This window comes from Frankia sp. ACN1ag, from assembly GCF_001414035.1.
Classification (GTDB): Bacteria; Actinomycetota; Actinomycetes; order Frankiales; family Frankiaceae; genus Frankia; species Frankia torreyi.
On the sequence record NZ_LJPA01000006.1, the window covers coordinates 115,344 to 173,014 of the forward strand.

General features: G+C 73.4%; 43 protein-coding genes and 10 pseudogenes (2 of these 53 cut by a window edge). 36 read left to right on the forward strand and 17 right to left on the reverse strand.

Features of this window, described 5'->3' with window-relative positions; all coding sequences use genetic code 11:
* The 3 genes from UK82_RS07025 to UK82_RS33530 form a co-directional block, all read left to right on the forward strand.
* Window positions 1-96, forward strand: partial view of a Trm112 family protein gene (locus tag UK82_RS07025; RefSeq protein ID WP_044884625.1) — the 3' portion only. 108 nt of this gene lie to the left of the window's left edge; the window shows 96 of its 204 coding nt (coding positions 109-204); the start codon falls outside the window, past its left edge; it ends in the stop codon at window positions 94-96.
* 17 nt (window positions 97-113) lie between these two features.
* Entirely contained in the window at window positions 114-1,265 is a 1,152-nt protein-coding gene (locus UK82_RS07030) for an SIS domain-containing protein (RefSeq protein ID WP_044884624.1), read from the forward strand.
* A gap of 99 nt (window positions 1,266-1,364) precedes the next feature.
* Window positions 1,365-1,505, forward strand: a complete 141-nt coding sequence (locus tag UK82_RS33530) for a hypothetical protein (RefSeq protein WP_157866942.1) — start codon at window positions 1,365-1,367, stop codon at window positions 1,503-1,505.
* An 86-nt stretch (window positions 1,506-1,591) separates the two neighbouring features.
* Here the strand turns inward: UK82_RS33530 and UK82_RS07035 are convergent, their stop codons facing one another.
* Together UK82_RS07035 and UK82_RS07040 are read right to left on the reverse strand one after the other, a co-directional pair.
* Entirely contained in the window at window positions 1,592-4,642 is a 3,051-nt protein-coding gene (locus tag UK82_RS07035; RefSeq protein ID WP_055406663.1) for a transglycosylase domain-containing protein, read from the reverse strand.
* Window positions 4,643-4,845: 203 nt separating this feature from the next.
* Window positions 4,846-5,346, reverse strand: coding sequence for a MerR family transcriptional regulator (locus tag UK82_RS07040; RefSeq protein WP_063897443.1), 501 nt, complete (start codon window positions 5,344-5,346; stop codon window positions 4,846-4,848).
* A 237-nt stretch (window positions 5,347-5,583) separates the two neighbouring features.
* Here UK82_RS07040 and ahcY point away from each other — a divergent pair, with 237 nt between their 5' ends.
* On the forward strand, window positions 5,584-6,912 hold the full coding sequence (gene ahcY / locus UK82_RS07045; protein WP_199865361.1) for an adenosylhomocysteinase: 1,329 nt from the start codon (window positions 5,584-5,586) through the stop codon (window positions 6,910-6,912).
* A 53-nt stretch (window positions 6,913-6,965) separates the two neighbouring features.
* On the opposite strand, the gene UK82_RS07050 is transcribed toward ahcY, so the two are convergent.
* On the reverse strand, window positions 6,966-7,946 hold the full coding sequence (locus UK82_RS07050) for an RDD family protein (RefSeq protein WP_055406664.1): 981 nt from the start codon (window positions 7,944-7,946) through the stop codon (window positions 6,966-6,968).
* Window positions 7,947-8,621: 675 nt separating this feature from the next.
* Here UK82_RS07050 and UK82_RS07055 point away from each other — a divergent pair.
* From UK82_RS07055 to UK82_RS36350, 8 genes and pseudogenes are all read left to right on the forward strand, one after another.
* Window positions 8,622-9,317 carry a response regulator gene (locus tag UK82_RS07055; protein ID WP_055406753.1) on the forward strand — a complete coding sequence of 232 codons (696 nt, stop codon included), beginning with the start codon at window positions 8,622-8,624 and terminating at the stop codon, window positions 9,315-9,317.
* A gap of 413 nt (window positions 9,318-9,730) precedes the next feature.
* Window positions 9,731-11,062, forward strand: a complete 1,332-nt coding sequence (locus tag UK82_RS07060) for a beta-ketoacyl synthase N-terminal-like domain-containing protein (RefSeq protein ID WP_055406754.1) — start codon at window positions 9,731-9,733, stop codon at window positions 11,060-11,062.
* A 176-nt stretch (window positions 11,063-11,238) separates the two neighbouring features.
* The coding region (locus UK82_RS36330) for a polyketide synthase (protein WP_236705604.1) at window positions 11,239-12,480 on the forward strand (1,242 nt) is incomplete at its 3' end.
* 1 nt (window position 12,481) lies between these two features.
* Window positions 12,482-13,803, forward strand: a pseudogene (locus UK82_RS42410) (acyltransferase domain-containing protein); the annotation flags it as partial.
* A 1-nt stretch (window position 13,804) separates the two neighbouring features.
* Window positions 13,805-17,964, forward strand: a pseudogene (locus UK82_RS36340) (KR domain-containing protein); the annotation flags it as partial.
* A gap of 109 nt (window positions 17,965-18,073) precedes the next feature.
* Entirely contained in the window at window positions 18,074-19,084 is a 1,011-nt protein-coding gene (locus UK82_RS07070; protein ID WP_044884620.1) for a stage II sporulation protein M, read from the forward strand.
* A gap of 71 nt (window positions 19,085-19,155) precedes the next feature.
* On the forward strand, window positions 19,156-19,394 hold a 239-nt coding region (locus tag UK82_RS36345; RefSeq protein ID WP_236705605.1), incomplete at its 3' end, for a TIGR03618 family F420-dependent PPOX class oxidoreductase.
* A gap of 1 nt (window position 19,395) precedes the next feature.
* Window positions 19,396-19,635 (forward strand): annotated as a pseudogene (locus UK82_RS36350) (PPOX class F420-dependent oxidoreductase); the annotation flags it as partial.
* A gap of 131 nt (window positions 19,636-19,766) precedes the next feature.
* On the opposite strand, the gene UK82_RS07080 reads toward UK82_RS36350, so the two are convergent.
* On the reverse strand, window positions 19,767-20,147 hold the full coding sequence (locus UK82_RS07080; RefSeq protein ID WP_044884618.1) for a VOC family protein: 381 nt from the start codon (window positions 20,145-20,147) through the stop codon (window positions 19,767-19,769).
* Window positions 20,148-20,331: 184 nt separating this feature from the next.
* On the opposite strand from UK82_RS07080, the gene UK82_RS07085 reads away from it, so the two are divergent.
* The 3 genes and pseudogenes from UK82_RS07085 to UK82_RS36355 form a co-directional block, all read left to right on the forward strand.
* A partial coding sequence (locus tag UK82_RS07085) for an alkene reductase (protein WP_255354255.1) occupies window positions 20,332-21,461 on the forward strand: 1,130 nt, incomplete at its 3' end.
* A gap of 83 nt (window positions 21,462-21,544) precedes the next feature.
* Entirely contained in the window at window positions 21,545-21,967 is a 423-nt protein-coding gene (locus UK82_RS07090; RefSeq protein ID WP_055406666.1) for a nitroreductase family deazaflavin-dependent oxidoreductase, read from the forward strand.
* A 120-nt stretch (window positions 21,968-22,087) separates the two neighbouring features.
* A pseudogene (locus UK82_RS36355) lies at window positions 22,088-22,228 on the forward strand (DUF5990 family protein); the annotation flags it as partial.
* Here UK82_RS36355 and UK82_RS07095 read toward each other — a convergent pair.
* The 5 genes from UK82_RS07095 to UK82_RS07115 all read right to left on the reverse strand — a co-directional run bounded on the left by UK82_RS07095 (window position 22,200) and on the right by UK82_RS07115 (window position 28,051).
* Window positions 22,200-23,495, reverse strand: coding sequence for a DUF58 domain-containing protein (locus UK82_RS07095; protein WP_044884615.1), 1,296 nt, complete (start codon window positions 23,493-23,495; stop codon window positions 22,200-22,202). The pseudogene UK82_RS36355 and the gene UK82_RS07095 sit on opposite strands and share 29 nt — an antisense overlap.
* Before the next feature lie 5 nt (window positions 23,496-23,500).
* Entirely contained in the window at window positions 23,501-24,490 is a 990-nt protein-coding gene (locus UK82_RS07100) for a MoxR family ATPase (RefSeq protein ID WP_055406667.1), read from the reverse strand.
* 302 nt (window positions 24,491-24,792) lie between these two features.
* Entirely contained in the window at window positions 24,793-26,214 is a 1,422-nt protein-coding gene (locus UK82_RS07105) for a DUF4350 domain-containing protein (protein ID WP_055406668.1), read from the reverse strand.
* Window positions 26,211-26,889 (reverse strand): DUF4129 domain-containing protein (locus UK82_RS07110; RefSeq protein WP_236705606.1); only part of this gene is annotated, 679 nt, incomplete at its 5' end. The genes UK82_RS07110 and UK82_RS07105, both read right to left, overlap by 4 nt.
* A 79-nt stretch (window positions 26,890-26,968) precedes the next feature.
* Window positions 26,969-28,051, reverse strand: a complete 1,083-nt coding sequence (locus UK82_RS07115) for a hypothetical protein (protein WP_044884612.1) — start codon at window positions 28,049-28,051, stop codon at window positions 26,969-26,971.
* Window positions 28,052-28,558: 507 nt separating this feature from the next.
* On the opposite strand from UK82_RS07115, the gene UK82_RS07120 reads away from it, so the two are divergent.
* The 3 genes from UK82_RS07120 to UK82_RS07130 all read left to right on the forward strand — a co-directional run bounded on the left by UK82_RS07120 (window position 28,559) and on the right by UK82_RS07130 (window position 31,337).
* Window positions 28,559-29,368 carry a ComF family protein gene (locus UK82_RS07120; RefSeq protein WP_044884611.1) on the forward strand — a complete coding sequence of 270 codons (810 nt, stop codon included), beginning with the start codon at window positions 28,559-28,561 and terminating at the stop codon, window positions 29,366-29,368.
* 328 nt (window positions 29,369-29,696) lie between these two features.
* Window positions 29,697-30,491 (forward strand): ribosome hibernation-promoting factor, HPF/YfiA family, encoded by a 795-nt coding sequence (gene hpf, locus UK82_RS07125; RefSeq protein WP_055406670.1) that lies wholly within the window; start codon window positions 29,697-29,699, stop codon window positions 30,489-30,491.
* A 132-nt stretch (window positions 30,492-30,623) separates the two neighbouring features.
* Window positions 30,624-31,337 carry a response regulator transcription factor gene (locus UK82_RS07130; protein ID WP_044884609.1) on the forward strand — a complete coding sequence of 238 codons (714 nt, stop codon included), beginning with the start codon at window positions 30,624-30,626 and terminating at the stop codon, window positions 31,335-31,337.
* A 4-nt stretch (window positions 31,338-31,341) separates the two neighbouring features.
* Here the strand turns inward: UK82_RS07130 and UK82_RS07135 are convergent, their stop codons facing one another.
* Complete coding sequence (locus UK82_RS07135) at window positions 31,342-31,911, reverse strand: GNAT family N-acetyltransferase (RefSeq protein WP_044884608.1); 570 nt, start codon at window positions 31,909-31,911, stop codon at window positions 31,342-31,344.
* 344 nt (window positions 31,912-32,255) lie between these two features.
* Between UK82_RS07135 and UK82_RS36365 the strand changes: the two are divergent.
* Both UK82_RS36365 and UK82_RS36370 read left to right on the forward strand, forming a co-directional pair.
* A pseudogene (locus UK82_RS36365) lies at window positions 32,256-33,320 on the forward strand (preprotein translocase subunit SecA); the annotation flags it as partial.
* Window position 33,321: 1 nt separating this feature from the next.
* A pseudogene (locus UK82_RS36370) lies at window positions 33,322-35,216 on the forward strand (SEC-C metal-binding domain-containing protein); the annotation flags it as partial.
* Between the two features lie 94 nt (window positions 35,217-35,310).
* Here UK82_RS36370 and UK82_RS42415 read toward each other — a convergent pair.
* Complete coding sequence (locus UK82_RS42415) at window positions 35,311-35,775, reverse strand: Rv3235 family protein (protein ID WP_370657175.1); 465 nt, start codon at window positions 35,773-35,775, stop codon at window positions 35,311-35,313.
* A gap of 1,897 nt (window positions 35,776-37,672) precedes the next feature.
* Between UK82_RS42415 and UK82_RS07155 the strand changes: the two genes are divergently transcribed.
* Window positions 37,673-38,242 carry a hypothetical protein gene (locus UK82_RS07155; RefSeq protein WP_044884604.1) on the forward strand — a complete coding sequence of 190 codons (570 nt, stop codon included), beginning with the start codon at window positions 37,673-37,675 and terminating at the stop codon, window positions 38,240-38,242.
* A gap of 29 nt (window positions 38,243-38,271) precedes the next feature.
* On the opposite strand, the gene UK82_RS07160 is transcribed toward UK82_RS07155, so the two are convergent.
* On the reverse strand, window positions 38,272-38,508 hold the full coding sequence (locus UK82_RS07160) for a helix-turn-helix domain-containing protein (protein ID WP_009740318.1): 237 nt from the start codon (window positions 38,506-38,508) through the stop codon (window positions 38,272-38,274).
* Between the two features lie 504 nt (window positions 38,509-39,012).
* On the opposite strand from UK82_RS07160, the gene UK82_RS07165 reads away from it, so the two are divergent.
* The 7 genes and pseudogenes from UK82_RS07165 (at window position 39,013) to UK82_RS07190 (ending at window position 46,635) form a co-directional block, all read left to right on the forward strand.
* Window positions 39,013-39,786 (forward strand): SAF domain-containing protein, encoded by a 774-nt coding sequence (locus tag UK82_RS07165; protein WP_055406673.1) that lies wholly within the window; start codon window positions 39,013-39,015, stop codon window positions 39,784-39,786.
* Window positions 39,783-41,117: a chromosome partitioning protein gene (locus tag UK82_RS07170; protein ID WP_044884602.1), complete on the forward strand. Its 1,335-nt coding sequence runs from the start codon at window positions 39,783-39,785 to the stop codon at window positions 41,115-41,117. The genes UK82_RS07165 and UK82_RS07170 overlap by 4 nt, the downstream gene beginning before the upstream one ends.
* A gap of 440 nt (window positions 41,118-41,557) precedes the next feature.
* The coding region (locus UK82_RS07175) for a transcriptional regulator (protein ID WP_236705607.1) at window positions 41,558-41,976 on the forward strand (419 nt) is incomplete at its 3' end.
* Between the two features lies 1 nt (window position 41,977).
* Window positions 41,978-42,058: pseudogene (locus UK82_RS36375) on the forward strand (transcriptional regulator); the annotation flags it as partial.
* A gap of 250 nt (window positions 42,059-42,308) precedes the next feature.
* The gene (locus UK82_RS07180) at window positions 42,309-43,499 is read left to right on the forward strand and encodes a patatin-like phospholipase family protein (RefSeq protein WP_055406674.1); all 1,191 of its coding nucleotides are present in this window, start codon (window positions 42,309-42,311) and stop codon (window positions 43,497-43,499) included.
* 137 nt (window positions 43,500-43,636) lie between these two features.
* On the forward strand, window positions 43,637-44,131 hold the full coding sequence (locus UK82_RS07185) for a DUF6912 family protein (RefSeq protein WP_044884600.1): 495 nt from the start codon (window positions 43,637-43,639) through the stop codon (window positions 44,129-44,131).
* Between the two features lie 449 nt (window positions 44,132-44,580).
* A complete protein-coding gene (locus UK82_RS07190; RefSeq protein WP_055406675.1) occupies window positions 44,581-46,635 on the forward strand; it encodes a hypothetical protein in 2,055 nt (684 codons plus the stop codon).
* Window positions 46,636-46,701: 66 nt separating this feature from the next.
* Here the strand turns inward: UK82_RS07190 and UK82_RS36380 are convergent.
* Window positions 46,702-47,043, reverse strand: a pseudogene (locus UK82_RS36380) (histidine kinase); the annotation flags it as partial.
* Between the two features lies 1 nt (window position 47,044).
* A pseudogene (locus tag UK82_RS07195) lies at window positions 47,045-48,309 on the reverse strand (PAS domain-containing protein); the annotation flags it as partial.
* Between the two features lie 593 nt (window positions 48,310-48,902).
* Between UK82_RS07195 and UK82_RS07200 the strand changes: the two are divergent.
* From UK82_RS07200 to UK82_RS07225, 6 genes and pseudogenes are all read left to right on the forward strand, one after another.
* Window positions 48,903-50,210, forward strand: coding sequence for a CpaF family protein (locus UK82_RS07200; protein ID WP_044884597.1), 1,308 nt, complete (start codon window positions 48,903-48,905; stop codon window positions 50,208-50,210).
* A pseudogene (locus UK82_RS07205) lies at window positions 50,210-51,064 on the forward strand (type II secretion system F family protein); the annotation flags it as partial. The gene UK82_RS07200 and the pseudogene UK82_RS07205, both read left to right, overlap by 1 nt.
* Window positions 51,065-51,246: 182 nt before the next feature.
* Window positions 51,247-52,197: a type II secretion system F family protein gene (locus UK82_RS07210; RefSeq protein WP_044884595.1), complete on the forward strand. Its 951-nt coding sequence runs from the start codon at window positions 51,247-51,249 to the stop codon at window positions 52,195-52,197.
* Window positions 52,198-52,250: 53 nt separating this feature from the next.
* Window positions 52,251-52,493, forward strand: a complete 243-nt coding sequence (locus UK82_RS07215) for a hypothetical protein (protein ID WP_044884594.1) — start codon at window positions 52,251-52,253, stop codon at window positions 52,491-52,493.
* A gap of 43 nt (window positions 52,494-52,536) precedes the next feature.
* On the forward strand, window positions 52,537-53,049 hold the full coding sequence (locus tag UK82_RS41830; protein WP_396230479.1) for a TadE/TadG family type IV pilus assembly protein: 513 nt from the start codon (window positions 52,537-52,539) through the stop codon (window positions 53,047-53,049).
* Between the two features lie 215 nt (window positions 53,050-53,264).
* Entirely contained in the window at window positions 53,265-53,708 is a 444-nt protein-coding gene (locus UK82_RS07225) for a hypothetical protein (RefSeq protein ID WP_055406756.1), read from the forward strand.
* Window positions 53,709-54,136: 428 nt separating this feature from the next.
* Here UK82_RS07225 and UK82_RS07230 read toward each other — a convergent pair whose 3' ends face one another.
* From UK82_RS07230 to UK82_RS07240, 3 genes are all read right to left on the reverse strand, one after another.
* Complete coding sequence (locus tag UK82_RS07230; protein WP_055406678.1) at window positions 54,137-54,517, reverse strand: hypothetical protein; 381 nt, start codon at window positions 54,515-54,517, stop codon at window positions 54,137-54,139.
* A gap of 341 nt (window positions 54,518-54,858) precedes the next feature.
* On the reverse strand, window positions 54,859-55,440 hold the full coding sequence (locus UK82_RS36385; RefSeq protein ID WP_236705608.1) for a PASTA domain-containing protein: 582 nt from the start codon (window positions 55,438-55,440) through the stop codon (window positions 54,859-54,861).
* A 64-nt stretch (window positions 55,441-55,504) separates the two neighbouring features.
* Window positions 55,505-56,611: a MarR family winged helix-turn-helix transcriptional regulator gene (locus tag UK82_RS07240; protein ID WP_055406679.1), complete on the reverse strand. Its 1,107-nt coding sequence runs from the start codon at window positions 56,609-56,611 to the stop codon at window positions 55,505-55,507.
* Between the two features lie 443 nt (window positions 56,612-57,054).
* Between UK82_RS07240 and UK82_RS07250 the strand changes: the two genes are divergently transcribed.
* Both UK82_RS07250 and UK82_RS07255 read left to right on the forward strand, forming a co-directional pair.
* Complete coding sequence (locus UK82_RS07250) at window positions 57,055-57,564, forward strand: hypothetical protein (RefSeq protein WP_152989818.1); 510 nt, start codon at window positions 57,055-57,057, stop codon at window positions 57,562-57,564.
* Window positions 57,561-57,671, forward strand: partial view of a hypothetical protein gene (locus UK82_RS07255; protein WP_055406681.1) — the 5' portion only. Its footprint extends 297 nt past the window's final position; only the first 111 of its 408 coding nucleotides appear in the window; it begins with the start codon at window positions 57,561-57,563; its stop codon lies off the right edge, out of view. Before UK82_RS07250 ends, UK82_RS07255 begins: the two co-directional genes overlap by 4 nt.

Below are 57,671 nucleotides of genomic sequence, written 5' to 3' on the forward strand. Positions count from 1 at the left end.
TGCGACCTGGCCTTTCCGGTCCGCGATGACATTCCCGTGATGCTGCTCGACGAGGCCGTGCCGTTCTCCGGCCGGGCCGCGTCGGCATCGAGCTGACCCCCCGCGGCGTCGGCGTGTACCTCGACGAGGCAATCCTCGACGACACGGCCAGGATCGACTCCGGCAACGCCGCGGCCCTCCTGCCGCACGTCGCCTCGGCGGCCCTGCAGGTGCGCCAGAGCGTCATCCTCGCCGAGGAGGCGGGGGTGGCGCGGCTGGGCGCCGACGGGCGGCCGCGCGCGGTCCTCGTCGCCGGGGTCGGCGGCTCCTCGCTGGCCGCCGGCGTCCTGGCCGCCGTCGCCGGGCCGGCGAGCCCCGTCCCGGTCATCGGCCACCATGCCCACGGCCTACCGGGTTGGGTCGGCGTGTCCGACGTCGTCCTCGCCGTGTCGGCCTCCGGCACCTCGGCGGAGACGTGCTCCGTGGTGGAGGAGGCCGACCGGCGCGGTGCGCGGATCGGCGTCGTCGCGCCGCCGGACACTCCGCTGGCCCACCTCGCCGCCCTCGCCGGGGCGCCGTTCGTCCCGCTCGTCGGGCAGCGGCCGGCCCGGGCCATGCTCTGGTCGCTGGCGGTGCCGCTGCTCGTCGCCGTTCGGGAGCTGGGCATCGTCCGGCTCGGCGCCGACGCCGTCGAGGCGGCCGCCGCCCGGCTGGAGGAGGTGGCGACCCGCTGCCGGTCGTCGAGCGAGTCCTTCGTCAACCCGGCGAAGACCCTGGCTCTGGAGCTGGCCGGCTCCCTGCCGCTCGTCTGGGGCACCTCGGCGGTGACCTCGGTCGCGGCCGAGCATGCCGCCGCCCAGCTCGCGACGAGCGCGAAGTACCCGGCGATCGTCGGGGCCCTGCCGCATCCCGGTCACCATCAGGTGGCGTTGTTCGACGGTCCGTTCGGGGCCGGTCTGACCGCCGGCGGGACGGGCGCCCGCGACGACCTGGAGGACTTCTTCCGCGACCGGATCGAGGACGAGGAGGAGTCGATCCGGCTGCGACTGATCCTGCTGCGCGACCCCGGTGCGGAACGGTCCGAGGTCGGCCGCCAGGCGGAGGCCGCCATCGCCGTCGCCGCCGAGCGCGGGGTCGGCGTCACCGAGCTGCGGGCCGAGGGGGCCGGCCCGCTGGAGCGGCTCGCCTCCCTGATCGGCCTGTTCGACTTCACCGCCGTGTATGCGGCGCTGGCGCTCGGGATCGACCCGACCCAGGCGCCCACCGTCCGCGATCTGGGGCGGTAGTCCCGCCAGGTCGGCGGAGAATGACCGTTTCGTACCCATTGATCCGTCCTGTGTAGACGGACTATCCGGCCCAATGTCACGGGCCCGATGCTCGGATCGGTGACCGGCGCGCCGGCCGAGCGTCGCCAGCCACGACCCGCTGCTCTGCGCAGCGTCAGCCACGAGCTGCGGGCGCCGGTCAACTCGGTGCTCGGCCTCGCGCGCCTGCTGCTCGACGTGGAGGCCACCGGCCCCCGCTGAGCCGTCCGGCTTACCTGCCTTCTCGTACCGCGACGTGCGCCGCCAGGACATTCCCGTACCTCACCGATCACAAGTGGATACGCGCTCTAACGGCCGCCCCGGTTCTGGCCGTTCTGGCCGCCGCCGTTCTGGGGCCCCCCGTTCTGGGCCCCGCCGTCTGGCTGGCCGCCGCCGTTGTCCTGGCCGTTCGGGACCGCCTGCTGGGTGCCGTTCTGGCCGCCGAGCGGGGCGCTGCGGGCCTGCGGCTGGCCGAACACGCCGGGCAGGACCTGCTGGCCGAGGTTCTGGAGCATGTCGCCGAGGCCCTGGCCCGGCGTCGGCGCGGGCGGGGGCGGCGGGGTGTTCTGCAGGCCGCCCTTGGTGCCGTGGGCCACCGTCGGGTCGGCGCCCGGCAGCGCGACCACCGGCTGGTTGGCCAGCGCCGCCCGCATCGACTTGCCCCAGATGATCGCCGGCAGGTCACCGCCGAAGACCCGCGACCAGGTCCGGCCGTCCGCGACGACGTTGCGCAGCGGGTGGGACTCGGCGCCGGTGGGGTCGCCGACGGACACCGCCGCGGTCATCTGCGGGGTGAAGCCGACGTACCAGGCGGCGGAGAACTCGTCGGTGGTGCCGGTCTTGCCGGCCGACGGGCGGCCGATCGCGGCGTTGGTCCCGGTGCCGTTGATCGGAACGCCGGCCAGCACGCTGGTCACCGTGTCGGCGACTCCCTTCGCCAGCACCTGCTCGCACTGCGGCGGGCGGGCGACGTCGATCGGGTCCTTGCTGGAGTCCACGGCCCCGGTGGCGAATCGCGGAGCGCAGCGCAGGCCGCCGCCGGCGATCGTCGCGTAGGCATCGGCCATCTGCAGCGGCGAGACGTACATGTACTGGCCGCCGCCGATGGCGGTCGCCCCGTCCGTCGGCCCGATCTTGTCGGCCTTCGGCGGGACGACGCCGAGCCGCTTGGCCATCTCCATCACCGCCGGGATGCCGGTCTTCTCCGCGAGCTGCACGTAGAAGGTGTTCACCGAGTCCCAGGTGCCGCGCGGGATGTCGTAGATGCCCGCCTCGGCCGGGTCGGAGTTCGAGAAGCCCTTGGCGCAGTCGCCCTCACCGCGGTCGAGCGGGAACTTCGGGCTGACGTAGCAGGCCGGCGAGTAGAAGGCGGTCGACGTGCCGTAGCCCTGCTCCATGGCGGCGGCGAGCACGAACGTCTTGAACGTCGACCCGGGCTGGAACGTCGCGTTCGTGGGCAGCGGCACCACGGTCTGGTTCAGTCCGGCGTTCGACCCGTACACCCGGTTGACCGCCATCGCGAGGATGTTGCCGGTGCCCGGTTGGATGACCACCTCGGTCGCCGACACCCGGTTGTCCGGGGCGATCGTCGAGTTCACCGCGTCCTGCGCCGCCTGCTGGACCAGCGGGTCCAGGGTGGTGCGGATCACCAGGCCGCCCTCGTAGATGCGCCGGTTGCGTTCCTCCACGGTGGTGCCGAGAGCCGGGCTGGCCCGCAACTGCGAGCGGACGTAGTCGCAGAAGAACGGCGCGGTCGACGTCTCGCAGGAGTCCGCGGCCGGCGGCGGGGCCGGCACCACGTTCAGGGGCATCTGCTTCGCCGCATCCGCCTGCGTCGGCGAGACGTAGTTGTTCTCCGCCATCTTGTCGAGCACGGTGTTGCGCCGGACCAGCGCCGCCTGCGGGTGCGCGGCCGGGTTGTACCGCGACGGGCTCTGCACCAGCCCGGCGAGCAGGGCCGCCTGCTCGAGGGTGACCTGGGAGATGGGTACCCCGAAGTAGTGCTCGGCGGCCGTGCCGACGCCGTACGCACCGTCGCCGAAGTAGGCGATGTTCAGGTAGCGCTCCAGGATCTCGTCCTTGGAGAAGCGCTTCTCGATGTCGAGGGCATAGCGGAGCTCCTGGATCTTGCGGTCCAGTGAGTCGCCGGCGGCCACCTCACGCTCCTGGGTCGTGCGGGCGTTCTGCAGCAGCACGTTCTTGACGTACTGCTGGGTCAGCGTCGACCCGCCCTGGGCGACCCCGCCGGCCTCGCTGTTGCGCAGCGCCGCCCGCAGGACGCCCTGTGGGTCGACCCCGCCATGCTCGTAGAAGCGGGCGTCCTCGATGGAGACGATCGCCTCCCGCATGATCTTCGGGATGTCGCTGCCCGGGACGACGATGCGGTTCTCGGCGCCCCGCAGCGTCGCGATCACCGAGCCGTCGGAGGCGAGAATCGTCGAGCTCTGCGGCAGCGGGGGGGTGACGAGCTCGCTCGGCAGCCCGAGGAAGTGGTCCGCGCTGCCCTTGGCGAACAGGCCCACCGCCCCCACGAACGGCAGCGACAGCAGGGCGACGACCACCCCGAGCGCGCTCGCCGTCAGCGCCATCTTCTTCAGCACGCGGCGCCGGTCGACCGGCGGCCGCGGCAGGGTGCGGGCGCCCGGCCCGCCGCCCTGCGCGGCTCCGGCCGGCGCCTGGGAGTCGAGGGTGTCCGGACCGCTCGCGGGCCCGTCCTGGCCGCGGATGGCGGTGCCGGTCGATGCCACCGAGGCCGTGCCGGTTGCCGGGCTGACAGTCGTCGCGGCCGCGGTGGCGGCCGCGGTCGTACCGGTTTCGGCCGGCTCCGAACGCGCCGCCGTGCGGCCACGGATCTTCGCGCGGACTCCGGCCTCAGCGGCCGGCCCTGCCTTACCTGCCGGCCCTGTCTTACCTGCCGGCCCTGCCTTACCCGCTGGTCTCGCCTTACCTGCCGGTCCCGCCTTACCTGCTGGTCTCGGCTTACCTGCCGGTCCCGCCCCAGGCGTCGCTGCTTCCGCCGTGGGCGCCGCCGATCCCGGCGTCGCCGGTCCGTCCTTGGACGTCACCGGTCCCGACTTCGGTGCCGCCGGTCGTGGCGGTGCCGCCGGTCGTGGTGGTGCCGCCGGTCGTGGCGGGGTGGCCGATCTCGGCGGGGTGGCGGCGCGTTCGGCCGCGACCCCGCGGGGCGTGCCGTCGGCGCGGGGCGGCACCCCGGCGGATCCCCCTCGCGACGAACCACCCGCCGGTGCGGGCGGGCTGGGCCGGGATGGAGTGCTCGACTCCCGTCCGCCAGACGTCGACGTCACCCCCTCGGTGGGCCGGCGGAACCGCCGGGATCTTCGTGGGACCTCAACCAGCATGCGTGACCCGGCGCTTGGTCGCTCATCGGCACCCGGGTGCTCGCGGGCTGACCGAACAGTTCGGGCGAAGCGAACCTGGCTGCGGACGGGCGCCGATTCACGGCAGTTGGCATGGACGGTCCGATACCGCTGGTAACGGTAGACGAGCGTTTCCCGCGCGGGCGACCCGGCGGGCCAGGTGTGTGCGGTACGCCTCGGATTGTTTAGCGACCGTTAAGGGAGTGGGGTTCCGATGGTCCGGATCCGGGGGGCCCGGCCGGGCCCGGCATGCGCAGCAGCCGGCGGCCCTTCTGTGCCTCGAAGTCGAGGGCGGCGACCGGCGGGGACGGCGGGATGCGCCGGGTGAGCTGCCCGAGTCGGCGGACGTCGGCGGCGACCTCCGCCTCGGCCAGCACCCGCACGGCGAAGGCCAGGTCGCTGGGGCTCACGTGGTAGCGCCGCTCCAGTTCGTCGGCGTAGGCGGCGGCGAGCAGCTCGCGCTCGCCGTACTCGCGGTGACCGCCGGGGGAGCGGGCGGGCACGAGCAGGCCCAGCGACTCGCGGTAGCGCAGCATGCGCGGCGTGGTGTCCAGCACCGCCGCCGCCCGCGCGATGGGGAGCCGCTGCTCGGGCCGGAGCTGGACCCGCTGACGTAGTCGCTCCAGCACGTGCCGCACGAACGAGTCCTCCCGGCGGGGTGGGGCGGCACCCTCCCGGCCTCTCACGTCGTTCCGATCATGCGACGAAGAGTACGGGCGAGGCGCCGCTTGTGGCCCCGATTCTAACAACAGGCTGTCAGGTTCTTTGACATCGTCTCGGCGGGCTCGTCATCGTTCGAGTTGTCGACGCGGCGTCCGTGAATCCAGTCGCCGCCACGGCATCCCCAGCCACGGCATCCCCAGTCACGGCGTCGCCAGCCACGGCATTCCGGCTTCGGCGTCTCATCCCACGACAGGAGCACCATGTCCGATCTGGCCGATCTTCCCGAGCTGCTGCCCGACCCGTCCGACCGACCCGACGCCGCCGGGCTGCCGCGCCACGACGTCGCTGACCTGGCCCTCGCCGCGCAGGGGCGATCCCGGATCGACTGGGCCGACCGGGCGATGCCCGTGCTGCGCCAGATCCGGGAGCGCTTCGCCGCCGAGCGCCCCTTCGCCGGGGTGCGCATCGCGGCCTGCATGCACGTCACCACGGAGTCGGCGAACCTCATGCGGGCGCTGGCGGCCGGCGGCGCGCAGGTCACGCTGTGCGCGTCGAACCCGCTGTCCACCCAGGACGACACGGCCGCGGCGCTCGTCGCCGAGTACGGCATCGCCACCTTCGCCCGCAACGGCATCGACCGCGACGGCTACTACGCCCACATCGGCGCCGCCCTCGACGCCGCGCCGCACTATGTCTTCGACGACGGCTGTGACCTGGTCAACATCCTGCACACCGAGCGCACCGACGTGCTCGGCGGCGTCCGCGGCGGCTGCGAGGAGACGACCACCGGGGTGATCCGGCTGCGGCAGATGGCCGCTGCCGGAGCCCTGCGCTTCCCCATGGTCGCGGTCAACGACACCGACACCAAGCACATGTTCGACAACCGCTACGGCACCGGCCAGTCGACCCTGGACGCGATCTTCCGGGCGACGAACACGCTGCTGGCCGGCCGTACGGTCGTGGTCGCCGGCTACGGCTACTGCGGCCGGGGGGTGGCGTCGCGGGCCAAGGGTCTCGGCGCCGCGGTGATCGTGACCGAGATCGACCCGACCAAGGCGCTGGACGCGGCCATGGACGGCTTCCAGGTCATGCCGATGAGCGCGGCGGCCCGGCTCGGCGACGTGTTCATCACCGTCACCGGCAACCGGGACATCGTGCGTCGGGAGCACTTCGCGGTGATGCGCGACGGCGCGATTCTGGCGAACTCCGGCCACTTCGACATCGAGATCGACATCACCGCGCTCGCCGAGCTCGCTGTCGAGGTACCGCGTCGGGTGCGGCCCTCGACCGACGAGTACGTCCTCGCCGACGGGCGCCGGCTGCTGCTGCTCGCCGAGGGTCGCCTGGTGAACCTGGCCGCGGCCGAGGGGCACCCCGCCGCGGTGATGGACATGTCCTTCGCCGACCAGGCGCTGACCGCGGAGTGGCTGCACACCGCTGGGCGGGACCTCATTCCGGGCGTCTACGACGTCCCCACCGCGATCGACAAGGACGTCGCTCGGATGAAGATCGAGACGATGGGCATCGAGATCGACACCCTGACTCCGGCGCAGGTGGAGTACCTGAGCTCCTGGGAGCACGGATCCTGACGCGATGATGTGAGGTTTAGCGACCTCGGGGTGTCGAGTCTGACAATTTGATGTCAGGAGTGGGGTCGACCGTTCAGTGGGGGTGCCTGCCTGGGCCAAGCGCCGCCCGGACCGGGCGTGGGCGACCCGGTGCCCGTCCATGAGGCACCCGGCGGCGGGGGGAAGGGGGCCCGCGGGGGAGCCACGCCCGGGGGAGCCGCGAGCGGGCGCTGCGCGGCGAGCCTGGCGTAGGCCCGGCGGGTGCGTTCGGCGAGCACCGCCGACAGGTAGGCCCACCCCGGCGTGCCCGGGGGCGGCGGCGGCGTGACCACCGCGCGCACCTCGTCGACCAGGCCGCGCCCGAGGCGGTCCAGCGCCTGCGGCGACAGGGCGTGCGAACGGCTCAGGAACTGGCGGGCGCGCAGGGCGAGGCCGTCGTCGAGTCCGGTCAGGTCGAGCAGGGACGCCCACCCGAGCAGCGGCGGCGGCACGAACGGCGCGGCGCCGACGGTGCGCGGGACGCTCACCTGCAGCACCACCGTCCCGGCGAACACGTCGCCCAGGCGCTTGCTGTGCCGGGAGGAGATCATGCTGATGATGGCGGGCAGGCCGAGCAGAGGTCCGGGGCGTTCGACGACCGCGCCGATGAGGCCCCGGGTGAAGGCGTGCCGGAACCGGATGGGCCCGCCGTCGTCGCGAACCACCCGCAGGCCCAGCGCCATCTTGCCGAGGGTCCGCCCGCGACTCAGCGTCTCGCACGCCACCGGGTAGCCGAGCACCATGGCGAGGTAGACCAGCAGAAAGATGGCGGCGACCAGCGCGTCGTCCTCGGGTCGCACGACGAGCACGACCAGGGCGCCGAGTACGTACAGGATGTAGAGCTGGGCGAGCAGGTCGATCAGCCCGGCCACCAGCCGCGACCCCAGCCTGGCCACCCGCAGGTCGATGGCGACCGCCTCGCCGGTGACGATCGCTTCACCGGCAACGATCGCCTCCGCGCCCGGCGCGCCGGCGTGGCCCGCTCCGCTGGGACCGCTCCGGACGACCTGGTTCATGGGGCCCCCGGGAATCTTGGTGTGCGTGCGGATCTCACCATATGGTCTCCGGCGGGCATCGAGGGCCGCCCGTCCGGGTGATCCAGGACGGCTCCGGCGCTCCCCGTCGGCTGTCAAAACGGTCTGCATCGGCATACTACCGTCACTTACCGCATGCCCGGACCAATCGCGTCGGTCTACAAATCCTGGTTCGGTATCGGGTGTTGCGGGCGTAGTCGGCACCGGCCGTCGCCTTCTTCGGGTAACCCGGCCGGTCTGGTGTGCCGGCTCTTGACGGTGCCGCGGAAATCCCCTCATGATGCAGTGGTGATCTCTGTTCCGTAGTACCGAGAGAAAATGGCCGGCGGTGCGTTCGGCGGCTTTCTTGGATCTCTGGCGGGCTGGGGACATGGCGGTGGATGTGGCCGCGGTGCCCCCGGCCCGATCGGATCCATCATCGGGGATTTTGTGGTTCGGGCGATGCCGGGTTGTCTTCCGCCGGCGGACCGGACGGTGTGGGACCGGTGACTGCGGATGGGTACCGGGTCGGCGCCGAACCAGGCGCTGAATGGTCGACGGCCGCCGATAACCCGCGGCCCGGGTTGCGTCGGACAGCCGGTCGATCATGGCCGAATTTCGGCGGCCCGTTCGTGTTCGGCCGGCCTTCGCGTGCGGATTCCTTCGGAGCGTGACAACATGCCCGACCAGCCGATCCACACGTTGGTAGTGGAGGATGACCCCGTCCTCGCCGCCAGGCTGCGCGGCTATGTCGACAGCGTCCCCGGGTTCGTCGTCAGCGGGGTGGCTCGCAGCGGAGAGCAGGTGCTGTCACCCGCCCTGCACGGTCGGCTCGACCTGATCCTGTTGGATTTCTTCCTGCCGGACATGAGCGGGCTGGACGTGTGCCGGGCCCTGCGTGCCCGCGGCTCGACCCTCGACATCATCGCCGTCTCCCTCGTCCGAGATCTGGCCATGGTGCAGACGGCGATGTCCTACGGCGTCATCCAGTACGTCGTGAAGCCGTTCACCGCCACGGCGTTCCGGCACTGTCTGGAGCGGTACTCGGCCTTCCGGCGGCAGATCACGGCCAGCCCCGGCGGTCTCGTCCGCCAACGTGACGTGGACCTCGCCCTGTCCCGGCTGCGACCCGACGGCTCCGGCGTGACGCTGCCCAAGGGGCTGTCCGCCGCCACGCTCGACACCGTGGTCGGTTACCTGCGCGGGGCGGTGCGGCCGTTGTCCGCGGACGAGGTCGCCGGGGGCGTCGGGCTGTCTCGGGTGACGGCGCGGCGTTACCTCGAATGGCTGGCCGGGCAGCGCCTGGCGATCCGGACGATGAGCTACGGCCACATCGGCCGGCCGCGCCACCTGTACCTGTGGCGTCGGCCGTGACGTCCGCCGCCGGATCGGGCCGGGCAGACCACAATGACCTAAACAGCGACAGCGCCCGAGCCGCGCGCAAAGGTAGGTGTTGGCGGCCTCATCGGCCGTTTCCGTGACTGCGGTCGTCCCGCCTCCTCCATCAACCGTCGCCTTGCTCTCCTCTCGGGCCCGGCATCCGCGCGGCGCCTTCCAGGGAATGCCGCATCAGGCGTAGTCACGTCGCCGGCACCGGCCATCAGCCATTCATCGCGCTCACTGATCCGGCAGCCCGGCGCGGTGTGGACGGTTCCCGCTTCTGTTGCGTCCCAACCTGCGCGCCCGGCGCCGCTGTGCGCGCCGCGACCCATGCCTTGCCGACCGGACCACCCGTCTTGCCGACCTGACCACCCGTCTTGCCGACCTGACCACTTGNAGTGACCGCGATGGCCAGTGATCGCCCTGTCGCCGCGCCCAGGGAACGAGACGTGCTGCTGACCGGGATGGGATTCTGCCTGCCCGGTCTCGAACGCCCCTGCCTCACCGCGGACGACGTCTGGGCGGTGGCGTCGAAAGGTGTTTCCTGCCTGCCGCGGGGTGACATCCACTACGGCTCCGTCGCGCTCACCGAGGAGATGTTCGACGACCGGCTGCCCGACATCCCGGCGCTCTACCGCCAGCAGCTCACCCGATCGCACCGGCTCGGACTGGTCTCGTTCGTCCAGGCATGCGAGGACGGCGGGCTGGACTTCCGCGCCGGCGACCTCACCGAGGCGGCCATCCTCACCGGCCGCGGCAGCGTCGACGACAACGTCCGCGTCTACCGGGATCTGATCGATGCGCGCCCCGAGGAACTCACCCCGGCCGCCGCCGTCGGGATTTTCATCCAGACCCAGCTTGGGGTCACCCCGTACGACGTCGCGCTGCTGCAGGCGTCCCTCGCCCGCACCCGCGGGCCGAGCTTCTCGGTCACCTGCGGCTGTTCGTCCTCGACGATCCAGCTCGGGAACGCGCTGCGCATGATCCAGAGCGGTGAGGTGGAGGTGGCGGTCGTCACCGGCGTCGACTCCGGCAACGCGGATCTCGCCCGCCGAGGGCAGGGGATCTTCCTCGCCGCCGAGCGGGGCGGCCCGGCGGGCGCCCCTGGGTTCGTCCCGGACCAGCTTCCCTCCACCGACCACCCCATGCACCCATACGACGAGCGGGCGGGCGGCGTCGGGTTCGGCGAGGGGTCGGCGACGGTGGTGCTGGAGAGCCGGGCCCATGCCGAACGCCGCGGCGCCCGTCCCCATGGGCGGCTGCTCGCGCAGGCCACGACCCGCGACGGACTGTTCAGCCCGCTGTCGGTGGACATCACCGGAACGGCTCTGGTGACCGGGGTCCGGCGCTGCCTGGGCGAGCGGTGGAGCATCGACCAGATCCCCTACATCAACGGGGGCAGCGACGGTGACCCCAACGTGACGAACATCGAGGTCAACGCCGTACGGGAGCTGTACGGGCCGAGGGTGCCGGCGGTGCTGCTCAGCTCCCAGGAGGCGTGCTTCGGCCACAGCGGCGCGCCGGCCGGTGCGCTGGGCGCGGCCCTGACGACCCTGATGATCGCCAGGGGCGAGGTGTGTCCCACCGCCGGCTGCGAGCGGCCGGCGGCGGACCTCAGCTTCGACCCGATCCCGGGGACGAGCCCGCGTCCGCTCGACTTCGACTACGCGCTCAGCTTCACCTACCAGATCGGCGGCCTCAAGGCCGTGATCCTGCTGGGCTCTCCGGACGCGACCTGACGTCCCTTTCCTGATTTCCCGTTCCCTCCCCGTGCTTCCCGTTCCCTCCCGTCTCCCCGCCCATCGTGGCCGGGCCCGACGGGCCCGGCGCGGCTCCGCTGATTTCGCCATGTCTGTGTGCCGCCCGAGGCCGGGATGTGCCGTCAAGAGCCGTCAAGAAAGGAACTGCACCCGTCATGAGCGAGGCACCCGTTCAGAGTGTTGACGTGGCCACCCGGCCCGGTGAGCAGCCGGCGTCCGCGGTCGGTGCGGCCGAGGACGGCATCGCGGTGATCGGGATGGGCTGCCGGTTGCCCGGGGGAGTGGACTCCCCGGCGTCTTTGTGGGAGCTGCTGGTCGCCCGGCGCGACGCCATCCGCGAGCCACCGCCCGGTCGCTGGGTGGCCGAGGAGTACCTCGACCCGACCCTGACGGCGCTCGGCCGGTCGGTGCCGCGCCAGGCCGGCTACCTGGACGACATCGCCGGCTTCGACGCGGACTTCTTCGGCGTCTCCCAGCGGGAGGCCGACGTGCTCGACCCGCAGCACCGGCTGCTGCTGGAGGTGGCCTGGGAGGCGTTCGACCACGCCGGCCTGCCGGCGGATCGGCTCGCCGGCACCTCCACCGGCGTGTTCATCGGGCTCAACGGCTCTGACTACGCCGAGCGGCTCGTCGGGCGGCCCGAGGAGCTGGAGGGGTCGCTGCTCGTCAACGGGCCGTGCGTGGCCAGCGGCCGCATCGCCTACCTGCTGGGCCTGCACGGGCCGTGCCTGACGGTGGACACGGCCTGCTCCTCCTCGCTCGTCGGCGTGCACCTGGCCTGCCGCAGCCTGGCGGGCGGCGAGTGCGACGTCGCGATCGCCGGGGGCGTGGCCATGATGCTCTCTCCCCGGGCGTCGAAGTCGATGGTCCGGATGAGCATGCTGTCGCCGACGAGTCGCTGCCACGCCTTCGACGCCGCCGCCGACGGCTTCGGCCGCGGCGAGGGCGCCGGCCTGGTCGTGCTCAAGCGCCTCGCCGACGCCAGGCGCGACGGCGACCGGGTGCTCGCGGTGATCCGCGGCACGGCGGTGAACCAGGACGGCCGCACCGACGGGCTGAGTGTCCCCTCCGAGCAGGCGCAGTACGCCGTGGCGAAGGCCGCGCTGCGCCGGGCCGGCGTCGACCCGGCGGACGTCGGCCTGGTCGAGGCGCACGGCACCGGGACGACGGTCGGCGACCCGATCGAGTTCAGGGCCCTGTCGCGGGCCTACGGCGCGGGAACCCAGCGTTGCGCCCTGGGATCGGTGAAGACGAACCTCGGCCATCTCGAGCCCGCCTCGGGCGTCGCCAGCCTGATCAAGGTCGTGCTCTGCCTGCAGCATGCACAGATCCCGGCGAACCTGCACTTCCACGAGTGGAACCCGGCGATCGCGAGCGTCGAGTCCCGGTTCTTCATGNCCACCGACCTGGTCGAGTGGCCCGTGCGGGACACGGGTCGGGTCGCGGCCGTGTCCTCCTTCGGATTCTCCGGCACCAACGCGCACGTCGTCGTCGCGCAGGCGCCGCCGTCCGCCATCGACCCGCTGTCCGCCACCGACTCGCTGTCCGCCACCGACCCGCTGTCCGCCACCGACCCGCTGTCCGCCACCAACCCGCTGTCCGCCACCGACTCGCTGTCCGCCACCGACCCGGGGGCGGCCCGCGTCGCGTCGGGGCCGGGCGGCCCGGACGTCGTCGTCGTCCCGGCCGGCTCGGCCGAGGTGTTGCCGGCCGCCGCCACCCGCCTCGCCGACTGGTTGGCTGCCGGCGCCGACCCGGTTGCCGGCGCGGTGCGCGACGTCGCCTACACGCTGGCCCGTCGGCGCGCGACGGGACGCGGCCGGCTCGGGGTGGTCGCCACCTCTCGGGAGGAGCTGGTCGCGGGCCTGCGCGCGTTCGCCGCCGGTCGCCCCGCGCCGAACGTGGTGACGGGCACCGCCAGCGCCGGCGTGCCGCGGGACACGGTCTGGGTGTTCTCCGGGCAGGGGTCGCAGTGGGCCGGCATGGGCCGCGACCTGCTGGTCGTGGAGCCGGCATTCGCCGCGGCCATCGCCGAGGTCGACCCGCTGATCCTGGCGGAGACGGGGTTGTCGGTCCTCGACGCGTTGCGGGCCGGCGAGGAGCTGGCGGGCTGCGACCGCATCCAGCCGGTGCTGTTCGCCGTGCAGCTCGGGCTGGCGGCGCTGTGGCGGGCGCACGGCGTGCGGCCCGCCGCCGTGATCGGGCACTCCATGGGGGAGGTCGCGGCGGCCGTCGTCGCAGGCGCGCTGAGCGTCGCCGACGGCGCCCGGGTGATCTGCCGCCGGTCGCGGCTGCTCACCCGCATCGCCGGGGCCGGCGCGATGGCCACCGTCGGGCTCGACCGGCGGGCGGTGGAGGCCGATCTCGCCGCGACCGGCGCCGACCGGGAGGTCTCGGTGGCCGTGCTGGCCGCGCCGGGCTCGACGGTCGTCGCCGGAGCCGCCGTCCGGATCGACGAGCTCGTCGCGCACTGGACCGCCCGCGGCATCCCGGCCCGCCCGGTCGCGGTCGACGTCGCCTCCCACTCGCCGCAGGTCGACCCGCTGCTCGGCGAGCTCGCCAGGCAGCTCGTCGAGCTCGACCCGGGCCGACCCGAGATCGGCTTCTACGGCACGGTCGAGGACTCCCCGCGTACGGTGCCCGCCTTCGACGCCGCGTACTGGTGCGCGAACCTGCGTCGCACCGTCCGGTTCACCGACGCCGTTGCCGCGGCCGCCGCCNACGGACACCGCGTCTTCCTCGAGATCTCCCCGAACCCGGTGGTGGCCCGCCCGATCGCCGACAGCCTGACCGGTGGCAGCCGCACCCCGGTGGTGCTGCCGACGCTGCACCGGGACGGCGACGGTCAGCAGGAGTTCCGGATCGCGCTCGCGGCGGCTCACTGCGCTGGCGTGCCCGTCGACTGGTCGGTGCTCTACCCCGACGGAGTGATCGTCGACGTCCCGCCGTTGGTGTTCGACCGCCGCCGCCACTGGATCGACGCCCCCCTTCCCGGCCCGCGGACCCTCGCGGCGACCCCCGGCGGCGCGGGCACACCACCACTGCCGGGCTCGCACTCCGAGGTGCCGAGCGGCCCGGTGCGGCACCTGTGGCGTTCCGACGTCGGCACCGCGGCCGTCGGGTGGCTCGCCGACCACCGGGTGCACGGCCGGGCGGTGCTGCCCGGTGCCGCGTACTGCGCCTTCGCGCTCAGCGCCGCGGCGGAGGTGTTCCCCGGCGCCGGGTCGGGGGAGGTCGTCCTGACCGAGACCGCGTTCGAGGAACTGCTCGACCTCGACGATCACACCGACGCGCTGATGACCGCGACACCCCAGGACCCGGACCGGACCCTGATCGAGATCTTCGCCCGCAGCGACGGCACGGAGAACGGCTGGAGCCGGCGCATGTCCGGCGTGCTGCGGCGGACCACCCGGCCCGCGTCGGACGGGGGCGCGACGTTGCTCGACCTCGCCGTCGCGCACCCCCGCCGCGTCGGACCGGACGAGGTCTACCGCAACCTGCGCCGCCGCGGAATCGATCATGGACCCGCCTTCGCCGCCATCACCGACCTGCACGCGGGGGTGGACAACCGCGGAGTCTGGGCGACCGTGACCGTCCCGCCGATCGCCGCCGCCGGCGTGCAGGAGCTGCCCATCCATCCCGTGCTCATCGACGCCTGCGCCCAGGCTCTCGTCGTCAGCCTGCCGGCCGCGACCGAGCAGGGTCTGGTCCTGCCCGCCGGCATCGACGAGATCCGGGTGTTCGGGGACACCGCGACCGTGCGGTACGTCCACGGCTGGATGGAGTACCCGGACGGGGGCGACGTCGGCAACCCCATCGGGCACGTCCGCCTGCTCGACGCCGCCGGCACACCCGTCGCCGCCCTCGACGGGATGCGCTACCTCCACCACAGCACGGCCGACTCCGCCGCCGCGGGCTCCGCGCCGACGGAACTCGCCGCGCGGATCGACGGCTGGCTGTACGGGTTGGCCTGGCAGCCGGCCCCGCGCCTGCCGGCCGATGGGCCCGGCCGGCCGGGCCGCTGGCTCGTGCTCGGCGACCCCACCGGCTCCGGGCGCGACCTCGCCGCCGCGTTGGTCGTCGCCGGGGCGGCCGCCGAGTTCGGGCTGCTGCCCGACGCCGCCGACGACACCCAGCGGTGGGCCCGCGGCACCGGGCAGGCGTGGACCACCGCGGGCCGGCCGGAGCGGGTCGTCGTCGTCCTCGACGGACCGGCCGCGGACTCCGACGTACCCGACGTACCCGACGCGCTGGCGCTGTCCCCGGTGGTCGCCGAACGGGCCGTCCGGGCGTTGCTGACGGTGGTGCAGACCCTCGCCGGGCTGTCGGGCGCCGCGCCGCGGCTGTTCACCGTCACCCGCGGCGCGCGGGCCCTGACGCCCGCCACCGTGCCCGACCCCCACCGGGGCGGGGTGCGCGGCCTGCTGCGGGTGCTCGCCCATGAGCACCCCGAGTTCCGCATGGTCCACCTCGACGCCGACCCGGCCGGAGTCCTGCCCGCGGGGGCCGGTGCCATCGCCGCTCCCGGCGGTACTGGTTCCGGCGGTACTGGTTCCGGTGGTGCAGGCGCCGGGCGCGGCCCGTCGTTCGCCGCCGACGCCGACGATCTCGCCGACGAGCTGTTCGCCGCCGACGCGCTCGCCCCGCCCGGCACCCCCGGCCCCGTCGCCGCCGACGACGAGATCGCCCTGCGCAGCGGGATCCGGTTCGTCGCCCGCGTGGTGCCGACGCCGGTGACGGCCGCCGAACGGCACGACGCCGCCCACCAGTCGGTGCGCTACGGCCGCGACGGCTTCGCGCTGCGCACCCCCGAATCCGGTGACCTCGACGACCTGCACATCGCCGTCGCCGAGCGGCGCCGGCCGGGCCCCGGGCAGGTGGAGGTGCGGGTGCGCGCCGCCGGGGTGAACTTCCGCGACGTGCTGCTGGCCCTCGGGGTGCTGCCGCCGACGCCGATCGGGTTCGAGTGCGCCGGCGTTGTCACCGCAGTCGGCCCGGGCGTCACCGTCCCGCGCCCCGGGGACGAGGTCATCGCGGTGGACCTGCTCGGCGGCGGGGCGTTCGGCTCCTTCCTGACCACCGACGCCGACCTGACCATGCCGATCCCCGCCGGGGTGGACGCGGTGGCGGCAGCCGGCATCCCGGTCGCCTTCGCGACCGCCTGGTACGCCCTGCGGGAGGTCGCCGACCTGCGCGCGGGCGAGTCGGTCCTCATCCACTCGGGCACCGGCGGGACCGGGCTCGCCGCGATCGCCGTCGCCCGGCTGCTCGGCGCCGAGGTCCTCGCCACCGCCGGCACCCCGGAGAAGCGGGCCTACCTGCGCGGCATCGGCGTGCGCCACGTCATGGACTCCCGCTCGCTGGACTTCGCCGCGCAGGCGCGCGCGGCGACGGGGGGCCGGGGCGTCGACGTCGTGCTGAACTCCCTGCCGGGCCCGGCGATCCGCGCGGGGCTGGACACCCTGGCGCCGTTTGGCCGGTTCGTCGAGCTCGGGCTGCGCGACATCCTCGCCGACAACCCTCTCGGCCTGCTGCCGTTCCGCAACAGCATCACGCTGGCCAGCGTCAACGCGATCGAACTGTGCCGCGAGCAGCGGCACCGGGTGGTGGCCCTGCTCCGCGAGCTCTCCGCCGCCTTCGCCGCCGGCGACCTCGTTCCGCTGCCCGTGCAGAGCTTCCCGCTCGCCTCGGCCGCCGAGGCGTTCCGGTTCATGGCCGGCGCCCGCCACATCGGTAAGATCGTGTTGACCGTCCCGGACGACGGGCAGGCCGTGGCGATCCGGCCCGGCGGCGCCCCGTCCCCGGTACGGCCCGGCGCGGCGTACATCATCACGGGGGGTCTCGGCGGGGTGGGCCTGGCGACCGCCGCCTGGCTGACCGCTCGCCGGGCCGGCCGCGTGGTGCTCAACGGCCGGTCGGCGCCGAGCCCGGAGATCGACAAGCGGCTCACCGAGCTCGCCGCCCAGGGCACCGACGTCCGGGTGGTCCTCGGCGACGCCGCCGAGGCGGGGGTCGCCGAGCGGCTCGTCGCCGCCGCCACCGCCGACGACGTCACCCTGCGCGGCGTCGTGCACTCGGCGATGGTGCTCCAGGACGCGGCGTTGACCACCATCACTGCCGAGCAGTTGCACGGCGTCTGGCATCCCAAGGTGCTCGGTGCCGCCCGCCTGCACGCGGCGACCGAGGGCCGTCCGCTGGACTGGTTCGTGCTCTACTCGTCGATCTCGTCGCTGCTGGGCATCCCCGGCCAGGGCGCCTACGCCTCGGCGAACTCCTGGCTCGACGGTTTCGCCGACTGGCGCAGCGCGCAGGGGCTGCCGACCATCTCGATCAACTGGGGGGTCTGGGGCGAGATCGGCGGCGGGGAGATCTTCGGGGCGCGGGGTTACGAGACCATCCCGACCCGCGACGGCCTGTACGCCCTGGAGACGGTCCTCGCGCTCGGCCGCCGGCACGCCGGCCTGCTGCCCGGCGACCCGACCGCCTGGATACCGCCGGCCGGTCGTCCGCTGTCGGTGTTCCGGGCCATCCTCCGGGCCGATGGTGCGCAGGAGGCCGAACACGACGGTCCGACCGACATCCGGGCGAGACTGCGGGCCGTGGCGGCGGGGGTGCCCCGGCGGACGCTGTTCGAGGAGTACCTGGGCGAGCATCTGCGGGTGGTGCTGCGGCTGAGCCAGAGCACGCTCGATCCGGACACGCCGCTGCGCTCGTTCGGCTTCGACTCGCTGCTCGCCCTCGAGCTGCGCTCCCGGCTGGAACCCGCGCTCGGCATCACTCTGCCCGGCAACTTCATCTGGAAGTACCCGACGATCACGGCCCTCGCCACCGGCCTCGCGGACTTCGCCGACCTGGCCCTCGACGGCGGCGACGGGTCCTGACGGGACGGCGGTGCCCCGGCCGGTCCCCGGCCGGTGCCACGGGTGGTGCCACGGGTGGTGGCGGCGGGAAGTCCCGGCGTCACCACCCGTCTGCGAGGATGGGACCGCCATGGATCTCGATGCGTTCGTCGCCGTGCACCGCCCGGAGTGGATCCGGCTCGGCCGGCTCGTCGACCGGGCCGGCCGGCCGCGCCGGATGAGCGCCGACGAGCTCGACGAGCTGGTCGAGCTCTACCAGCGGGCCGCGACCCACCTGTCGGTGATTCGTACCCGTTCCTACGACACCAGCCTCGTCGACGACCTCACCACCCTGGTGACCCGTGCCCGCGCGGCGGTGGGCGGGGCGCCCGACCCCGGGTGGCACGTCGTCGGCCGGTTCTTCGCCGTGACCTTCCCGCTGGCCGTCTACGAACGCCGCCGCTGGGTGCTCGCCACCGCGCTCGGCTCGGTGCTCGTCGCGCTGGCCGTCGGGCTCTGGATCGCCAACGACGCCGAGGCGCAGGCCAACCTGGCCCCGCCGAGCGCGGTCGCCAAGCTGTGTCGCTCCGACTTCGCGTCGTACTACACGGAGAACCCGGCTCCCTCGTTCGCCAGCCAGGTCTGGACGAACAACGCCTGGGTCTCGGCGACGGCGGTCGCCGCCGGCGCGCTGCTCGGCCTGCCGACCCTGCTGGTGCTGCTGATGAACGCGGTGAACACCGGGGTGGTCGGCGGGTACATGACGAGCTGCGGGCAGAGCGGCCAGTTCTGGAGCCTGATCCTCCCGCACGGCATGCTGGAGCTCACGGTCGTGTTCCTGGCGGGGGCGGTGGGCCTGCGCCTGGGCTGGTCGATCATCGCGCCGGGCCCACGGCGCCGCGTCGAGGCACTGGCCGCCGAGGGACGGGCCGCGGTGACGATCACGCTCGGCGCCGCGGTCGCCCTGGCGGTCTCCGGCGTCATCGAGGCGTTCGTGACGCCCTCCGGGCTGCCGACGGCGGTGCGGATCGGGATCGGCGCGCTGGCCTGGGCCGGCTTCGTCGCCTACGCCTGGAGCTACGGTTCGCGCGCGGCGGCGGCCGGTCAGACGGCCGACCTCGACGCCGCCCACGGCGCCGCCGACCTGGCCCCCGTGGCCTGAACCCGCCCCCGCCGACTCCACCACGCTTTCCCCGGCGCACTGCGTCGCCCGGACGGCAATAGGCTGCCGGGATGAGTCCGACCGCAGCCAGGGATGTCAGCGTCGACCGCGTGGGCCTGCTCGACTTCGTCCGCCCCCGCCACCGCGGCATCCTCGTCACCACCCGCCGCGACGGCGCCCCGCAGCTCTCCCCGGTGACGATGGGCGTCGACACCGCCGGCGACATCGTCGTGTCGACCTACCCGGAGCGGGCAAAGACCCGCAACGCGCGCCGCGACCCGCGGGCGTCGATGTGCGTGCTGTCCGACGANTTCAACGGCGAGTGGGTCCAGGTCGACGGCACGATCACCGTGGTCGACCAACCCGTCGCGGTCGAGGAGCTGGTGGAGTACTTCCGCTGCATCAGCGGCGAGCACCCCGACTGGGACGAGTACCGCGAGGCCATGCGCCGTCAGGAGAAGGTGCTGCTCCGGCTGCGGATCGACCGGTGGGGGCCGATCAGCCGCGGCGGCTTCCCCGCCTGCCTGCTCGCCCCGGCCGACGAGGGCTAGCTAGCCCGGGCCGCGGGCCCGCGCTCGGCCGTTCGCCGCCTGGAGATGGCCGGCGACCAGGTTCGTCACCGCCGCCGTGGCCTCGCGGTGGGGAAAGTGGCCCACGCCGCCGAGGACGACCCGGCGGTCTCCTAGAACCCGTGATGGACGGCCTCGACGTTGTGGCCGTCGGGATCGCGCAGGAAGACGCCGTAGTAGGTGGGGTGGTACTCGGGCCAGACGCGCGGCGCGTGCAGCACCTCGACGCCGTCGCGCACCGCGGCCTCGTGCACCGCGTCGACGGCGGCCCGGTCCGGGGCGCGGAAGGCCACGTGCAGCTCCCGGGTCTCGGCGTCGGCCGCGGGACTGAGCCAGAACGACGCCATCCCGTCCGGCCCGGACAGACCGACCACCACGGAATCGCCGGCTGGGAAGCGTTTCGCCTCGCGGATGCCGATGGCCGCGAAGGTACGCAGGTAGAAGGCGAGCGATGCCTCGACGTCGGCCGCCTGGACACCTATGTGATCAAGCATGGCTGCATGCTAGCGCCGCCCTCCGACAGTTCGGTCACGATCCGACGCCGTGACCACCGTCCTGTCCGGGTGGCGCGGCTCACACTCGATGCCACCGGGAAGAGTCGTCGGCGGGCGTGAGGTTCGGACTGGGTAGTCCGCGACCGCGCTCGGCGGGGGCGTGACGGTGACGAGAGGGAGTCCGATGACCACCGCCTTCGACCCGATCGACCTGGCCGGCCTGCACCTGGCGAACCGCGTCGCGATGGCGCCGATGACCCGCAACCGGGCCTTCGGTCCCGGCGCCACCCCGACGCCGTCGATGGCGACCTACTACGCCCAGCGGGCCGGCGCCGGCCTGATCATCACCGAGGGCGTCCAGCCCTCCGCCGTCGGCCAGGGCTACCCGAACACCCCCGGCCTGCACAGCGCCGAGCAGGTCCAGGCATGGCGGGCGGTCACCGCCGCAGTGCACGACGCCGGCGGAGTGATCTTCGTCCAGCTCATGCACGCCGGGCGGATCAGCCACCCGAGCCTGCTGCCCGCGGGCGCGATCCCACTCGCCCCGTCCGCGGTCCGTCCCGCCGGCCAGACGTTCAGCGCCACGGGCATGGCGGACTTCGAGACCCCGGCCGAACTGACCGAGGAGCAGATTTCCGAGATCATCGCGGAGTTCGCCGAGGCGGCCAGCAACGCCATCGCCGCCGGCTTCGACGGCGTCGAGGTGCACGGCGCGAACGGTTACCTCATCAACCAGTTCCTGGCCACGAACGCCAACCGCCGCACCGATGGCTGGGGCGGCTCGGTCGCCGGCCGGATCCGGTTCGCCGTCGAGGTCACCCGGGCCGTGGTCGAGGCGATCGGCGCGAACCGGGTGGGGCTGCGGATCTCGCCCGGCGGCAGCTTCAACGACATCGTCGTCGACGACGTGCCCGCCACGTACACCGCGCTGGTGGACGCGGTGCGCCCGCTCGGACTGGCCTACCTGCACATCGCCGAGAACGCCGAGCGGTCGCTGACCGTGGAGCTGCGCCGCCGCTTCGGCGGCACGCTGATCCTCAACCCGGCCACGGGTGACCAGCCGACCGGGCTCGCGGACCTTCCCCTTGTCGAGGACGGCACCACCGATCTGCTCAGCTTCGGGGCTGCCTTCCTCGCCAACCCGGACCTGCCGGCCCGGCTCGCGGCCGGCGGACCGTTCAACCCGGGCGACCGAGCGACCTTCTACGGCGGCGACGACCGTGGCTACCTGGACTACCCGACGCTTCTCCCGGTGGGGATCGGCGCTCCCGGCGCTCCCGCCGTGCCCGCCCAGCAGTCAACCGCCGCGGACCTNCCTGCCTGAGCCACAACGGATGTCGGAAATTCGTATACCGTCCGGACCCGACCAGGCGGTTTGACGAGGGGAGCGCCCACCCATGGCAGACACCGACGATTTCAACGCCCGGATCATCGCCGACTTCCGGGCCACCGGGGGGCACCCCGGTGGTCAGTTCGCGGGAACTCCGATCCTGCTGCTGCACACCACCGGGGCCCGCAGCGGCACTCCGCGGATCAACCCGTTGGTGTACGCCGAGGACGGCGATCGGTACCTGGTGTTCGCCTCGTACGCCGGGGCACCCAAAGATCCGGCCTGGTACCACAACCTGAAGGCGCACCCCGAGGCGAAGATCGAGATTGACGCCCGGACCCTGGCCGTGCGTGTCGACGAGGTCACCGGCGCCGAACGTGACGCCATCTACGCCCGGCATGCCGCGACCTACCCGGCTTTCGCCGAGTACGAGGCGAAGGCCGGCCGGAAGATCCCCGTCGTCGCGCTGACCCCCGTCCCCGCGACCTGACGGCGCCCGCCGCGACGAACGCGGCGGCACGAGACCGCTCGCGGAGAGGCGCCGTGCCGCCGAGCCCCGGCAGGCGGCCGGGCGGGGGACGGCCTGCTTGACCTGACCGGCCTGCTTGACCTGACCGGCCTGCTTGACCTGACCGACGCCCGCGGCCAGCCGCTGTGCGCGGCGGTCCGGCCGCCGGCGATCACCTGGTCGGCGGTCAGAGCCGACCGAGGGACTTCAGGGTTCAGAGCCGACCGAGGGACTTCAGGGTGAGGTAGGTGTCGGTGACGGCCGCGGCGTAGCCGGCGGGCGGCGCGTCGACGACCTCGACGCCGCGGCGGCGCAGCGTCTCGGTGAGCTCGCGGCGGCGCATCAGCGTCTGTTCGGCCGCTGCGGCGGCGTATACGGCGCGGACGTCGCCACGGCCGGCGGCGAGCTCGTCGACGCGAGGGTCGCGCAGCGCCGCAACCAGAACGGAGTGCCGCGCGGTCAACGTCCCCAGTGCCGGTAGCAGCCCCTCCTCGATCACGGCCGGCGCCAGCTCGGTGAACAGCACGACCAGGGATCGGCGCGAGGTCTCCCGCAGCACCGTCGAGATCATCCCGGCGTGGTCCGCCTCGACGATGGCCGGTTCCAGCCGGGCCATGGCGTCGGTCATCCGGGCCAGGTACGCGTGGTCGTGCGAACCGGGCAGCGTCACCCGGGGCACGCTGTCGTGCGCGACGAGACCGACCCGGTCGCCGGCCCGCAGCGCGACCGCGGTGAGCAGCAGCGCGGCGTCGAGCGCATGGTCCAGCCTGGGGACGTCGCCGACCCGCCCGGCGGAGGTCCGCCCGGTGTCGAGCACGCAGACCACCCGCCGGTCCCGCTCCGGCCGGAAGGTCCGGACCACCACCGCTCCGCGTCGGGCGGTGCCCCGCCAGTCGATCAGGCGGACGTCGTCGCCGATCACATAGTCGCGCAGGCTGTCGAACTCCGAGCCGGCGCCGGCCCCGCGGATCGCGACCTCGCCCTCGACCTCCCGCAGCCGGGCCAGCGCCGCGGGCAGGTGCCGGCGCGACGTGAACGGCGGCAGCACCCGGACCCGCCACGGAGACTGGTGGCGGCCCTGCCGGCCGGCGAGGCCGAGCGGACCGACGGAACGCACCGTGATCCGGAACGGCTCCCGGTCGCCGCGCCGCGTCGGATACAGCGTCGTCTCCAGGAAGCGCCGTTCCCCGGCGGGGACGACCACCCGGTGCTCCCGCGGCCGGGCGCCCGCGGACGGTGGCCAGGCGTCGCGGACCCGGGCCCGCACCGGCCGGCCACCGCCGTTGGCGATCCCGAGTACGAGGGGGACGGGCTGGCCCAGCCGGGCGGCCGTCGGCCCCGACCGGGTGAACTCCAGCGTGCGGACCCCGCCGGCCAGCGTCAGGTCGACCCCGACGAGCGCCACGATCACCACGTCGACGACCAGCATCGTCAGGCCGGGCGCGGGGGAGAGCAGGACGACCAGCGCCCCGAACAGGGCCAGCGCGACGGCGCGCCCGGTGATCGCCACCGGCCCTACCGGGGCACCGGGACGGTGGCCAGCACCTGTTCCAGCACGACGTCCGCGGTCACTCCGTCGAGTTCGGCCTCGGGCCGCAGGCTGATCCGGTGGCGCAGCGTGGCCCGGGCCAGGGCCTTGACGTCGTCGGGGGTCGCGTAGCCGCGTCCCGACAGCCACGCCCAGGCCCGCGTGGTCGCCAGCAGCGCGGTGGCCCCGCGCGGCGACACCCCGAGCTGCACACTCGGCGCCACCCGGGTCGCCCGCGCCAGGTCGACGATGTACGCCAGCACCTCCGGGTGCACCGCGACGGCGAGCACCGCCGCGCGCGCCGCGGCCAGCTCCGCCGGGCCCGCGACCGGCCGCACTCCGGCCGCGGCCAGGTCCGTCGGGTCGAAGCCGCCGGCGTGGTGGGCCAGCACCCGGATCTCGTCGTCGCGTGGCGGCAGCGGCAGCGTCACCTTGACCAGGAACCGGTCGAGCTGCGCCTCGGGCAGCGGGTAGGTGCCCTCGTGCTCGATGGGGTTCTGGGTCGCCAGGACGGCGAACGGAGTGGGCAGCGGCCGGGGCGTTCCCTCCACGCTGACCTGCCGTTCCTCCATCACCTCCAGCAGGGCCGCCTGGGTCTTCGGTGGCGTCCGGTTGATCTCGTCGGCAAGCAGCAGGTTCGTGAAGACCGGACCCTCGCGGAAGGTGAACGCGGAGCTGCGGTTGTCGTAGACGAGCGAGCCGGTGACGTCACCCGGCATCAGATCCGGGGTGAACTGCAGCCGCTTGGTGTCCAGCGACAGCGCGGTCGCCAGGGTGCGCACGAGCAGGGTCTTCGCCACGCCCGGCACGCCTTCGAGCAGCGCGTGCCCGCGGCAGAGCAGGGCGACCACCAGCCCGCTGACGGCGGCGTCCTGGCCGATCACGGCCTTGGCGACCTCGCCGCGCAACGCGATCAGCGCCCGGCGCGCGGCGTCGGCGTCGGGCGGTGCGGGCCACCCGCCCGGCCGGGCGGCCACCGGCGCCGGCGGGGCGGACGGCGCTGGCGGGGCGGACGGCGCTGGCGGGGCGGACGGTGCTGGCGGGGCCGGCGGAATCTGATGCGTCGATGCGGCGCCTGGCCGGCGGAGAGTCTCCTCGGCCTGCGCGTCATCCCGGGCCGGTGGTACGTCGGCTGCGGGGCCGACGTGCTTGCCGGGAGTTCCCGAAACGGCCTGCGTGGCCGGAGCGGGCTGCCCGGACCTGGCGGGTGGGTCCGGGGTCGGCGCCGCGGGCCGGGCCGGTCCCGCGGCGGTCGGCTCCGCGTCGATGTTCGGAGAGGTCACCGTCCACCTATCTGTCGGTCGAGTTCGTCGAGCGCTCGGGCCAGCGCGAGCAGCGCGGCGTCCCGATCACCCGGCCGTCCGGTGCCGCGCCGGGCACCGGGCCCATCGCCCGCCGCCGTCGGCGCCCCCGGCGAGGCGGCGTCCGGCGGGAGATGACGCGACTGGTAGCGGTCCCGGGCCCGCCCGAGTGGGCTGGGCGCGCCGGTGGTCTGCGGCGGCATGCCCGAACCGTACAGGAGCGATCCGATTTCCGAGGGTGACCGCCCGGTGCGTTCGCTGACGGAGGCCACGAGGGCTACGGGATCGGGTCCGGGTGTCCCGCCCGGTCCGGCCAGCACGGGCAGCCCCGTGCGTTCCGCCAGTCGAACCCGGGTGCCGGCCCGCAGCGCGTCGGCCGCCCGGTCGCGGGCGTGCGCGGCGGCGTAGAGCCGGCCGCGACCCTCCACGGTCTCCGCGGCCCGCACGATCACGGGCAGCGGCTCGGGTACCGGCGGTCCCAGCCGCCGCCCCCGCCACAACGCGAGCAGCACCAGTACGACGAGGGCCTGCAGGCACGCCCACCGGAACCCGGCGGGCAGCAGCTCGGCGACGCTGCGGGTACCGACCCCGCCGGTGGCGTCCGCGGCCGGGGTGATCCAGGACAGCGTGGGATGCCGGGCGAGCAGGCCGAGCGCGAGCGCCGCGTTGCCCGAACGGTCCAGCTCACCGTTGGTGAGGAAGTCCGCGGAGCCGAGCAGCACCAGCCGCCCGGCCGCCGGCGCGGCTTTGGTCCGGCCGGGGTTGAGGACCGCGAGCTCGGCCGCGTCGGGCGGGTCGCCGTAGCAGAGCGTCGGACGCATGTCGCCGAGATCGGCGCCGTCGGCGGGGGTGAAGGCCCGGCCCGCGCCGATCGTGACGCTGCCCGCCACCGCCGCCTCGGGCAGCGCGCACCGCGGGTCGGACTCGTCGCCGGCCGGCTGCCGGTCGGCCGTGACGATGCCAACGTCGAGCGCGTCGAGTACGGCGTCACCCGGCGCCACCAGCACGACGTCGGAGCCTCGCCAGACGCGGCCGAGCAGGTCGGTGAGCGCGTCGTGGGTCAGCCGTCCGGGGCGGACGACGACGAGCGTGTCCTGCCGGCCGGCCGAACCCGCGGGCACGGCGTCGGCGGCGGACACCACCACGCCGCGGGCGCGCAGGATCTGGGCCAGGGCGCGGGTTCCGTCGGACTTGGGCGAGGCCACATCCAGCGCCGGCCGTCCGGCCGGGCGGGTGGCCAGGGCGGTGATCACGAGGAAGCCGAGCACGATGGTGCCGACGACGGCCGTCACGAGGATCCCGCGGCGCACCGCCGGCGGGCGGGGCCCGCTGCGTACAGCGCTGGGCGAGGCGCCCCCCGGGCTGGTGCCCCCCGGCGCCAGGGTGCCGCTGGCCGTCATGCCGGCACCGCGAGGCTGGCCGCCGCGCCGTCCCGCCCGCCGGCGCCGCTTCGCAGCCGCGACAGCGCGGCGTCCGCGTCGACGAGCATCTGGTAGCCGGCGGCGGTGGCCGGGCGGCCGCCGTACCAGATCTCGCTGAAGACCTCCACGGCGGCGGCCAGGGCAGCTCGCCCGCCCCCGGCCGGGCCGGCGCCGGCCGGGTCATGGTCGGTGCTGGGCGTGCCGGGGACGGTGGCGGGCGGGCCGGCCGGCCCGCGGTCGGCGGCCGGGGCGATCTGGGCGACCTCGGCGACGAGCTCCCCGGCGGTGCGTCCGGGGCGCGGGTCGAGCACACCCTTTTCCTCGAGCATCCGCACGATCGCCCGTAGCCGGGAGCGCACCGCCCGCGCGTAGTCCTCGCTGGCTGCGTGCCGGTCGGCCTCGGCCCGCAACTGCGCGGCGGTCAGCGGGCTGGACAGGTCGTCCGCGGCCGCCTGCCGGGCCCGCGCGGTCCGCCGGACCGGCCCCAGCCACCACCGCAGCGCGACCGCCCCGACGACGAGCACCACCACCAGCGCGAGGACCCCGAGACCGCGTGAACCGCCGCCCGACCCGCTGTGCGGGAGGATCCAGTCGAACAGGTCCGCGATCCGGTCGCCGATCCAGCTCAGCAGCCGGTTCCACCAGTGCGGCCGGNTGTTGCCGTAGATGCCGTCCGACAGCTCGCGGTGCGCCTCCTGCCGGGCGCCGTCGCGGGTGACCGGACCGCCCAGGGTCATCCGGGCGTCCCCATCCCGGCCGCGCGGGCCCGGGCGGCCTCGGCGAGGGTGACGTCCAACCCCTCCCGCCGGATCCGTAGGTCGATGTACAGCAGCACGACGGTGCCGGAGACGATCGGCGTGGAGATCGTCGTGGCCAGCAGCTCGCCGATCCCCTGGACGATGTGGCCGGTGACCGTGAGATCGCCGTTCAGGAAGTCGCCGAACACGTCCGACGACTCCAGGATCACCACGGTGACGGCGGTGAGGATCGCGCTGAGCATGAACGCGACGAGCGTCGAGAGAAGCAGGATGCCGAGGCTGCGCCACCAGGAGCCGCGCACGATCGCCACCGAGCGTCGCAGGGCCTGGCGGACGCCGCCGCCCTCGAGGACGTACGCGGGCGTCGCCAGCCCCAGATAGACGCCCACGACGACCGCGCCGACCAGCAGGGCGACCAGCCCGAGTGCCACCGCCACCGTGACGATGACCGTGAGGGCGAACAGGCCGCCGAGGCGTGGGGCGACCCGTCGGACGGCCTCGGTCGGCCCGATGCGACTACCCAGCGTCGCCTCGCTCACGACCACGCTGAGCACGCCGGACAGGAACAGCCCGAGGATGAGGTCGAGCGCGAAGGACGCGATGATGCCCAGCGCCGACACGGCGGTCGAGGCGTTCTCCGTGGTGATCGCCACCACCGTGGAGATCGTCTCGACGACGGTCGCGGACGCGACGGTGACTCCGATCGTCGCGCCCGGATTCGCCCGGATCGTGGCGAAGGTGCCGTCCAGGATTTCGCCGAGGGCCAGCGGACGCAGTGGGATGATCCCCGGCTTCGGTGCCGCCGCGCCCCAGCGCCACGGCCCTGGCGGACCGGGTGGGGGCCCATAGCGCCCGGGCGGTCCGCCCTGGGGAGGCCCGTGCCAGCCGGGCGGTCCGCCCGGCGGGGGCGCGTCGACGGGCACCGGCGGTTGACCGGCGGGTTGGTCGGGGCGCCCCCACCCGTCGTGGGGTAGCGGCGCGCCCCACGACGGCCCGGCGGAACCGTCGCCCGGAGGCGACGATGTGCCGGGCGCGGCCCAGCCGGGTCCGTCGGTCATGGGTGTGTCTCCACTCGTCTGCTCAGGTCCCACGTCTGCTCAGGTCCCACGGTTGCTCACGTCTCGCGGTTGCTCATGAGGCGACGTGGCTCCAGGCTTTCGCGGTCAGGGGTCTGTCCGGCGGCGGGGCGCCGCGCGGGGCCGTCCCCGTTGTCAGGATTCTGTGCCCTGGGACGGGGGTGTGCCGAGGCCGGCGCGCGGATATCGCCGGTCATGGCCGGGATCGCCCGCCCGGACGTGCTCCCGGTCGGCTGCACTGCGCACCGTCCGCACTGCGCACCGTCCGCTGCACGGAGATGATCCGCCCGGCAACGATCGTCTCAGACGGCGCCCGGGTGCCGTGCGACGACCTCCCCCGGCCCGCTTCTCTCCCGCCCGCTCCCTGCGGGCACCGGCCCCGGAGAGGTCCGTGGATATTCACAGCCGGTCGGACTGCGCGGGGTGCGTTGTCCACAGATCGCCCGCGGGGGCTGGCGGACGCATCGGCGGATGGTGATCCTTCCTCCTATGGCCCGCGCCTTGCTGCCCCTGCTCATCCGGAACCTGGCGATCCTCGCCGACCTGATCGTGCCGCTGTCGTGCGCCGGCTGCGGCGGTCGGGGGGCGGCGGTGTGCCCGGCGTGCGCTGCGGAGCTGCGCGGTCCAGCCTTCCTCGCCGCCGCGGGTCCCATGGCCACCCCGCGGCGGCGAGGGCTGCCGCCGTGCCTGGCGGCGGCTCGCTACGGCGGCCGGGTCCGGTCGCTTCTGCTGGCCTACAAGGAGCGCGGCCGAGTGGACGCCGCCCGGCCGCTGGGTGCCGCACTGGCCGGCGCGATCGCGCGGGCGTTGCCCGCAGCCCTGGGCGCGCCCACCGGGACGTCCCGCACGTCGGCCCCCGCGCCTGCGTGCGTGCTCGTGCCGGTGCCCTCGACCGCGGCGGCACGTCGTCGGCGCGGCTTCGATCATCTGGCACTGCTGTGCTCCGCAGCGGCCACCGTGCTGCGCCGGCACGGTCACCGGGTGCGCATCGCGCCCGTGCTGCGGCCGATGCGCCGGCTCGCCGATCAGGCCGGGCTGGGTGCCGCGGCGCGGGCGGCGAACCTCGCCGGCGCCTTCGAGCTGGCGAATCCGGCGCGCGCGGCCCGGCGTGCGGCGTTGCCGGCGGGCGCGCGGGTCATCGTCGTCGACGACGTGCTGACGACGGGGGCGACGGTGGGGGAGGCGGTGCGGGCGCTGCGGGCCGCCTCGGTGCGGACCACCGCCGTCGCCGTGGTCGCCGTCACCGATCCGACGCGCGGAAGAGCCGCCCTACCCGCGATCCACGGCCCGCCGGGGTGAAACTGCCGGTACGCACCGTCCGTGTCTGTCCGCAAGGGGCGAACGAACGGGCGGCGGCGGGCCCTGAGGCCTGTCGGGCGTAGCGCATGCGTCGTGCGGATGCTGGGCCGATGGGCGGAGTAGGCCCGCCGCTGCGGGGAAGGAGGCGAACGCGGGCGACCAACCGCAAACGGCACGACGGGAAGGTGCGACAACCGTGGACAGGGCGTCCGTGGATCGTCTCGGCCCGAGGCCGGACGGATCCCGGGGGGCGCCACAACATACCGGCGCACGGCCGGCCCCCGGCGCAGGTCGCGTCGCCGGGATTGGCGAACGGGAGGTGGATCGCGTGGACATCGTGGTCAAGGGCAGGCACACCGCGGTTCCGGAACGGTTCCGCAATCATGTCGAGGCCAAGCTCGCCAAGTTGGAGCGGCTGGACTCCAACATCATCAGCGTCGACGTCGAGCTGTCGAAGGAACACAACCCCCGGCAGTCCGACGTCTGCGACCGGGTTGAGCTCACCGTGTACTCGCGGGGCCCGGTGATCCGGGCCGAGGCCGCCGCCGCCGACTGCTACGCCGCCCTCGACCTGGCCACCAGCAAGCTCGCCGAGCGCCTGCGCCGGGCCGCCGACCGGCGGGTCCGTCACCACGCCAACCACGCCGGTGCCAAGCAGTCCGGCATCACCTCCGTGCCACTGGAGAGCCTGATGCCGCTGGATGGCACCCGACCGGCCGACCTGCATCCCGCCGCCGAGGCGGCACCGTCCGGGGGAAACTCGGCGCGCCCGGTCGTCGCCGCCCCCGCCGACTCGCTCGCCGCGGCCCACAGCCCGACTGGCCGGGGCGCGGCGGAGGAGCAGGAACCGCTGGTCGTGCGGGAGAAGACGCACGAGGCCGACCCGATGACACTCGAGGACGCCCTGTCCAACATGGAGCTGGTCGGCCACGACTTCTACCTGTTCCTGGACGTCGACCTCGGCCTGCCCAGCGTGGTCTACCGCCGCGTCGGGTACGACTACGGCGTGATCAGGCTCTCGGGTCCGGCCGGGGCGGCGGCCGCCGCATCGCTGGACGCGCACCGTGACGTGGACCGATCCGCGCCGGATCGCGGCGCGTTCGCGAACTCGGCCGCTCTTTAGACGATCTGCAGGTCACGCCCACCGGCTGACGTGGGACCATTTGCCTCGGGTGTCGGAGTGCACGGCACTCCACCCCGCGCGCAGTCGCGCGGGGTGGAGTGGCCCGGGTGAAAATGGTCCTAAGGAGGTCAGATGACGGTGGAGGAGCAGCGCTCTGAGGATGTGCTGCCGACGCCATCGGAGGCGAACCCCATCCGGGTGCTCATCGTCGACGACCACGCACTGTTCCGGCGCGGGTTGGAGATGGTGCTGGGCCAGGAGGTCGACATCGAGGTCGTCGGGGAGGCCGCGGACGGGTCCGAAGCCGTGACGATGGCGAAGGAGATGGCTCCCGACATCGTGCTCATGGACGTGCGGATGCCGCGCCGCGGCGGGATCGACGCCACGAGCGCCATCAAGGAGGCGGTGCCGAGCGCGAAGATCGTCATGTTGACGATCAGTGACGAGGAGGCCGACCTCTACGACGCGATCAAGGCGGGGGCCATGGGCTACCTGCTCAAGGAGATCTCCATCGACGAGGTCGCGGCCGACATTCGCGCCGTCTACGGCGGCCAGAGTCTGATCAGCCCTTCGATGGCGTCGAAGCTGCTCAGCGAGTTCGCGGCGATGATCAAGAACAAGGACGACCGGCCGCAGCTCCCCACCCCCCGGCTCACCGACCGGGAGATGGAGGTGCTTCGCCTCGTTGCCAAGGGCATGAACAACCGCGATATCGCCAAGCAGCTCTATATCAGCGAAAACACCGTGAAAAACCACATCCGAAATATTCTGGAGAAGCTGCAGTTGCATTCCAGGATGGAGGCGGTGGTCTACGCGGTCCGGGAGAAGCTGCTCGAAATCACCTGAGTCATCACCGCGGGTCCCCGGGCGGGGGCGGGTCGTCCGGGAGCCGCGAGCCCACCCAGCAGTCGACCCGCCGTCCGTCGCCCACCACCAGGGCCCGTCGCAGGGTTCCCTCCAAGGTGTATCCGGTTTTCTCGGCCACCCGGAGGGAGGCGACGTTGCCCACCGCGGCCCGCCATTCGATCCGGGCCAGTCCCAGTGCCCCGAAGGCCCACCTGGTCAGCGTCGCCACCGCCTGTGACATCACGCCCTGGCCGCGTGCCGACGCCGCACACCAGTAGCCGATCTCGGCGCCGCTTGGGGCGGTTAGCTGGAGCAGCGCGATCGAGGCCAGCAACTGCTCGGTCGTCGCGTCGACCACCGCGAACGCGGCTCCGGTCCCATCGGCCCAGGTCTGGGGTGCCTCCCGGGTGACGAAGTCCTCGGCGTGGTGGCGCCCGTACGGAGCGGGCAGCCTCGTCCACCGGGAGATCTCCGGATCCTGGCAGGCCTGGTGGACGGCGTCGACGTCGTAGGGGCGCCAGGGGCGCAGATGGAGGCGGCCGGCGGTGATCTCCACCGGTTCGAGAGACGGCATGGCTCTTCTTCTACCGGCTCACCGCCGGGCCGCGCCCCTCATTTCCGACCGGACCGCGACCCAGCGCCGGTGCCGTCGTCCACTCGCCCGGGCACCTCGCGGCGCCCCCGGTCGTTGGACGGGTGACGGATCGCGGGTACCCGCGTCGTCGCCCAAGTTGTCCTGGTCGTTTGTGCCCGCGCAATCCCTGCCCAGGGGCGTTGGCGCCTCGTCCCCGCATCCACAGCCCATCGTCGACCGCGGCCGGAGGAACCGCGTCCCGATGGATGTTGTGGGGGACGGTCCAGGGGCTAGCATCGTGTGGTCGGTGCCTCGCCGACATGCCTGCCGGAGGAGTTTCGCCCGTGGTTCTAGACAAGATCTTGCGTGCCGGCGAGGGCCGGATTCTGCGCAAGCTCAAGGCGATCGCCGAGCAGGTGAACCTGATCGAGGACGACTTCACCGGGCTGTCCGACGGCGAGCTGCGCGGCATGACCGACGAGTTCCGTCAGCGTGTCGCGGAGGGCAAGGAGTCCCTCGACGACCTGCTGCCCGAGGCATTCGCCGCCGTCCGGGAGGCGGCCCGGCGCACGCTCGGCCAGCGGCACTTCGACGTGCAGATCATGGGCGGCGCGGCGCTTCATCTCGGCAACATCGCCGAGATGAAGACCGGTGAGGGCAAGACGCTGGTCTCCACCCTGCCCGCCTACCTGAACGCCCTGGCCGGCAAGGGCGTGCACATCGTGACGGTCAACGACTACCTCGCCCAGCGCGACGCCGAGAACATGGGACGCGTCCACCGTTTCCTCGGCCTCACCGTCGGGGTGATCCACCCGCAGATGCCGCCTCCGGTCCGTCGCGCCCAGTACGCCTGCGACATCACCTACGGCACGAACAACGAGTTCGGATTCGACTATCTGCGCGACAACATGGCCTGGAGCGCGGACGAGCTGGTCCAGCGCGGCCACAACTTCGCGGTGGTCGACGAGGTCGACTCGATCCTCATCGACGAGGCCCGCACGCCGCTGATCATCAGTGGCCCGGCGGACCATCCGACCCGCTGGTACACGGAGTTCGCCCGAATCGCCCCCCTGCTGGAGCGCGACGTCGACTACGAGGTCGAAGAGGGCAAGCGGACGGTGGCCATCACCGAGTCCGGCGTCGAGAAGGTCGAGGATCAGCTCGGCATCGAGAATCTCTACGAGTCGGTGAACACGCCGCTCGTGGGCTACCTGAACAACTCGCTGAAGGCCAAGGAGCTCTACAAGCGGGACAAGGACTACATCGTCACCGACGGCGAGGTCCTTATCGTCGACGAGTTCACCGGCCGGGTGCTGCACGGCCGGCGCTACAGCGAGGGAATGCACCAGGCGATCGAGGCCAAGGAAAAGGTCGAGATCAAGCAGGAGAACCAGACCCTCGCGACGATCNCCCTGCAGAACTACTTCCGGCTCTACGACAAGCTTTCCGGAATGACCGGTACCGCCATGACCGAGGCGGCCGAGTTCCACCAGATCTACTCCCTCGGCGTGGTGCCGATCCCGACGAACAAGCCGATGATCCGCAACGACCAGCCGGACGTCGTCTACAAGACCGAGATCGCGAAGTTCGACGCCGTGGTCGAGGACATCGCCGAGCGGCACGAGAAGGGCCAGCCGGTCCTGGTCGGCACCACGAGCGTGGAGAAGTCCGAGTACCTGTCCAAGCAGCTCACCAAGCGGGGCGTGCCGCACGAGGTCCTCAACGCCAAGCACCACGAGCGGGAGGCGACCATCATCGCCGAGGCGGGTCGCAAGGGCGCCGTCACGGTGGCGACGAACATGGCCGGCCGCGGTACCGACATCATGCTCGGCGGGAACCCGGAGTTCATCGCCCAGGCCGAGCTGCGCCAGCGCGGGCTGTCGCCCATCGAGACCCCCGAGGACTACGAGGCGGCCTGGCAGGAGGCGCTGGAGAAGGCCCGTCAGTCGGTGAAGACCGAGCACGAGGAGGTCGTCGAGGCGGGCGGCCTGTACGTGCTCGGCACCGAGCGGCACGAGTCCCGGCGCATCGACAACCAGCTACGCGGCCGCGCCGGCCGGCAGGGCGACCACGGCGAGTCGCGCTTCTACCTCTCCCTCGGCGACGACCTCATGCGGCTGTTCAACGCGGCTGCCGTCGAGGGGATCATGGATCGCCTCAACATCCCCGAGGACGTCCCGATCGAGTCGAAGATCGTGACGCGGGCGATCCGGTCGGCCCAGACCCAGGTCGAGGGCCAGAACTTCGAGATCCGCAAGAACGTGCTCAAGTACGACGAGGTCATGAACAAGCAGCGCACCGTCATCTACGAGGAGCGCCGCAAGGTCCTCGACGGCGCCGACCTGCACGAGCAGGTGCGGCATTTCGTCGACGACACCGTCGAGGGGTACGTGCGCGGTGCCACCGCCGACGGCTACCCCGAGGAGTGGGATCTCGACACCCTGTGGACCGCGCTCGGCCAGCTCTACCCGGTCGGGGTGGAGGCGCCCGACACCGACGATCGCGACGGGCTCACCCCCGATCACCTGCTGGAGGATGTCCAGGCCGACGCGCAGGAGGCGTACGACCGCCGCGAACTCGACCTCGGTGAAGGCGCCGATGACGAGCCGATCATGCGCGAGCTGGAGCGGCGGGTCGTCCTCGCCGTGCTGGACCGCAAGTGGCGCGAGCACCTGTACGAGATGGACTACCTGCAGGAGGGCATCGGCCTGCGGGCGATGGGACAGCGCGACCCGCTGGTCGAATACCAGCGCGAGGGTTTCGACATGTTCCAGACGATGATGGAGGGCATCAAGGAGGAGTCCGTCCGCCTCCTGTTCAACGTCGAGGTCCAGATCGCCGGTCAGGAGACCGAGGCGGCGCCTGCGGAGAGCGTCGCTGTCGCCCCGGCGGCCCCCGCGGGAGCCGCCGCCCTGCCCGCCGCGGTTGCGCCCGTGGCCCTGCCGGACGCCGAGGACGACCGGGCGGCCGCGCGCCGGACTCCGCCGGAGGTTCCGGCCGCACTGGCGCCGCCTGCCGCGCCGCCTGTCTTCGTCAAGGGTCTCGAGCCGCGTCGCCCGACCGGCGGGCTTCGCTACACCGCGCCGTCGGTCGATGGCGGTGCCGGACCGGTGACCATCCTGGACTCGGGCGCCGAGTCGTCGGTCGGTGGCGGTGCGGCCCAAGCCGCCCATGGTCCCGCCGGCGGATCAGCGGCAGGTGCGGGTGCTCGCCCCGCTCGCAACGCCCCCTGCCCGTGCGGCTCGGGTCGCAAATACAAGCGGTGCCACGGCGATCCCGCGCGGCGCAACGCCGAGGTCGAGTAAGGGACGCGCTACCCGCACCTTCGCTCCCGGCCGTCGGACGGCGGGTGACCCCGCTGCCCGACGGCCGAGAAGCTGGCGCCGGGGCACCGATCGGTCAGCCGACCTGCAGAGTCGTGACTCGCCATCGGCCGCCGGTGGCCTCCATCCGCAACGCCAGCGCTGCGGCCCGCGCGCCGCGGCTGATCACCGCAGACACCTCGGCGACGCCCGGCCGCGGCTCGCTCACCCGCACGCTGCGCACCTGGCCGCGGCGGCGGTCGCTGAGCTGCGCGGCGATGCGCTCGAGATCGTTCTGAAGCCGGGGAGTCGTCCAACCGGCGAGGTGGGACACGGGACGGACGCCGCCGAGCGCCTCGACGATGGCCCGGACGACGATCACCGCGGCCTCCCGCGCGGGCGCGGTCGGTCGGCCGGCCGCCGGGCCGCGGGCCGCTCGGCGTCCCGTCGCGGGCAGATCGCTCGAGGCCGGTCCCAGCGTCGAGCCGGCCTCGGTGAACACCTGCTCCGGCACGGTTAGCTGCCGGGGCGAGCGGTCCACGACGGCGTCCGGGCGGCCCACGACGGTGTCCGGGCGGTCGGCGTCCGGGCGGTCGGGGGCCTGGCCTCCGGGGGGAGGGGCGGAACGTCCGCCGCCGCGGCCTCCGCTGGAGCCGCGGCGATGGCCGCCCCCGCCGGGAGCGGCCGCGGGCCGGCCTGACCGGTCGGCGGCGCCGCCGGCTCGCCGAGCGGGTCGGATCCGAGTGTGGGCCGGTCGACCGCTTGCGGCTACGGGCTCGATCTCGTCGTCGTAGGGCGGTTCGTTTGGGGCTACGGGGAGCAGCCGCATGCCGGGGACCGAGTGTGGTCGCCGGGGCAGGGTCAGGGCACAGGTGGCGGTCACGGCAGGCTCCGATGGTGGCGGGCGGGGTCAGGGCCCGGATGGCGGTTTGAGGCGTTGGCCGGGAAGGATCAGGTTCGGGTCGTGGCCGATCACGTCGGAGTTCGCGGCCCACCAGCGGGGCCATTNGGCCGCGATCTGCTCGTGTGTGGCGGTGGGGCCGAGATGACGGGCGGCGATCGTCCACAGGTTGTCCCCGCGCAGGACGACGACCTCCTCGGCCTCGCCGGCGCGAGCCGACTGGCCGGTGCCCGACGGGCTGGCCGGAACGCCGGTGCCGCGGTGCGAGGACGGGACAAGCGGGTCGCGTGCCGGCGCCGAGGACGCGGGTTGTCGCGCGGGCGCCGCCGAGGCACCGCCGGCGGGGGCCGGGCCGGTCGGTGCCGTCGACGGCGCCGCGGTGCGCGGCGGATCGGTAGCCGGACGCTCAAGATCCGGCCAGCTCACCGACGTGCGTGCCGCGATGAGCCGGACGGGGGGGCCGGGGTCAGGGGCCGCCGGAGCGCCGCTCTGGGCGGCGTCCGGAGAGTGGGGCGGTGTCGACGAGGTCGACGCCGGTGCGGTTGCGTGCAGGTCGACGACGGGGATGGCCTCGCCCAGGCCCGGCACGGAGATCGTCGGGCTGGCGCCCTCGTCTGCGGTGGTGGCCGGGGTGGCGGAGGCCGGGCGGCCGAGGTCGGGTAGCCGGGGCGTGGCCGGGGCGGGGCGATCGAGGTCGGGGCGATCGAGGTCGGGCAGCCCGACCGCGCCGGGTGAGGCCGGCGCCGGACGGGCCGCCTCGCCGTGGTAGGTCACGCCCTGCAGCCGGGGTCCGGGCGCGGCGGAGCGGGCGCCGGCCGCGCCGGTCGGGGCCGTGTCGGTAGCGGCCGCGTCGGGCGCCGTCGCGGCCGGGCGGTCGAGGGACGGCAGGCCGGTCGCGTGACCTGAGGCCGGCACCCCCGCGTCCCCGAGACCGACCGTCGCCGGGCGGCCGAGATCGGGGAACGTCGCCGGCGCCGTGACGCCGATCCCGGTCGCCGGGTGGCTGCCGGCGGCCGCGGCGGGCATCGCCGCCATCACCGGCGCGACGCCGGCGACCAGGGTGACGCCGAGACCGATTTCGATCATCCGACGCATCGCGCGGGGCAGGATCAGGCGGGCCAGCGCCGCGCTGAGCCGGCCGACGCCGCCGGGGATGGCGGCGGCCACGCCGAGCAGGACGCCCAGGCACAGCCAGAGCAGGCACAGCCACGCCACCGCACCGACGACCGTAACGAGGGCCTGCTCGGGTGCCGCGGTGAACCAGTCGGGCACATCGCCGACGCCGGCCGGCAGGTCCGCCAGCCGAGGGCCGAAGACGATCAATATGATCGCCGTGCCCGCGGCTCCGGCCGCACCGGCGAACAGCGCCAGTGTCCGCCGAGCCGCTCCCGCGATCATCGTCGCTGCTCCTGTCTGCCGGATGTCGTCGAACGACTTCGTTTGCCTATGTTTGGTTGTGTAAACCTCTGGCGTCCCACTGTCAATCCCGCTTGCGTCGTGCGTGAGGGATCGAGTCGCCCGGTGTGCAGCGGAACGTACCCGTACGGGAGGAGACCCGATGCGTTGGGAGGACCTGTTCGCGGACCTCGAGCTGCAGTGGGAGGCGAACGAGGCTGCCGAGCTCGCCGCCGAGCTCGCCGACCGCAGCCGCCGGGAGGCCGCCTACCTGCGGCTGATCGATCGCCTGCGGCCCGTCGTGGGACACCCGGCGCGCTGCCGGGTGCTGGGCGGGCAGCGGGCGCCGGAGACGCTGCACGGCACGCTGTCCGCGCTGGGGGTGGACTGGTTCCTGCTCGCGGAGCCCGGCGCGACGGAGGTGCTGGTGCCGATGCGCTCGCTGCTCGCGGTCGAGAACCTGCCGGTCGTCTCCGCCCAGCCGGGGCACGAGGGGCCGCTGGCCGCGAAGCTGGACCTGCGGTACGTGCTGCGCGGGCTCGTTCGGGACCGCTCCGTGTGCACGCTGTTGTTCGTGGACGGGACGAGCCTGCACGGGACGCCGGTCCGGGTGGGGGCGGACTTCCTGGAGGTCGCCGAGCACGCGGTGGGCGAGTTCGCCCGCCGAGGGCGGGTCCGGTCGGGGTGGACGATGCCGCTCGACGCGATCGCCTACGTGCGCCGCGTCCCCTGACCGGTCCGGGGAGTGGCTCGATGGCGGTGTCAGTCCTCCGGCACGGCCTCGTTGCGGCTCATGGGATTGGCCGCGACGAAGGCCCTGGTCTGCTCGTAGGCACGCTGGATGTACGCCTCCAGCTCCGAGCGTTCCACCCGCCACTGCCCCCGACCGCCGATCTTGATGGCGGGGAGCTCGCCCGAGCGGACGAGGGCATAGGTCTGGCTGGACGAGATGTTGAGGATGTCCGCCACATCGCTCAGCTGAAGGAAGCGGTCGTTCATCAAAGTCCTCCTACTGAGGGCGGATGTCTCTCCTCACGTGTGTATCAGAGATTCCACTGTTCATCGCGTCCAGATGCTTCAGCTTGTGGATAACTACGCGCGGACGCCCCCGAAAGCTCTCGCTCGTGGCTGTTCTGGTCCGCTACCATCCGCGCCTGCCGTCGCCGGCCGGCCGCCGGGCCCGGCGGCTCCCTGAGCTGCGTCGCCACCCGTGGGAAGCGGCGCGGAACGCCCGGGCGGTCGGACCCGGCGACGCGAAAATCGCGCGGCTTCGTCCCGGCGCGCATCGCACCGGGCCCGCTGCGCGTCCAACTGGTGAGCTCAGGACACCCGGGATGTCGCTGCGCGCGGGCGGTCGGTGGACACCGATTGTCGACGGTGGCGTTCCGCAGCGGAATCCTCGCTGGTTTCGGTGGGTTCGGGGCCTTCGACCGCGTACGCTCTGCGACCGGAAGGTGTGAACATGCACCAATGGTCCGGCCAGGAGAAAAGGGAGGTCTCCCGGTGACCGAGCTCGCCGCGGCGCCGGTCCGTCCCGAGGCGCCCCCGCCGCCGGGCTCGCCTCCCGCCCGCCGGCTGACCCGGCGGCGCTGGCGGGACTCCCGGCTGCTCGTCGGGGTGCTGCTCGTGCTCGTCTCGGTCGTCGTGGGGGCGCGGCTGTTCGCGTCGGCGGACTCGACCCGGCAGTGGGCGGTGGCGAGGACCGGCCTGCCCGCCGGGCACGTCATCGTGGCGGGGGATCTGACCACGGTGTCCGCCCGGCTCGATGCCAGGACGTCCGACCGCTACTATCCGGGCGGCCGGCTGCGTGACCTGACCGGTGCCACCCTCGCCCGGCCCGTCGACGCCGGGGAGCTGGTCAGCGGGGCCGACTTCGCCGGGCGGAACACGCAGTCCACCAGGCTGGTTCCGGTCATGGTCAAGGCGGGCCGGCTGCCCGTCCTCGAGCCCGGCGACCACGTCGACGTCTACGTGTTCTCCGCCGGGGCCGCGGCGGCCACCGGCTCCGGGGACCAGGCCGGCAACCAGCCGAACCAGCCGGCGCCGGCCGCGGGGGCCGGCGCCGAGTCGCTGGTCCTGCACGACGTCGAGTTCGTCGGGCTGGAGAAGCTGGCCAGCGGTGACCGCTCGCTGACGTTGCGCGTGCCGGTCGACAACGCGATCCAGGCCGTGGCGGCGTCCCAGAGCGAGCGGGTCGACGTCGTGAAGCTCGAACGGGACTCCCGCGGCGGCGTCGGCTCGACCGGACCGACCACCGTGGCGGGGTACGGCCGGTGAGCCTGCCGATCCTGACCGCGGTGACCGACTCCGAGGTCGAGGCCGGCCTGGTCTCGGCCTTCGATCGCCGCGATCTCGGCGTCACCGTGGTGCGCCGTTGTGTCGACCTGCCGGATCTGCTTGCTGCGGCGACGACCGGTGCGGCGCGCGCGGCGCTGCTGTCGGCCGATCTGCGCCGGCTGGACCGCGATGCGCTGACCCGCCTGGCGATGGCCGGCATCGCGGTGGTCGGCCTGATCGCGCCCGGGGACGAGGACGCGGACCGCCGCCTGCGCCAGCTCGGCGTCGCGGCGGTCATCCCCGCCGACGCCACCGCCGAGGTGGTTGCCGGCGCCGTCGTCGAGGCCTCCCGTGCGCTGGCGTCCCACGCCGCCGGCCCGGCGGCCTGGCCCGCCGCCGCCTCCTCCTACAGCGAGCCGCTGCTGGGCTTCGGGCAGCTCGCCCCGGCCGGCACCGGCACCGACGGCCTCGGCCTCGGGGAGGCCGGTGACGGCCGGGTGATCGCGGTCTGGGGGCCGGCCGGAGCGCCGGGGCGCACGACGATCGCGCTGTGCCTCGCCGCCGAGATCGCGGCCTTGGGGTTCTCGACGCTGCTGGTGGATGCCGACTCCTACGGCGGGGCGATCGGCCAGCTCGTCGGCCTGCTGGAGGAGGCGCCGGGCCTGGCCGCCGCGGCCCGGTCCGCCAACCAGGGCCTGCTCGACGTGCCGCGGCTGGCCGTGCTGTGCCGGGACCTGGGCGAGGGCCTGCGGGTGCTGCCCGGCATCTCCCGGCCGTCGCGGTGGCCCGAGCTGCGCCCGGCGTCCATCGAAACGGTGCTGTCGATGTCCCGGCGGCTGGCGTCGTACGTGGTGGTGGACTGCGGCTTCTGTCTGGAGACGGACGAGGAGCTGTCCTTCGACACCGCGGCGCCGCGGCGCAACGGCGCGACGCTCGCGGTGCTCGAGGCGGCCGACATCGTCCTCGCGGTCGCCTCGGCGGAGCCGGTCGGTCTGGTCCGGTTCGTCCGTGGACTGGCCGATCTGCGGGAGGCTGTCCCGGCGGCAGATCCGCTCGTGGTGGTCAACCGGCTGCGGGCCTCGGTTGTCGGCGGCGACCCGTCCCGGGAGGTCGGCCGGGCGATCCTGCGCCACACCGGGACCGAGCCGGTCGCGCTCGTGCCCTATGACCTCGCCGGGCTCGATGCGGCACAGGTCGCGGGTCAGCTCCTGCGGGACATCGCCCCCACCTCCCCCGCCCGGCTCGCGATCAGGGATCTGGCCGCTCGGCTGGCCGGGCGGCCCGCGGTCGGCCGCCGGCGCCGCAGCGGGTTCCGGCGCCAGTCGCGCTAGGTGATCGTCGGCCGGTGAGCGCGGCCGACTGGACCGGGCGATGACAACTCACCGTTACGCTCACGGCATAACCGTGACATAAAGCATTCGTCTCATCATGAATGTGTAGCGGTCATGGTTACAGCGAGCGATTCGTGGGCATCGCTGTGTGGAACGGTTCCGGTCAAGAAGTGAAGGGGATCTTACTCAAAGCTTCCAGTGGCAGGAGATCGGCCACGAAAGGACGTCGGTCTGATGCACTATGAAGTATGAACGTTAATGGCGGCGCAGTCACGCTGCATAGCGTGATGCAATGTATGTCTGCGTGAGAGTCCCCTTTCGGCAACGTTACGTTAGTGTTGAGCAGGCCTCGAAGGTGCCATCCGGAGCGCGGCCGCAACCGTGTCCGGGGAGCCGGAGGCACGGGGATGCTCGGGCGAGACGGCTAGGGGGTGTGTCGGGTGAGCCGGGAGTACGCGAAGGCGGTGGGCGCCCGCCTGCGGGCGATTCGGATACAGCAGGGGCTGTCGCTCCAGGGGGTCGAGCAGAAGTCGCGCGGCCGCTGGAAGACCGCCGCCGTCGGCTCCTACGAGCGCGGGGACCGGATGATCAGCGTCCACCAGCTCTCCGAACTCGCCGGGTTCTACGGAGTGCCGGTGTCGGCGCTGCTGCCCAGCGAGGACCAGTTGCCCCCGCGCGAGCGCCGCCCGCGCACGGTCCTGAACCTGGAGAAGCTCAGCGAGGCGCCACCCGACACCTCCGCGCTCGTCCGGCGGTGGGTGGCGCAGATCCAGCGCCAGCGCGACGACTACGCCGGGCACGTGCTGTCCATCCGCGACGGCGATGTGCGCGCGCTCGCCCTGCTGCACGACACCACGCCNCAGGAGTTCGCCGAGCGCCTGCGCAACTGGGGCGTCCTGGAGACGACCTTCCCCGAGGAGAGCGAGGAACCGCCGGAGTAGCGGCGAGAAACCGCCGGCGTAGTCCGGTGGCCCGTCCGGGCGCGTCACGCGCCGCAGGCAACGAACGGTCGACGTGGACCGTGGACTGCGACTGGCCCATCCCCGGGAGGTCCCATGCGGCGCACACCGCCGCCGGCGGCCGCCCGGTCCAGGTGCGACCGGGCGGCCCACATGGCAGCGGGCGGACCGGGGCGGCAGGTGCCCCGCGCAGGGCACATCCCCTCCCGACCGCCGCGCCGGGAGGTGGACAATGACCAGAAGGCGGGCCCCGCGCAGGGGCCTGGTCCTCGGGGCGGGCGGAGTCCTCGGCTCCGCCTGGATGATCGGCGCCATGCGGGCCGTCGAGACCGAGACCGGCCGTGACCTGGGCAGTAGCGACCTGGTGGTCGGTACCTCGGCCGGCTCCGTCGTCGCGGCTCTGCTCGGCCTCGGCGTCGGCATCGACGTGATGGCCAACTCCGAGCGCGGGCTGTACGAGGCGGGCGACCCCGTCCTCGACTACCGCGACCTCGGCGCCTCCCTGCCCCCACGGCCCCGGATGCGAATGGGCTCGCCACGGCTGCTCACGGCCAGCGCGCTGCACCCCCGGCACGCCTCGCCGATGGTCACCCTGGCGGCGATTCTGCCGCAGGGCCGCGGCAAGATCTCCGCGGTGGGCGACCTGGTCTCCGCCGCTATGGACCGCAGGGGACTGGACCTCGCCGACTGGCCCGCCCCGCCAAACCTGCGGGTCGTCGCGATGAACTTCGACACCGGTCACCGGGTGCTGTTCGGCTCGCCCGACGCACCCCGAGTGACACTGCCCGAGGCGGTCATGGCGTCCTGCGCGATCCCCGGCTGGTACGCCCCGATCGAGTCAGGCGGTCAGCGCTTCGTCGACGGCGGGACCCGCTCGCCCACGTCGGTCGACCTGCTCGCCGACGCCGAGCTCGAGGAGGTGCTCGTGCTCGCGCCGGCCTGCTCGCTGGCCAGCGACCGCCCCCGTGGCGCGGTGGCCCTGGTCGAACGGCAGGTCCGGCGCGCGGCGACCCGTCGGTTGCTGCGGGAGATCGAGCTGGTCGAGGCCGCGGGCACCCGGGTGACGGTGCTGTCTCCCGGACCAGAGGACCTCGCGGTGATGGGCGGCAACCTGATGGACCTGACCCGCCGCGCGGAGGTGTTCGAGACCAGCCTGCGGACCACGTGCGCGGCCCTGCGCGCGAGCGCCCGCGCGCGCCCACGGCCCCGGTCGGCCCGCACCGGCACCACCACTGCCACCGGCGCCACCACTGCCACCGGCGCCGGCGCGACCTCCGCCGCCCGCGCGGTCGCCGCCGCAACCACTGCCGCTTCCAGGACCGGGACCGGCACCCGCGGCGGTGCCGGCGTCGAGGGGGGCGCCGGCACCGGCGAGGGCGCCGGTCAACCGAAGGGCCGGCTCGGCTTGGACCTGGCCGGCTGAGCGGGCGGTCCCGAGCCATGGCACCGGCCCGCTCCCAACCACCGCGCCCCGACGGTGCGGCTAAGACCGCGCCCGTGGTGCCCGCCGGATGGGACCCTCGTTGGTCGTCCGGCGCGGCTGGTTGCGAGACTGGTCGGGTGCGCATCTACCTGCCGTCCACGCTCAACGCCGCGCGATCGGTGTGGGAGTCCGGGCAGGTGCCGGCTGGGACGGGCTTTGCGGTCACGCCGGCGCTGCGTGAGTGGTACGCCCAGTCGGAGTCCGAGGAGGAGCTGGAGTACGCGGTGCTGCACGACGCGGCGCGCGCCAGCCTGCGCCTGCTCGACGCCGACCCGGCGGCCCCACGCCGACGCCTGGTCTTCGTCGCGGACCTCGCCGACGGCGACGTCCGCGTCCGGGACGACCTCGAACGAGGCGCCGTCGAGGTCGACTTCCCGGTGCCCTGGTCGGCAGTGGGAGCGATCCACGTCGACGACGGCGACGATGGCGAGGTTCTCGACGCGGTGGCCGAGGCGGCGGATCACATTGTCGAGGCCGACCTCGGCGGCGAGGACGCGGCCTTCACCGTTGACAGCGTCGAAGGCTTCGAGTTGCTCTGGTTCGCCCCGCAGGAGCTGCCCGACCTGCTGTGAGCAGGCCCGCCCCGTCGTTGGCGGGTCGGCTGGATGCCTGGACGGTGTTCGGCACGCCGACTGGCCTGCAGTGTGAGGCAGACCACACCCATTGATGGTTCGTTGGGGTGCGATGTCCGGGCCGGTGCTCACCCGGCGTGAAATGTTGGCGTCGGACGGCGTTTGCGGTGGCCATCCGGCTCCATCACACCGGTCTGCCTCGCCGATCGGCGTCCGCGGCCGGCTTTTCTCCACGCAAACCGGTCCAGATGGACAACGGTTGTGCCTCCCCGGGGTACGGCCGCTGTCGTGTGTTGCGAATAATGCGTAGGCAGGCCGTGAGGTGTCGGTCGGGTTCCTGCCCGGTTGGCGTCGATCGTCCGTTTTTCTCCCAACACCCTTCGTGCCGGGATGCCGGCCCGGGCGGGTATGGATCTTGGTAACCCACCGCGTAAGGAGGCTGGCAGCCGATGCTGTACCTCGCCGGGCAGATCCTGGCGTATGTGCTGGTGGCGATGGTCATCGGCGCCGCGCTTGCGTGGGTGTTCCTCATCGCCCCGCTGCGCCGGCAGGTGCGCCAGACCCGCGACGCCCAGCCGGAACCCAGGGTCGGCGGCGCCGAGCCGACGCCCGACGCCGTGGCCGACGCCCGGAGAAGCGACGCCCGGGGGACCGGCCCTCAGACGGCCGATGTTGCTGGGACAGCACTCGCGCTCCCGCCGCACCCCGGGGAGCTCAGCGGCGACATCGCGCTTGAGGGCGACTCCGAGCGTTTCCCGGAGCCTGTCGAGTCCGCCGAGCGCCTGGATCCCGCGGTGGCCGCCGGCGACCGGCTCGGGCCTGACGCGGATTCCCGTGCCTTCGGGCCCGACACGGTGGGGGCGGAACTCGCCACCACCGGGCCGATCCCGTTGCCGATCAACGCCGTGCGCGTCGGGGAACCCGTCGCCGAGCTCGTCGCCCTGCTGCGCCGCCAGCGGGACGACGCCGCCCTGGAGAAGGCCGACCTGACCGCCCGCCTCGCCGTGGCCGAACAGCGAGCGGCCGAATCCGAGCAGCGGATCGGGGCCGCGGAGCGGCACGCCATGACGGCGAGCGCCCGGGTCGAGGAGATCGAGGCCACGCTGCGCGCCAGGGTCGAGGCCGTGACGAGCGCCGCCGGCGGCGCGCGGGCGGCGGGTGACGCGTCACCGGCCGACCCGGACACCACCGCGGCGGACACCGGGCTCACCGTCGCGGAGCTCGCGCGCGAGGCCGAGCTGCTGCGCCAGCAGCTTGTCGAGGCGGAGGGCCGGGCGGCGAAGTTCTCCTCCCGGCTGGCGATGGCGCGCACCGAGGCCGAGGACGCCCAGCGTCTCGTCGCGACCATGACCACCCGGCTCGACCGGCATCAGGCCGAATGGGCGGCCGAGCGCGTCAGCCTGCTCGGCCGGATCGAGCGGACCGAGTCCGCTCTCGGTCGCGGCACCGAGACCGCTCCCGCCGCCGACCCGGCAGCGGAGCCCGCCCCCTCCGCCGCTGCGACCTCCACCCCCGGCACCTCCGCGGCTGCGGCCTCCACCCCCGAGACCTCCGCGGCCGGGCGCAGGGTGGAGTACTCCGCCGCCGTCGAATACGCCGAGATCGTCGGTACGGCGAAGGCCGTGGCCTCGGCACGCGCCGTCAGCTCGGCCCGGGCCGCCGCTCCTCTCCTCGCCGCCGAGCCGACCCAGGTCGCCGAGCCGACCCAGGTCGCCGAGCCGACCCAGGTCGCCGAGCCGGTGGATGTCGACGAGCCGGTCGACGTTGTCGAGCCGGTCGACGTTGCAGGGCCGGCTGATGTTGCCGAGTCGGCTGATGTCGCCGAGCCCGCCAACGCTGGTGAGCCGGCCGCCGACGTCGCGTCGGCGAGGGCCGCGGGGCCGGCACTCCAGGACGAGCTGGCGGTGGGCGCGGAGTCCGCGCGGCTCGACGAGCCGGCGCGGCCGGATTCGGATGGCGCCGCCCTCGCGGCGGCCTCGGCCGAGTCCGGGAGTGCCGGTGAGCCCGGGAGTGCCGGTGAGCCCCCGAGTGCCGATGAGCCCGCGAGCGGGATCGAACCGGTTCGCTCGGGCACGCTGGGCGTGGCCGGAATGAGGGCCCGGACCTCCGGCGTCACCAAGGAGCGACCGGCGGCAGTGGCGGGGATCCCGGCTCCGACCGGCAGCAGCCCTGTCACCACGTCGGGCGTGCGGTCGGGCGCCACGGGGGAGCAGGGCGCGGGCGGCCGGGTCGTCCAGGAGGCCGCGCCGCGCTGGAACGGACTGCTCGATCCGGGCGGCGTCGGCGGCGACAACCTCAAGGAGATCGTCGGTATCGGCCCGGTGATCGAATCACGGCTGCGGGCGCTGGGCATCACGACCTTCAGCCAGCTCGCCGAGATGGGCGACACCGACGTCGACCGGCTGGCCCACAAGCTCGATGGTTTCGGCGATCGGATCATCTCCGACGACTGGGTGGGCCAGGCCCAGGACCTCCAGGTGCGCCACTACGGCGGCGTCTACTAGGGCGCGTGTCACGCCCGTAGCTGGCCCGGGGCGTCGCCATGGCGCGGCGACGCCCGGGTCCGTGGCTCAGAGTCCGGAGATGAGTCCCTCGATCTCGGCCTCGAGGATCCGGCGGTCGGTGACGTCGCTGTAGAGCCACAGGTGGCCGCAGTAGCCGTCGGCCGCGGCCAGCGCGATGTGGCTGCGTTCGAAGACGCGGCCGTCGGCGAACATGACCGGCTCGCGGCGCAGCGTCCGGCGCCGACGCAGCAGGGTGTCCAGACGGGCAGCGAAGCCGGACGGGTCGTCGACCAGCCCGGCCCGCGGCCGCAGATGGCGGCGGCAGTCCGTGCCAACCAGGTCGACGGGCGAGTCCGCCAGGTCGAACAGGTCGCAGTACATCTGGTTGACGGCGACGACGCTGCCGTCNCGATCGGCGATGAGGACCGCGGTCGCGAGCTCGGCGAGCAGGGTCGTCAGCCAACGCTCCCGGTCGCGGCAGGCCTCCTCGATCCGGCGCACCTCGGCGAACAGGCAGCCGCAGCCCTCGGCCGGGTGCCCGCCGTCGGCGTGCGCTGGGCGTGGATGCAGGTCGTCTTCCTCGTTGCGGTGCAGGACGACCGCGGCGCGCCACTCGGCGCCGGGGGGGAGCGCGCCGCGAGGGTAGCTCGTGGATCGGTCCTCCGGGATCTCACGGGGGGCCGACCGGCCGGGCGTCGGCTCGCCGGGGATCGGCCGGCGGGGGAGCGGGACCGTCCAGCGCCGATTCGCCACGGCGTCGTCCGCGTCGGGCCACCGCGCCGGTGGCCCGGACAGGGGGTGCCCGGTTCCAGCGGGATGACCGAGCACCGGGCCGTCGAGATCCGGCGAGGGATCGGCCGGGCCGTCCGCGGACCGGTTTGCTCCAGCGGTGTGGTCCGGACTTTCCGGTTCGCCCGGGCCTGCCGGCGCATCGGTCCAGTGGAACGGGTCGTCGGCGGACTCGCGGAAGGCACGGGCGGCGTCGTCGAACGGGTCGTACCCGCCCAGCCCGTCGAACAGGCCAGATCGATCGGACCCGCCGGGCAGGACATCCTCCGGTCCGACATCCTCCTGGCCGAACAGCTCGTGACCCAGTAGCTGCTCGTCGAAGAAGTCCGCGTCGAAGGGGGTGAGATCCACCGCCGTCTCCTCGGACTCGACGGGCACAGCGGCGTGTTCGGCGTCGTCGGCGGTGAGCCACCCAGTGTGGCTGTCGGGGTGCGCCGGGACGTCCAGGCCGTGGGTGTCGCGGCTGGCGGCGTCGCCGACGGTGGGCGCACCCACCGGGGCCGGCGTGAGGGTGCCGACGAAGCGGCGCCGCCCGTCGCCGGCGGACGTCGCCACCGTCTGGATGATCGCCCGCCGGGCCTCCCCGCCAGGTAGCACCAGCCGGATCTGCACGGAGAACCCGTCGCCATGCGTGACCAGGCGCCGCCAGTGGTCGCCCACGGTGGCAACGTCGTCGGGATGGACGACCCGGTCCCATCCCCAGCCGACCGCCTCGTCGCGGGGAAGTCCGGTCAGTTCGGACCACGGGCGGTTCACAAAGAGATGGCGACCGATCGCGTCGGTGGCGAATACCGCCACCGGGCAATTTTCGACAATTCGCCAGAACATCTTCCAAGCAGTCTTGTCGAACATGTCCGAAGGCTGGAAATCTCGGTTTCCACTCATCGGGTCGCCCCTTTCGAACCGCGCGTAGCGGGCCGCAGGCAGGTCCTGGGCAGCGTCGCCGCGGTGGGCGGACGGGCTTCTCGCAAGCGGTTGCTGAGCCCGTGGATCGATGGCTGACCGGACACGGAAGGGACCCCCGAGGCAGGCGTTGGTGGCTTACCGGGTGAGATCGGCAGGGTGGGGGAGGNTCCACCGGTCGACCCAGCAGGCGATTGTGGCTTCACGGATGAGCGGGTTAGGGACCGCCGCGAGGCTACCGCCTCCGGGGCGATTCGGCGGCGAAATCCTGCGGGCGTTTCCGGGGCGGTCGGCGCACTGCCGACCCGCGGGATGTACGCGCGCCGCGATGGTCGCCCCCCGATCCGTGACCGCACTCTTGATGCGGAGAGTAACTAAATGGGTGGTCAAGGTGGGACGCTGTGCACACCGTGACCTGCCTGTGTCCTACCCGGCCCACACCCCCAGAGGGGGTTGTGCGAACGTTGTTGCGTCCGCCCTGATGGTCGGGGCTTGATAAGCGGTGACCTTCTTCCTACGCTTCGTAGCAATTGTCCGGCCGAGGAAGAGGCGGAGCTGGAGGAGCGGCGGTTTTCGTGGCGGTGGCACGTGGCGGTTGGTTGGACGCCACCTCGTTCGTGGAGGACGAGGTCCGGGAGCTCGTCCGGCGGCGTTCCCTGGATCCCGTGCGCGATCCGGCCCAGGTCCGCCAGCTCGTTCAGGAGGTGCTCGCCGACTACGAGGAACGCGTTCTCGTCAGCGACCTTCCGCCCGTCGTCGACCGGGATGTCACCGCTCGGCTGGTCTACGACGCGGTCGCCGGCTTCGGGCCGTTGCAACGCCATCTCGACGATCCCACCGTCGAAGAGATCTGGATCAACGAGCCGGGTCGGGTATTCGTCGCGCGGGCCGGTCGCAGCGAGCTGACGACGACAATTCTCACCGCTGACCAGGTGCAGGATCTGGTCGAACGGATGCTCAAATCGTCCGGCCGGCGGGTGGACCTGTCGACCCCCTTCGTCGACGCCATGCTCCCCGACGGTTCCCGGCTGCACGTGGTGATTCCCGACGTGACCCGGGTGCACTGGTCGATCAACATCCGCAAGTTCGTGCTGAGCGCAGGCAGCCTCGACGAGCTGGTCGGGCTCGGCACGATCACCTCCGCGGCGGCCGCGTTCCTGGAGGCCGCCGTCGTCTCCGGCCTCAACATCATCGTCGCCGGTGGCACCCAGGCCGGGAAGACGACGCTGCTCAACTGCCTCGGTTCGGCGATCCCCGCCCGCGAGCGGGTGATCTCGTGCGAGGAGGTCTTCGAGCTGAAGCTGCGCGCGCCGGACTGGGTCGCGATGCAGACCCGGCAGGCCAACCTGGAGGGCAGCGGGGAGATCCGGCTGCGCCGGCTGGTCAAGGAGGCGCTGCGGATGCGCCCGGACCGCCTGGTGGTCGGCGAGGTTCGCCAGGAGGAGGCGCTGGACCTGCTCATCGCGCTGAACTCGGGCCTGCCGGGGATGTGCAGCCTGCACGCCAACTCGGCCCGCGAGGCGGTCACCAAGCTGTGCACGCTGCCGCTGCTCGCCGGGGAGAACGTCAGCCACGCCTTCGTCGTGCCGACCGTGGCCGCCAGCGTCGATCTCGTCGTCCACCTGGAGAAGGACGTCTCGGGTCGCCGGCGCGTCACCGAGATCGTCGCGCTGCCCGGCCGGGCCGAGGGCGACATCGTGGAGATCGCCCAGATCTACCGCTCCCGCGCCGAGGGCCTGGTCCGCGCCGACGGCTTTCCCCCGCACGTCGACCGCTTCACCCGCGCCGGCTACGACCTGCCCACCCTGCTCGCGCAGGGGGACCGCGACCATCCCCACCGCCGGCCTGGCGGTGGCTGGCCCGAGATCGCCGTGGAGCGTTGATGGGCATCTTCCTCGGCCTGCTGTGCGGGCTCGGCCTGTTCCTGATCATTACCAGCGGCCGGCCCCGCGAGTCCCGCGGCCCGACGACGATGCGCTGGGAGCACACCACCGCCGAGCTGCTCGCCCAGGCCGGCATCCGCGGCCTGAGCCCCCGCCAGTTCGTCGCGATCAGCGCTGCGCTCGGCCTGCTCGTCGGTCTCGTCGTGCTGGCGTTCACCGGGACCCTGTCGCTCGCCGGCGCGTTCGCGGTCTTCGCGAGCCTGCTGCCGCGGGCGCTGGTCGTCCGCCGCCGCCACGGCCGGATCCACGACCTGCGGGAGCTGTGGCCGGACGTCGTCGACAACCTCGCCAGCGCCGTGCGCGCCGGGATGTCGCTGCCCGAGGGCCTGGCCGCCGTCGGGGTGCGCGGGCCGGTGCAGCTACGCCCGGCGTTCACCCGTTTCGGCGAGGACTACAGTGCCACCGGATCGTTCTCGACCTGCCTGGACCGGCTCGCCGACGAGCTCGCCGACCCGGTCGCCGACCGGATCATCGAGTCGCTGCGGATGGCGCGAGAGGTCGGCGGCACCGACCTCGGCCGCCTGCTGCGCACCCTGTCGACCTTCCTGCGCGAGGACGCGCGGACCCGGGCCGAGCTGGAGACCCGCCAGGGCTGGACGGTCAACGCCGCCCGCCTCGCGCTCGCCGCCCCCTGGATCGTGCTGCTCCTGCTGGCCACCCGCGGCCAGAACGTGCAGGCGTACGACAGCCCGACCGGCGTGCTGGTGCTGGTCGTCGGCGGCGGCGTGTCGGCCCTCGCCTACCTGCTGATGAAACGGATCGGCCGGCTGCCCGAGGAGGGCCGGGTGCTGCGCGGCGGGGTCGCCGCCGCCCAGGCTGCGGCCACCGCCACCGCCACCGCCGGGCGTGGCTCCGGATCACGCCCGGACGATCCTGCGGGCGCCCGCCCGATGATCGCCGCTCCCGACCTGGACGCGCTAGGGGGCTTCGACGGGCCTGGGGGCTTCGGGGCGGGGCCCGATCGGGGGATGCAGCCATGACGATGGTCGCCGCCGGGGCGCTGCTTGGCCTGCTCGTCGGGCTCGGCCTGGTCATCGTCGTCTACCGGTCGCCGCGGGCCCGGCGCATCCAGCTCGCCGACCGGATCGACCCCTACCTGCGCGACACGCCCACCCCGTCCCGGCTGCTCGCCGACCGGCCACGGGCGTCGACTCGTCCGGGTTTCGCCGCCGTCGAGGCGCTCGTGCGGCCGTTGCTCTCCGACGTCGCCGGCCGGCTCGATCGCTTTCTCGGCGGCCGGGTGGCGTTGCAGCGCCGGCTGACCCAGGCGGGCGGGCGGACCAGCATCGAGGAGTTCCGGGTCCAGCAGGTGATCTGCGCGGTCAGCGGCGCGCTGGTCGGCGCGTTCCTGCTGGCGCTGCGGGCCCTGCTCGGCATCGGCCCGCCGGCACTGGTGAGCGTCGCCCTCGTCGTCGCCGGCGCCGCCGGCGGGGTGGTCGGCCGCGAGTACTGGCTGACCCGCTCGATCACCGAGCGCGAGGACCGGATGCTGCTGGAGTTCCCCACGGTCGCCGAGTTGCTGGCGCTGGCGGTGACCGCGGGGGAGTCCGCGATCGGCGCGCTCGAACGGGTCAGCCGCCTCACGCACGGTGAGTTGGGCCGCGAGCTGCGCCTGGCCCTCGCCGACGCCCGTTCCGGCGCCACGCTCGTGCAGGCCCTGGAGGGCATCGCCGCCCGCACGGCGCTCGCGCCGCTGACGCGGTTCGTCGACGGCATGGCCGTCGCGATCGAGCGCGGCACGCCGCTGGCCGACATCCTGCGCGCCCAGGCGATGGACGTCCGCGAGGCAGGCAAGCGCCAGTTGCTGGAGGCCGGCGGCCGCAAGGAGATCGCGATGATGATCCCGGTCGTCTTCCTCGTCCTGCCGACGACCGTGATCTTCGCGTTCTACCCCGCCCTGGTGAGCTTCACGGTGATCGCGCAATGACCAGACGCAGGGCTCAAGGCACGGGGCTCGGACCGGACGGTGATGGAGGAGACATGGGACGGCGTATCGGGCAGACCCTGAAGGCGAGGTGGCTGGCCTGGCGGTCGGCCATCCACACGACCAGCGTCGGCGGCGACGGCCGCGACCGGGGGGACGTCCCCGGCTGGGTGATGATCACGGTGATGACGGCGGCGCTCGTCGTCGCCATCGCCACGCTGGCGACGCCGGCGTTGCAGAACCTGTTCACCTCGGCCATCAACTCGGTGTCGGGCGTCGGTGGCGGTGGCGGCGGCTGACCTCCCGGCCACGCCGGCCACAGCCGTGCGAGAGGGCACACGCCTGGTCGGGCCCGACGGCGAGGACACGACGGGCGAGGACAGCGCGGCGGGCGGCAGGCCCACGTCTGGCGACGGGTTCCCGCTCGGCGATGGGGTCCCGCTCGGCGATGGGGTCCCGCTTGGCGACGGGGCCTCGCCTGGCGACGAGGGGTCCGCCGTCGTCGAGTTCATCCTGGTGGGGACGTTGCTGCTGTTCCTGTTCCTCGGGATCCTGCAGGTCGGCCTGATCCTGCACATCCGCAACACGCTCGCGGCGGACGCGGCGGAGGGCGCCCGGCACGCCGCCAACCTCGGCGTCCCGGCCGCGGACGGCGGCCCCTACGCGCAGGCGCTCATCGCCCGGACGATCCCCGGCCGCGCCGACACCGTCTGCACCGGCACCGATGTCGAGGGCCCCGGCGGCACCCCGCTGGTCCAGGTCACCTGCAAGGTCGCCGTCCCGCTCGTCCTCGTCCCCCTCGGCGACGGCGTGACGATCACTGTCACCGGCCATGCCGTCAAGGAGCAGCCGTGACGCCCCGGCCGTCGCGCACCGCCTCGACGGCCCGGGGCCGGACGACGCGGCCCCGGACGGTCTCGGCAAAGGCGGTACGGCCGGAGAAGCTCCGTGCCCGGTCGGTCCGAGCGCGGACGGCCTGGGCCCGGGCGGTGTGGGGGAAGGATCGGCTACCCCGCGCGGGCGCGGGCCGGGTGCGCCGTGAGGGACGGGGGGTGGACGACGGCTCGGCGATGATCGAGTTCGTCGGGCTGTCCATCGTGTTGCTCGTCCCGTTCGTGTACCTGTTCCTGTGCGTGTTCGCGGTGCAGAAGTCGGCGTTCGGCGTCACCCAGGCGGCCCGCGAGGCCGGCCGCGCCTTCGCCACCGCCGACAGCGAGACCCAGGGCGCCGACCGGGCCCGCCTCGCCGCCGCCCTCTCCCTGCAGGATCAGGGCGTGTCCGGCCAGCCGCAGATCCATTTCGCCCCGGCCGGCGCGAACTGTGGCGCCGGCAATCCCGGCGATGGCGCGCAGACCCTGGAACCGGGCGCGTCGTTCGTCATCTGTGTCCGGACGGTCGTCGCCCTACCCGGCACCGGCGCCCTGTTCGCCGGCATCACCGACGTGACCGTCAACGGCCAGTTCACCGTCGTCATCGACCAGTTCCGCGCGGACCGGCGAGTAGCCCAGCCGTAGCAGGGGTTTCATGCGTTCACGGGGTTACGTGGGATCGCGCGGTTTTACAACATCATGCGGACTTTTTGCGGACTGTGATCATGGCCCGGTCCGCGGCTGCCGGCACCCGGCAGCCAGCGTCCGCCGCCGGCGGTGCGGGCGCCCGCTCGGACATCGCAGTGGGGAGACGCCGCAGCCCCGGATGCGGGGATGCACCCGGGGCCATGGCCACACTGGGTCACTCGCCACCGGCCAGCCAGGTCGTTCAGGTCGAGCCTGTCCGCGGCGCCTGGCCGACGTCCACGACGCACCGGACCGGGCCGGCCCCGGGTGCACGGGCGCTCGACGGCGTCCACCGGGCGGACGCCGTCGAGCGCGGCCGGCCTGGACGCTTCCCGGATCCGGGGAGCGCCTACAGTCTGTCGTCGGCCGGTTCGGCGGCCTCAGCGTTACGTGCTCCCGCTGCGTGAGTGGGGCTGCGCGAAGCCGTGGGCCAGGCACCACGAGACAAGCTGCTCCACCTGCCCCGGGTTCGCCGCGCTGTCCGGGGTGGACGGGGGCGCCTGGTTGTGTTCGCCCACCCACGACAGGGCCATCTGCTTGATCTCCTCGTTCTCGGATTCCATGGCTGCGGTCTGGGCCTGCAGCCATCCCGTGAACATCGCGCTCCAGGCGCCGAACCGCTCTGAGGGGTCGCCAGACCACCCCGGGGCGGCTCGGCTGCCGACGACCGCGTCAACAAGCGTGCAGGCATCCCCGGCCTTGGCGTCGAGGACCGGGGTCGGGCTCGGCGGTGCGGGAGTTCGCTGGATCGCCTCAGCGGACCGCATTGGTTGGACGTCTCTCGGGTCGTGGGCCCGGCTCCCGCAGCCGGCGGCCGCCACCGCGACCAGAAGCGCCAATGATGCGCACCGTGTCCTCAACTGCCCCCCTCGATGAAAGGGGTCAGGGTAGCTGGGCACCTACAGCCGCCGGCTGGCGTCCCACCCGGATGTCGGGGACGGCCACCGAGACGGTCCGGGGCCGAAAGTCTGCGCGGACCATTGCGGCGCGGGCGGACAGCCGGCCAGCGAGAACCTCGGCGCGCGGCTCGTTGGCCGGTACGCACGGTCCTGCCAGAAACCCACGGGCTCGTCACGGGCGGGGCCTTCGCCGCGTCAGCGGTGGGGGCTCACGGGTCGGTGTACTTCTTCGACCGCAGCATCACCTGCGCGTCGGTGCTGATAACTGTTCCGGCTGTGGGTTGCTGGGAAACGACATGCCAGTTCCGGTCCAATACCAGGAGCCGCCCCTGGCCGGTCGCGTCCTCTTCCGCCAGGTTGTAGAAGCCGGCCGCTTGGAGGGTGTCCTGAGCGGTCTGATGGTTCAGGCCGACCAAGTTCGGCACGGCCTTCTGCGGGGCCGGAGCTGCAGTGACCGCTGCTGCCGGCGCGGAGCCTGCGGGTGCTGCGGCTGCGGGTGCTGTGGCTGCGGGAGAGTTGGCGACCACCGCGGCGGCCGCGGCCGGAGCGGTAGAGGTTCCGTTTCCCCCGCCAGTGGCGACGCCGATCACGATGAGGAGGAGCGCGACGCCCGCGCCGATTCCGATCTTCGCGTTGCGGGAAAGGCCCCTCTTCTCTGGCGGCGGGGGCGATGTGGACGGGCGGTGGCCGGCATACGGATCGCGGGCCGGTGGCGGATAGTCGTAGCGCGGATCACGCCAGCCGGCACGATCGTTGGGCGGATAGCCCCGGTCGTCATAGCCGTAACTCATACTGTGATTCCCCCGTTTCGTACGTCCGAGGGCGCATGCTAGCGATCAGCTCTGGAGCGGACGCTCAAGGCGTTCGATGGTTGACGGTGCGTTGATGGGGTCGCGGGAGTCTGGCGCGTAGCTCGGCGATGCCATCCAGGGCGGACAGCGGCCGAGCGTGGGCCGCGAGCACGCCGTCGACGCGAGTCTGCAGTGCGACGCGGGCCGGCGCGGCCGGTGCACCGCCATCGTCGGCTTCGAGGTCGGCGCAGACCGCGCAGGGCGCCGGCTGAGTGTGCCTGCGGCACATCTGGTGCAGGTTCGGGGGGACGAACACCGACGGCGCCGAGGCGGCCGGGTTGGCGGCCTCCGGCTGGAGGTCGCGGATACGGCGCCGGCGGACCGCGGCAGGGCTGCGGACGGCTCCGGTGATCGGGGCCGTGTAGGCGGCGGTGATCTGCTCGGGGGTGCAGCCGCGGGCGAGGGCGGCGGCGATGTCCGGCTGCCAGGAGGCGGGGAGCTGCTCGTCGTGGGCCAGGCGGCCGGCGAGGTCGGCGTACGGGTTCACCTCGACGGCGTCGGCCGGCTCCGGGGCGGCCTGGTGCTTGTCGACGAGCGGGGGCCCGGGTTCGTCGTCGGGGGGCTCCGCTGCTGCTGCTTGTTCTGGAAGTTCTGGCAAGTGCTGATTGTGTCCCGCTACGGGACTACCCCCGTCCCATTCTGGGACTAGCTCTGGTCCCGCTGTGGGACCCGGCGGGGGTTCGACCGGTCCCGGTCCGGGACTAGAGAGTCCCGCTGTGGGACTACCGAACGGGTCGGCTGGTCCCGCTGGGAGACCAGCGGGGACGGCCACCCGGTAGCAGGTCCGCAGCTTCTTCGAGCGGGCGTCGGCGGGGGCCGGTCGGTCGCGGACGACCCATCCGGCGCGCTCCAGGCGCTCGAGTTCGCGGGCGACGGTGGAGCGGCCGAGGCCGGTCATGCGGGCCAGCCCGGACAACGACGGCGTGAACTCCTGCGGGGTGGCGAGGGTCTGGAAGTCGGCGACGACCAGCAGCGTCAGCAGGATCAGCCGGCCGGGGGCGGGCAGGTCGGAGGCGACGATGGCGCGTTCGACCCGCCAGCGCGGGGAGGGGCTGCCGGAAAGCGGGTCCTGACCGACTTCGGGCAGGCTCGCGCGGGCATCATGTAGCACGGGTTGGTGGCCCTTCTCAGACAAGGGTTGTCGATCAAGGGCCGGTTCGGGTGTTGGTAGCACCCGGTCCGGCCCGCTTCAGTAGCGGACGGGCTCGCTAGGCGTTGTCATCCGCCGGTCTACGTTCGGTGATCCATTTCTCGATCTCGGCGGTCGCCCACACCTTCCCCATGGATAGGACCGCCCTCGGCTTGGGGAACGTGGGATCGGCCGCCAGGATCTGGTGCACGCGCCCTGTGCTGACGCCCAGACGTCGGCCGATCTCGGCTGCCCCCATCAACTCCTGTTCGTTTGGGTCCTTCACGAGCGCCAGTCTATCGACTGGACTAGCCATTAGCTATCGGCTAGACTAGCCGATAGCACCACGGCAAAGCGGCCCCGACCGGAGCTCTCACCCTCCGACCGGGGCCTGACGGACCACCTGCCAGAACAGGAGACCCGCGTTGTTCTACGTTCCCACCCGCCGCCCCTTCGGGGGGCGTTTCGCCAGCACCGCCCGGCGCGCCCTCTGCGCCGCCGCCGTCCGCCTGCTGGACCACCTCGGCCCGGCCGCGCTCCCGGCGGCCGTCGAGCTGGCCCCGGCCGTCCTCCCCGCCCCGGTGGTGGCCGAGCCGGCGCCGGTCGCCGCGCCGGTGCTGTTCGCCGTCGACGAGCTGCCCCCGCTGGAGGTGATCGACGCGGCGGCGGTCGCGTTCGACCGGGCCGGAGAGGCGGCCAGGGTCGCCGACCGGGGCAAGCGGAAGGCCCGCAAGCTGCTCGACCTGCTGCCCGACGGGGTGTACGGCCGGGTGACCGTCGAGCGGGTGCAGAGCGCCAAGCAGACCCCCGACCTCGACCGGATCCGGGCCGACTACGCCCGCGCGGGGCTCGGCGAGGTTCCGATGCGGGACGTCGCGCCAGCCCTGCGGGTCACCATCGCCGTGGCCGAGCCGATGCTGGCGGTGGCCGCGTGAGCCCCACCGACCTGTTCGCCCACCATCCCGACCTGATCGACGTGGGGAGTCGGTATCCGCTGGCCCGCGCCGCCATGACCTTGCAGGAGCGCATCAACGCCGAGGGC

Coding starts and splice junctions, on each gene's coding strand:
- UK82_RS07080 (WP_044884618.1), bottom strand. CDS start 20,147: ATGCTTGATCACATAGGTGTCCAGGCGGCCGACGTCGAGGCATCGCTC.
- UK82_RS07050 (WP_055406664.1), bottom strand. CDS start 7,946: ATGAACCAGGTCGTCCGGAGCGGTCCCAGCGGAGCGGGCCACGCCGGC.
- UK82_RS07155 (WP_044884604.1), top strand. CDS start 37,673: ATGCGTTGGGAGGACCTGTTCGCGGACCTCGAGCTGCAGTGGGAGGCG.
- UK82_RS07105 (WP_055406668.1), bottom strand. CDS start 26,214: ATGACGGCCAGCGGCACCCTGGCGCCGGGGGGCACCAGCCCGGGGGGC.
- UK82_RS07135 (WP_044884608.1), bottom strand. CDS start 31,911: ATGCCGTCTCTCGAACCGGTGGAGATCACCGCCGGCCGCCTCCATCTG.
- ahcY (WP_199865361.1), top strand. CDS start 5,584: ATGTCCGATCTGGCCGATCTTCCCGAGCTGCTGCCCGACCCGTCCGAC.
- UK82_RS07090 (WP_055406666.1), top strand. CDS start 21,545: ATGGCAGACACCGACGATTTCAACGCCCGGATCATCGCCGACTTCCGG.
- UK82_RS07215 (WP_044884594.1), top strand. CDS start 52,251: ATGGGACGGCGTATCGGGCAGACCCTGAAGGCGAGGTGGCTGGCCTGG.
- UK82_RS07070 (WP_044884620.1), top strand. CDS start 18,074: ATGGATCTCGATGCGTTCGTCGCCGTGCACCGCCCGGAGTGGATCCGG.
- UK82_RS07180 (WP_055406674.1), top strand. CDS start 42,309: ATGACCAGAAGGCGGGCCCCGCGCAGGGGCCTGGTCCTCGGGGCGGGC.
- UK82_RS07035 (WP_055406663.1), bottom strand. CDS start 4,642: ATGCTGGTTGAGGTCCCACGAAGATCCCGGCGGTTCCGCCGGCCCACC.
- UK82_RS07120 (WP_044884611.1), top strand. CDS start 28,559: ATGGCCCGCGCCTTGCTGCCCCTGCTCATCCGGAACCTGGCGATCCTC.
- UK82_RS07190 (WP_055406675.1), top strand. CDS start 44,581: ATGCTGTACCTCGCCGGGCAGATCCTGGCGTATGTGCTGGTGGCGATG.
- UK82_RS36385 (WP_236705608.1), bottom strand. CDS start 55,440: ATGAGTTACGGCTATGACGACCGGGGCTATCCGCCCAACGATCGTGCC.
- UK82_RS07055 (WP_055406753.1), top strand. CDS start 8,622: ATGCCCGACCAGCCGATCCACACGTTGGTAGTGGAGGATGACCCCGTC.
- UK82_RS07230 (WP_055406678.1), bottom strand. CDS start 54,517: ATGCGGTCCGCTGAGGCGATCCAGCGAACTCCCGCACCGCCGAGCCCG.
- UK82_RS07115 (WP_044884612.1), bottom strand. CDS start 28,051: ATGACCGACGGACCCGGCTGGGCCGCGCCCGGCACATCGTCGCCTCCG.
- UK82_RS07130 (WP_044884609.1), top strand. CDS start 30,624: ATGACGGTGGAGGAGCAGCGCTCTGAGGATGTGCTGCCGACGCCATCG.
- UK82_RS07210 (WP_044884595.1), top strand. CDS start 51,247: ATGACGATGGTCGCCGCCGGGGCGCTGCTTGGCCTGCTCGTCGGGCTC.
- UK82_RS07160 (WP_009740318.1), bottom strand. CDS start 38,508: ATGAACGACCGCTTCCTTCAGCTGAGCGATGTGGCGGACATCCTCAAC.
- UK82_RS07060 (WP_055406754.1), top strand. CDS start 9,731: ATGGCCAGTGATCGCCCTGTCGCCGCGCCCAGGGAACGAGACGTGCTG.
- UK82_RS07225 (WP_055406756.1), top strand. CDS start 53,265: ATGATCGAGTTCGTCGGGCTGTCCATCGTGTTGCTCGTCCCGTTCGTG.